The organism is Streptomyces sp. NBC_00285 (genome assembly GCF_036174265.1).
Taxonomy (GTDB): Bacteria; Actinomycetota; Actinomycetes; order Streptomycetales; family Streptomycetaceae; genus Streptomyces.
This window is the reverse complement of record NZ_CP108055.1, coordinates 3,820,518-3,878,188: the sequence shown is the minus strand read 5'-3', so window position 1 is coordinate 3,878,188 and position 57,671 is coordinate 3,820,518. Positions and strand designations below refer to the sequence as shown.

49 protein-coding genes (2 of these 49 cut by a window edge) are annotated in these 57,671 nt (G+C 70.8%); 33 read left to right on the top strand and 16 right to left on the bottom strand.

Translation table 11 applies throughout. The features are described 5' to 3' along the window. A protein-coding gene (locus OHT57_RS17975; protein ID WP_328747440.1) for a nuclear transport factor 2 family protein crosses the window boundary here: on the top strand, positions 1-97 show its 3' end. 302 nt of this gene lie to the left of the window's left edge; only the last 97 of its 399 coding nucleotides appear in the window; its start codon lies off the left edge, out of view; its stop codon occupies positions 95-97. 530 nt (positions 98-627) lie between these two features. Here OHT57_RS17975 and rpsT read toward each other — a convergent pair. After that, the gene (gene rpsT / locus OHT57_RS17970) at positions 628-888 is read right to left on the bottom strand and encodes a 30S ribosomal protein S20 (protein WP_328747439.1); all 261 of its coding nucleotides are present in this window, start codon (positions 886-888) and stop codon (positions 628-630) included. 230 nt (positions 889-1,118) lie between these two features. On the opposite strand from rpsT, the gene lepA reads away from it, so the two are divergent. Together lepA and OHT57_RS17960 are read left to right on the top strand one after the other, a co-directional pair. Continuing rightward, positions 1,119-2,987 (top strand): translation elongation factor 4, encoded by a 1,869-nt coding sequence (gene lepA, locus OHT57_RS17965; protein ID WP_328747438.1) that lies wholly within the window; start codon positions 1,119-1,121, stop codon positions 2,985-2,987. Positions 2,988-3,409: 422 nt separating this feature from the next. Beyond that, a complete protein-coding gene (locus OHT57_RS17960; RefSeq protein WP_328747437.1) occupies positions 3,410-5,284 on the top strand; it encodes an AMP-dependent synthetase/ligase in 1,875 nt (624 codons plus the stop codon). Positions 5,285-5,358: 74 nt separating this feature from the next. Here OHT57_RS17960 and OHT57_RS17955 read toward each other — a convergent pair whose 3' ends face one another. After that, the gene (locus tag OHT57_RS17955; protein WP_328747436.1) at positions 5,359-5,904 is read right to left on the bottom strand and encodes a response regulator; all 546 of its coding nucleotides are present in this window, start codon (positions 5,902-5,904) and stop codon (positions 5,359-5,361) included. A 13-nt stretch (positions 5,905-5,917) separates the two neighbouring features. Continuing rightward, positions 5,918-10,048, bottom strand: coding sequence for a HAMP domain-containing protein (locus OHT57_RS17950; protein ID WP_328747435.1), 4,131 nt, complete (start codon positions 10,046-10,048; stop codon positions 5,918-5,920). A 102-nt stretch (positions 10,049-10,150) separates the two neighbouring features. On the opposite strand from OHT57_RS17950, the gene OHT57_RS17945 reads away from it, so the two are divergent. Both OHT57_RS17945 and hemW read left to right on the top strand, forming a co-directional pair. Next, the gene (locus tag OHT57_RS17945; protein ID WP_328747434.1) at positions 10,151-12,157 is read left to right on the top strand and encodes an ATP-binding SpoIIE family protein phosphatase; all 2,007 of its coding nucleotides are present in this window, start codon (positions 10,151-10,153) and stop codon (positions 12,155-12,157) included. Between the two features lie 30 nt (positions 12,158-12,187). Beyond that, on the top strand, positions 12,188-13,420 hold the full coding sequence (gene hemW, locus OHT57_RS17940; protein WP_328747433.1) for a radical SAM family heme chaperone HemW: 1,233 nt from the start codon (positions 12,188-12,190) through the stop codon (positions 13,418-13,420). A gap of 182 nt (positions 13,421-13,602) precedes the next feature. Here the strand turns inward: hemW and OHT57_RS17935 are convergent, their stop codons facing one another. Together OHT57_RS17935 and OHT57_RS17930 are read right to left on the bottom strand one after the other, a co-directional pair. Beyond that, complete coding sequence (locus OHT57_RS17935) at positions 13,603-14,409, bottom strand: DUF3097 domain-containing protein (protein ID WP_328747432.1); 807 nt, start codon at positions 14,407-14,409, stop codon at positions 13,603-13,605. A gap of 34 nt (positions 14,410-14,443) precedes the next feature. Next, positions 14,444-15,172 carry an MBL fold metallo-hydrolase gene (locus OHT57_RS17930; RefSeq protein WP_328747431.1) on the bottom strand — a complete coding sequence of 243 codons (729 nt, stop codon included), beginning with the start codon at positions 15,170-15,172 and terminating at the stop codon, positions 14,444-14,446. Positions 15,173-15,522: 350 nt separating this feature from the next. Here OHT57_RS17930 and hrcA point away from each other — a divergent pair, with 350 nt between their 5' ends. From hrcA to OHT57_RS17905, 5 genes are all read left to right on the top strand, one after another. Next, entirely contained in the window at positions 15,523-16,539 is a 1,017-nt protein-coding gene (hrcA, locus tag OHT57_RS17925) for a heat-inducible transcriptional repressor HrcA (RefSeq protein ID WP_328747430.1), read from the top strand. Next, positions 16,540-17,679 (top strand): molecular chaperone DnaJ, encoded by a 1,140-nt coding sequence (gene dnaJ / locus OHT57_RS17920; RefSeq protein WP_328747429.1) that lies wholly within the window; start codon positions 16,540-16,542, stop codon positions 17,677-17,679. A 188-nt stretch (positions 17,680-17,867) separates the two neighbouring features. After that, positions 17,868-18,944 (top strand): nitronate monooxygenase, encoded by a 1,077-nt coding sequence (locus OHT57_RS17915; RefSeq protein ID WP_328747428.1) that lies wholly within the window; start codon positions 17,868-17,870, stop codon positions 18,942-18,944. Continuing rightward, the gene (locus OHT57_RS17910; protein WP_328747427.1) at positions 18,941-19,702 is read left to right on the top strand and encodes a 16S rRNA (uracil(1498)-N(3))-methyltransferase; all 762 of its coding nucleotides are present in this window, start codon (positions 18,941-18,943) and stop codon (positions 19,700-19,702) included. Before OHT57_RS17915 ends, OHT57_RS17910 begins: the two co-directional genes overlap by 4 nt. Before the next feature lie 16 nt (positions 19,703-19,718). Next, on the top strand, positions 19,719-20,111 hold the full coding sequence (locus tag OHT57_RS17905; protein ID WP_328747426.1) for a VOC family protein: 393 nt from the start codon (positions 19,719-19,721) through the stop codon (positions 20,109-20,111). Here the strand turns inward: OHT57_RS17905 and OHT57_RS17900 are convergent. Then, on the bottom strand, positions 20,053-20,442 hold the full coding sequence (locus OHT57_RS17900; protein ID WP_328747425.1) for a hypothetical protein: 390 nt from the start codon (positions 20,440-20,442) through the stop codon (positions 20,053-20,055). The genes OHT57_RS17905 and OHT57_RS17900 overlap by 59 nt on opposite strands. Positions 20,443-20,523: 81 nt before the next feature. Here OHT57_RS17900 and OHT57_RS17895 point away from each other — a divergent pair, with 81 nt between their 5' ends. The 5 genes from OHT57_RS17895 to OHT57_RS17875 are packed head-to-tail and all read left to right on the top strand — an operon-like array spanning position 20,524 to position 26,626. Further along, on the top strand, positions 20,524-21,057 hold the full coding sequence (locus OHT57_RS17895; RefSeq protein WP_328747424.1) for a hypothetical protein: 534 nt from the start codon (positions 20,524-20,526) through the stop codon (positions 21,055-21,057). A 45-nt stretch (positions 21,058-21,102) separates the two neighbouring features. After that, positions 21,103-24,318 (top strand): S41 family peptidase, encoded by a 3,216-nt coding sequence (locus tag OHT57_RS17890; protein ID WP_328747423.1) that lies wholly within the window; start codon positions 21,103-21,105, stop codon positions 24,316-24,318. Between the two features lie 32 nt (positions 24,319-24,350). Beyond that, positions 24,351-24,704 carry an HIT domain-containing protein gene (locus OHT57_RS17885; RefSeq protein ID WP_328747422.1) on the top strand — a complete coding sequence of 118 codons (354 nt, stop codon included), beginning with the start codon at positions 24,351-24,353 and terminating at the stop codon, positions 24,702-24,704. Between the two features lie 6 nt (positions 24,705-24,710). Next, on the top strand, positions 24,711-25,616 hold the full coding sequence (locus OHT57_RS17880; RefSeq protein ID WP_328747420.1) for a ribonuclease Z: 906 nt from the start codon (positions 24,711-24,713) through the stop codon (positions 25,614-25,616). Between the two features lie 20 nt (positions 25,617-25,636). Further along, positions 25,637-26,626 carry an adenosine deaminase gene (locus OHT57_RS17875; protein WP_328747419.1) on the top strand — a complete coding sequence of 330 codons (990 nt, stop codon included), beginning with the start codon at positions 25,637-25,639 and terminating at the stop codon, positions 26,624-26,626. Between the two features lie 63 nt (positions 26,627-26,689). Here the strand turns inward: OHT57_RS17875 and OHT57_RS17870 are convergent, their stop codons facing one another. Both OHT57_RS17870 and OHT57_RS17865 read right to left on the bottom strand, forming a co-directional pair. Then, positions 26,690-27,877 carry an MFS transporter gene (locus OHT57_RS17870; protein WP_328747418.1) on the bottom strand — a complete coding sequence of 396 codons (1,188 nt, stop codon included), beginning with the start codon at positions 27,875-27,877 and terminating at the stop codon, positions 26,690-26,692. 189 nt (positions 27,878-28,066) lie between these two features. Further along, a complete protein-coding gene (locus OHT57_RS17865; RefSeq protein ID WP_328747417.1) occupies positions 28,067-28,870 on the bottom strand; it encodes an IclR family transcriptional regulator in 804 nt (267 codons plus the stop codon). 115 nt (positions 28,871-28,985) lie between these two features. On the opposite strand from OHT57_RS17865, the gene OHT57_RS17860 reads away from it, so the two are divergent. The 3 genes from OHT57_RS17860 to OHT57_RS17850 all read left to right on the top strand — a co-directional run bounded on the left by OHT57_RS17860 (position 28,986) and on the right by OHT57_RS17850 (position 32,478). Then, entirely contained in the window at positions 28,986-29,924 is a 939-nt protein-coding gene (locus tag OHT57_RS17860; RefSeq protein ID WP_328747416.1) for a 5-dehydro-4-deoxyglucarate dehydratase, read from the top strand. Then, positions 29,921-31,210: a glucarate dehydratase family protein gene (locus OHT57_RS17855; protein ID WP_328747415.1), complete on the top strand. Its 1,290-nt coding sequence runs from the start codon at positions 29,921-29,923 to the stop codon at positions 31,208-31,210. Before OHT57_RS17860 ends, OHT57_RS17855 begins: the two co-directional genes overlap by 4 nt. A gap of 107 nt (positions 31,211-31,317) precedes the next feature. Beyond that, positions 31,318-32,478 (top strand): carbohydrate kinase family protein, encoded by a 1,161-nt coding sequence (locus tag OHT57_RS17850; protein ID WP_328747414.1) that lies wholly within the window; start codon positions 31,318-31,320, stop codon positions 32,476-32,478. Between the two features lie 206 nt (positions 32,479-32,684). Here the strand turns inward: OHT57_RS17850 and OHT57_RS17845 are convergent, their stop codons facing one another. Continuing rightward, positions 32,685-33,401 (bottom strand): FAD binding domain-containing protein, encoded by a 717-nt coding sequence (locus tag OHT57_RS17845; protein WP_328747413.1) that lies wholly within the window; start codon positions 33,399-33,401, stop codon positions 32,685-32,687. A gap of 243 nt (positions 33,402-33,644) precedes the next feature. On the opposite strand from OHT57_RS17845, the gene OHT57_RS17840 reads away from it, so the two are divergent. Genes OHT57_RS17840 through OHT57_RS17825 form a run of 4 tightly spaced genes read left to right on the top strand, consistent with a single transcriptional unit; the run spans position 33,645 to position 37,945 of the window. Next, entirely contained in the window at positions 33,645-35,783 is a 2,139-nt protein-coding gene (locus OHT57_RS17840; RefSeq protein ID WP_328747412.1) for a PhoH family protein, read from the top strand. Positions 35,784-35,796: 13 nt separating this feature from the next. Beyond that, the gene (ybeY, locus tag OHT57_RS17835) at positions 35,797-36,294 is read left to right on the top strand and encodes an rRNA maturation RNase YbeY (protein ID WP_328747411.1); all 498 of its coding nucleotides are present in this window, start codon (positions 35,797-35,799) and stop codon (positions 36,292-36,294) included. Next, positions 36,291-37,589, top strand: coding sequence for a hemolysin family protein (locus OHT57_RS17830; protein WP_328747410.1), 1,299 nt, complete (start codon positions 36,291-36,293; stop codon positions 37,587-37,589). The genes ybeY and OHT57_RS17830 overlap by 4 nt, the downstream gene beginning before the upstream one ends. Next, positions 37,586-37,945: an MmcQ/YjbR family DNA-binding protein gene (locus OHT57_RS17825; RefSeq protein ID WP_328747409.1), complete on the top strand. Its 360-nt coding sequence runs from the start codon at positions 37,586-37,588 to the stop codon at positions 37,943-37,945. Before OHT57_RS17830 ends, OHT57_RS17825 begins: the two co-directional genes overlap by 4 nt. Here the strand turns inward: OHT57_RS17825 and OHT57_RS17820 are convergent. Continuing rightward, positions 37,907-39,346 (bottom strand): MFS transporter, encoded by a 1,440-nt coding sequence (locus tag OHT57_RS17820; RefSeq protein WP_328747408.1) that lies wholly within the window; start codon positions 39,344-39,346, stop codon positions 37,907-37,909. The two genes, OHT57_RS17825 and OHT57_RS17820, sit on opposite strands and share 39 nt — an antisense overlap. A gap of 160 nt (positions 39,347-39,506) precedes the next feature. Here OHT57_RS17820 and OHT57_RS17815 point away from each other — a divergent pair, with 160 nt between their 5' ends. The 5 genes from OHT57_RS17815 to OHT57_RS17795 all read left to right on the top strand — a co-directional run bounded on the left by OHT57_RS17815 (position 39,507) and on the right by OHT57_RS17795 (position 43,860). Continuing rightward, a complete protein-coding gene (locus tag OHT57_RS17815; protein ID WP_328753229.1) occupies positions 39,507-40,322 on the top strand; it encodes a helix-turn-helix transcriptional regulator in 816 nt (271 codons plus the stop codon). 28 nt (positions 40,323-40,350) lie between these two features. Further along, positions 40,351-40,704: a cytidine deaminase gene (locus tag OHT57_RS17810; RefSeq protein WP_328747407.1), complete on the top strand. Its 354-nt coding sequence runs from the start codon at positions 40,351-40,353 to the stop codon at positions 40,702-40,704. 204 nt (positions 40,705-40,908) lie between these two features. Continuing rightward, positions 40,909-41,382, top strand: coding sequence for a hypothetical protein (locus OHT57_RS17805; RefSeq protein WP_328747406.1), 474 nt, complete (start codon positions 40,909-40,911; stop codon positions 41,380-41,382). Positions 41,383-41,518: 136 nt separating this feature from the next. Then, complete coding sequence (locus tag OHT57_RS17800; protein WP_328747405.1) at positions 41,519-42,835, top strand: beta-xylosidase; 1,317 nt, start codon at positions 41,519-41,521, stop codon at positions 42,833-42,835. Positions 42,836-42,894: 59 nt separating this feature from the next. Next, positions 42,895-43,860: a WxL protein peptidoglycan domain-containing protein gene (locus OHT57_RS17795; RefSeq protein ID WP_328747404.1), complete on the top strand. Its 966-nt coding sequence runs from the start codon at positions 42,895-42,897 to the stop codon at positions 43,858-43,860. A 27-nt stretch (positions 43,861-43,887) separates the two neighbouring features. Here OHT57_RS17795 and OHT57_RS17790 read toward each other — a convergent pair whose 3' ends face one another. Both OHT57_RS17790 and OHT57_RS17785 read right to left on the bottom strand, forming a co-directional pair. After that, positions 43,888-44,226 carry a P-II family nitrogen regulator gene (locus tag OHT57_RS17790; RefSeq protein WP_328747403.1) on the bottom strand — a complete coding sequence of 113 codons (339 nt, stop codon included), beginning with the start codon at positions 44,224-44,226 and terminating at the stop codon, positions 43,888-43,890. Continuing rightward, positions 44,223-45,545, bottom strand: a complete 1,323-nt coding sequence (locus tag OHT57_RS17785) for an ammonium transporter (RefSeq protein ID WP_328747402.1) — start codon at positions 45,543-45,545, stop codon at positions 44,223-44,225. The genes OHT57_RS17790 and OHT57_RS17785 overlap by 4 nt, the downstream gene beginning before the upstream one ends. 165 nt (positions 45,546-45,710) lie before the next feature. On the opposite strand from OHT57_RS17785, the gene era reads away from it, so the two are divergent. Next, the gene (gene era, locus OHT57_RS17780; RefSeq protein ID WP_328747401.1) at positions 45,711-46,679 is read left to right on the top strand and encodes a GTPase Era; all 969 of its coding nucleotides are present in this window, start codon (positions 45,711-45,713) and stop codon (positions 46,677-46,679) included. Positions 46,680-46,802: 123 nt separating this feature from the next. Here the strand turns inward: era and OHT57_RS17775 are convergent, their stop codons facing one another. Genes OHT57_RS17775 through OHT57_RS17760 form a run of 4 tightly spaced genes read right to left on the bottom strand, consistent with a single transcriptional unit; the run spans position 46,803 to position 50,777 of the window. After that, complete coding sequence (locus OHT57_RS17775) at positions 46,803-48,041, bottom strand: MFS transporter (protein ID WP_328747400.1); 1,239 nt, start codon at positions 48,039-48,041, stop codon at positions 46,803-46,805. Next, complete coding sequence (locus OHT57_RS17770) at positions 48,038-49,372, bottom strand: GH1 family beta-glucosidase (protein WP_443053459.1); 1,335 nt, start codon at positions 49,370-49,372, stop codon at positions 48,038-48,040. The genes OHT57_RS17775 and OHT57_RS17770 overlap by 4 nt, the downstream gene beginning before the upstream one ends. A 46-nt stretch (positions 49,373-49,418) precedes the next feature. Further along, positions 49,419-49,685, bottom strand: a complete 267-nt coding sequence (locus OHT57_RS17765; RefSeq protein ID WP_328747398.1) for a protealysin inhibitor emfourin — start codon at positions 49,683-49,685, stop codon at positions 49,419-49,421. A gap of 21 nt (positions 49,686-49,706) precedes the next feature. After that, entirely contained in the window at positions 49,707-50,777 is a 1,071-nt protein-coding gene (locus tag OHT57_RS17760) for a M4 family metallopeptidase (RefSeq protein WP_328747397.1), read from the bottom strand. Positions 50,778-51,105: 328 nt separating this feature from the next. On the opposite strand from OHT57_RS17760, the gene leuA reads away from it, so the two are divergent. The 5 genes from leuA to OHT57_RS17735 all read left to right on the top strand — a co-directional run. Continuing rightward, positions 51,106-52,827: a 2-isopropylmalate synthase gene (leuA, locus tag OHT57_RS17755; RefSeq protein ID WP_328747396.1), complete on the top strand. Its 1,722-nt coding sequence runs from the start codon at positions 51,106-51,108 to the stop codon at positions 52,825-52,827. A 186-nt stretch (positions 52,828-53,013) separates the two neighbouring features. Beyond that, a complete protein-coding gene (locus OHT57_RS17750) occupies positions 53,014-53,709 on the top strand; it encodes a TerB family tellurite resistance protein (protein ID WP_328747395.1) in 696 nt (231 codons plus the stop codon). 139 nt (positions 53,710-53,848) lie between these two features. Continuing rightward, positions 53,849-55,933 (top strand): MMPL family transporter, encoded by a 2,085-nt coding sequence (locus tag OHT57_RS17745; RefSeq protein ID WP_328747394.1) that lies wholly within the window; start codon positions 53,849-53,851, stop codon positions 55,931-55,933. Positions 55,934-56,043: 110 nt separating this feature from the next. Beyond that, positions 56,044-57,222 (top strand): sensor histidine kinase, encoded by a 1,179-nt coding sequence (locus tag OHT57_RS17740; RefSeq protein WP_328753228.1) that lies wholly within the window; start codon positions 56,044-56,046, stop codon positions 57,220-57,222. Beyond that, positions 57,219-57,671 carry the 5' portion of a response regulator transcription factor gene (locus OHT57_RS17735; RefSeq protein ID WP_328747393.1) on the top strand. It continues 213 nt past the right edge of the window, so 453 of the gene's 666 nt are visible here — the first part of the coding sequence; its start codon is at positions 57,219-57,221; the stop codon falls past the right edge of the window. Before OHT57_RS17740 ends, OHT57_RS17735 begins: the two co-directional genes overlap by 4 nt.

Here is a 57,671-nt window from a genome sequence, read left to right as displayed (position 1 = left end):
CGGATGCATCGTCTTCCGGATCGTCGGGGACAAGGTCACCGATCTCGACGAGTGCGTCGAGGACATCGACAAGAGCAACGAGTTCTGGGCGGACTGACCGCCCGGACCGCCCGGACCGCCCGGACCGCCCGGACCGCCCGGACCGTCCGGACCGTCCGGACCGCCCCGACCGCTCAGATCGCCGGGACTGCTCGGGCCGCTCGGGCCGCCGGGGCTGTCCGGGGCTGCCGGGACCGCCCGGCAGCCCCAGGACCCCTCGGACTGCCGGGCCGCGGAGCCCAAGCCCCCAGAGCTCAAGCCCCCATAGCTCTCGGAGTCCCAAACCCCCAAACCCCCAAACCCCCAAACCCCCAAACCCCCGGAGCCCAAGCGCCCATGGCTCAATGAGCCCCCAGCCCCCACCCCCAGCCCCCACCCCCATGACGAAGGCCCCGCTCGCCCTGCCCTGGGGAAGGGCAATGCGTCGGGGCCTTCGGTCCAAGCTTTCGGAGTCACGCCCGCGTGGCGAACGCAGGCCGCGCGTGGCTCCTGGGTGCCGGTCGGGAGCGGATGAGAGAGGGCCCGCTCTGGTCCTTCCGGCGGTTCGGTCCCGTGAGACGGGACCGGTCAGATCAGAAGTGGTCGGCCTTAGAGGGACGAGACCTTCGAAGCAAGCGCCGACTTCTTGTTGGCGGCCTGGTTCTTGTGGATGACACCCTTGGAGACGGCCTTGTCGAGCGCACGCGCAGCAGCGCGGTTCAGCTCGGTGGCCTTCTCGGTGTCACCCGCGGCAGCGGCCTCACGAGCCTTGCGGACCGCGGTCTTCAGGGAGGACTTGACGGCCTTGTTGCGCAGCCGAGCCTTCTCGTTGGTCTTGATCCGCTTGATCTGGGACTTGATGTTCGCCACGAATGAGCCTCTACAGGTTCAGGCATGGGGCCGCAGGGGTCCCGTGCCGATGATTTCTACACGATGTGTCCCATGCTGAGAGGGCAGGAGACACAGCTACCCACACTATCAGCGGGTCCACGGCTGGCCCAAACCGGTCGCCGGTCCCCGCCCGTGGGACCATGGAGGCTACGTATCGATCCGACCCGAGACCGCAGACACTGCGGACGCCTCAAGAATCAGGACCCTGCGTGCCCGCGATCCCCAGCCACGTGCCCGAGCCGAGCCGTACCGACCCGGCTCAGATCCGCAACTTCTGCATCATCGCGCACATCGACCACGGCAAGTCCACGCTCGCCGACCGGATGCTCCAGCTGACCGGCGTGGTCGACCAGCGCCAGATGCGTGCTCAGTACCTCGACCGTATGGACATCGAGCGTGAGCGCGGAATCACGATCAAGTCGCAGGCGGTGCGTCTGCCGTGGGCCCCGACCCACGACAAGAGCAACACGCACATCCTCAACATGATCGACACCCCGGGGCACGTCGACTTCACCTACGAGGTCTCGCGGTCGCTCGCCGCCTGTGAGGGGACCGTCCTCCTCGTCGACGCCGCCCAGGGCATCGAGGCCCAGACCCTCGCCAACCTCTACCTGGCGATGGAGAACGACCTCAAGATCATCCCCGTACTGAACAAGATCGACCTGCCGGCCGCCCAGCCGGAGAAGTTCTCCGAGGAGCTCGCCAACCTCATCGGCTGCGACCCCGGGGACGTGCTCAAGGTCTCCGCCAAGACCGGTCTGGGCGTCGAGGCGCTGCTGGACCGGGTCGTCGCCGAGGTCCCCGCGCCGGTCGGCGTCCAGGACGCCCCCGCACGCGCCATGATCTTCGACTCGGTCTACGACTCCTACCGCGGTGTCGTGACGTATGTGCGTGTCATCGACGGTCAGCTCAACAAGCGTGAGCGGATCCGGATGATGTCCACCGGCGCGACCCACGAACTGCTGGAGATCGGCGTCTCCGCCCCCGAGATGACTGCGGCGGACGGCCTCGGCGTCGGCGAGGTCGGCTATCTGATCACCGGCGTGAAGGACGTTCGCCAGTCCAAGGTCGGTGACACCATCACCACCCTGCACAAGGGTGCGACCGAGGCGCTCGGCGGCTACAAGGACCCCAAGCCGATGGTGTTCTCGGGTCTGTATCCCCTGGACGGCTCGGACTACCCGGAGCTGCGTGACGCCCTCGACAAGCTCCAGCTCAACGACGCCGCGCTGGTCTACGAGCCGGAGACCTCCGCCGCCCTGGGCTTCGGCTTCCGGGTCGGCTTCCTCGGCCTGCTGCACCTCGACGTGATCCGTGAGCGGCTGGAGCGCGAGTTCGGACTCGACCTCATCGCCACCGCCCCCAACGTCGTCTACCGCGTCGTCATGGAGGACCGGAGCGAGTACACGGTCACCAACCCGAGCGAGTTCCCCGAGGGGAAGATCGACGAGGTGTACGAGCCCGTCGTACGCGCCACGATCCTCGCGCCGACCGAGTTCATCGGGTCGATCATGGAGCTGTGCCAGACCCGGCGCGGCACCCTGCTCGGCATGGACTACCTGTCCGAGGACCGGGTCGAGATCCGTTACACGCTCCCCCTCGCGGAGATCGTCTTCGACTTCTTCGACCAGCTGAAGTCCAAGACGCGCGGGTACGCCTCGCTCGATTACGAGCCCACCGGCGAGCAGGCCTCCAGCCTGGTCAAGGTCGACATCCTGCTGCACGGCGACAAGGTCGACGCCTTCTCGGCCGTCACGCACAAGGACGCGGCCTACGCCTACGGTGTGCGGCTTGTCGCCAAGCTGCGCGAGCTCATCCCGCGGCAGGCCTTCGAGGTGCCCATCCAGGCCGCCATCGGCTCCCGGGTGATCGCCCGCGAGACCATCCGCGCCATCCGCAAGGACGTCCTCGCCAAGTGCTACGGCGGTGACATCTCCCGTAAGCGGAAGCTGCTGGAGAAGCAGAAGGAAGGCAAGAAGCGCATGAAGATGGTGGGTTCCGTGGAGGTTCCGCAGGAGGCCTTCATCGCCGTGCTCTCCAGCGATGAAAACGCGGGGTCGGGCAAGGGCAAGAAGTAGCCGGTCGGCCCCCGTCGGCGACCTTGGGGGCCCGTCGCAGCAGGTGCGGCGGGCCCCTCAGCGTGTGAGTGGTCGCGCTCTGCAGGAATTGAACCCTCTCTCTGTCGAAGCAGCGGGATTCCTGACTCACGCTGCTCGGTCGCCCAGCGGGCGGTCGAGACCTACGCGATCGACATCAGCCGGGTTGGGACCAGCCCGGTTGACAGCAAGTGTCAAATAGCACGTGCTTGGTTCTCGCAACGCGCTGTACACAGCCTGGCGAGCTCACGGGTGAAGAATCCGGGGATTTGGAAGATCGCAGACCAGGACCCCTTACGTAGCAGCCGGTCGGCCTTTACTCTGATGCCTGCTCGATAGTTACTCGCGAGTTAAACAGCCGCAAACCTGAGCCGGCCGCACTGTCGCGAGCCCCGGAGGATGTCGTGAGCGACACACAGACACTGATCGAGAACCGTCCGCCGAGTGTGGCGAGCCTCTTCCTGGAGCGCGTTGCGGCCACACCGGACGCCGAGGCGTACCGGTACCCGGTGCCCGCGGCCGCCGGCCAGGGGCCGGACACCTGGAAGTCGCTCACCTGGGCGCAGGCCGCGGAGCGCGTGCACGCCATCGCGGCCGGACTGATCGAGCTGGGAGTGCAGCCGGAGCAGCGGGTGGCCCTCGCCGCGTCGACCCGGCTCGAGTGGATCCTCGTGGACCTCGGCATCATGTGCGCCGGCGCCGCCACGACCACGGTCTACCCGCAGACCAACGCCGACGAGTCGGCCTTCATCCTCTCCGACTCCGAGAGCCGGGTGCTGATCGCGGAGGACGCGGCGCAGCTCGCCAAGGCGGTCGAGAAGAAGGCCGAGCTGCCGCACCTCACGCACGTCGTCGTCATCGACCCGGCCGGCGTCGAGACCAGCGACTGGATCCTCACCCTCACCGAGCTGGAGGCCCGTGGCGCGGCCCGCCTGGAGAAGGACTCCGACCTGATCGAGGAGCGGGTCGGTGCCATCACCAAGGACCAGCTCGCCACCCTCATCTACACCTCGGGCACCACCGGCCGCCCCAAGGGTGTGCGCCTGCCGCACGACAACTGGGCGTACATGGCGAAGGCGATCGCCGCGACCGGGCTGGTCAGTGCCGAGGACGTGCAGTACCTGTGGCTGCCGCTCGCCCACGTCTTCGGCAAGGTCCTCACCTCCGGGCAGATCGAGGTCGGTCACGTCACCGCCGTCGACGGTCGTGTCGACAAGATCATCGAGAATCTGCCGGTCGTGCAGCCGACGTACATGGCGGCTGTCCCGCGCATCTTCGAGAAGGTCTACAACGGGGTCGCCGCGAAGGCCCGTGCCGCCGGCGGCGCCAAGTACAAGATCTTCCAGTGGGCCGCCGAGGTCGGCCGCGCCTACGCCAAGGAGAGCCAGGACAACTTCCGGCGCACCGGTACCGCGGGCGCGTCCTTCGGGCTGAGCGCCAAGCACAAGGTGGCCGACGCGCTGGTCTTCTCGAAGATCCGGGAGGCCTTCGGCGGGAACCTGCGGGCGTGTGTGTCCGGGTCCGCCGCCCTCGCGCCGGAGATCGGGTACTTCTTCGCCGGCGCCGGCATCCACATCCTCGAGGGATACGGCCTCACGGAGTCCTCCGCGGCCTCCTTCGTGAACCCCGGTGAGGCCTACCGCACCGGCACGGTCGGCAAGCCGCTGCCCGGCACGGAGGTCAGGATCGCCGACGACGGGGAGATCCTGCTGCGCGGGCCCGGCATCATGGAGGGCTACCACGGGCTGCCCGAGAAGACGGCCGAGGTGCTGGAGGCCGACGGGTGGTTCCACACCGGGGACATCGGTGAGCTGTCGCCCGACGGGTATCTGCGGATCACCGACCGCAAGAAGGACCTCATCAAGACGTCCGGCGGCAAGTACATCGCGCCCGCCGAGGTCGAGGGACAGTTCAAGGCGGTGTGCCCGTACGTGTCCAACATCCTGGTGCACGGGGCGGACCGGAACTTCTGCACGGCGCTCATCGCGCTGGACGAGGTGTCCGTCCTGGAGTGGGCCAAGGAGAACGGGCTCGAGGGCAAGCCGTACGCGGAGGTCGTCGCCGCGCCGGTGACCGTGGCCATGGTCGAGGGCTATGTGAAGGAGCTCAACGAGGGGCTGCAGCGCTGGCAGACCATCAAGAAGTTCCGGCTGCTGCCGAGGGACCTGGACATCGAGCACGGTGAGATCACGCCGAGCCTCAAGCTGAAGCGCCCTGTCGTGGAGCGGGAGTACAAGGGGCTCATCGACGAGATGTACGCGGGGTCGCGCGAGGCGTAGGGGGTGGCCGGGGAGCGTGCGCGGCTGCCGGTTCGCCGTGGCTGGTCGGGCACGCTCCCCGCGCCCCTGAAGGCCTACCTTCCTTTAAGAAGGTGCCGGAGTTCCGTCACCTGGGCGCGCTGGGGTTCCGTCAACTCGTCCTCCAGCGCGGTCAGACGCTTGCTCACCTCTTCGTAGTCGGCCCGTTGCCGTGTCAGCAGCCGTTCCAACTGCTGGTTCTTCCTGTGCAGTTCCAGGAAGACGCTCACCTTCGCGCGCAGCACCCACGGGTCGAACGGCTTGGTCACGTAGTCCGCCGCGCCGGTCGCGTAGCCGCGGAAGGCGTAGCCGGGTTCGTCCTCCGTGCCGGTGAGGAAGATGATCGGGACGTCCTTCGTCTGGTCCAGGCGTTTGATGTTCGCCGCCGTCTCGAAGCCGTCCATGCCCGGCATGCGGACATCCAGGAGGACCAGGGCGAACGGGCGGCGCAGCAGCGCCTTCATCGCCTCCTCGCCCGAACGGGCGCGGACCAGCGGTTCGTTGAGAGACCCCAGGACGGCCTCCAGCGCGAGCAGGTTGTCCTCCATGTCGTCGACCAGGAGGATGCCCGCACTGTCGTCGGTCGTTGCCTCAGCGCTCATAGGACTGCCTCATTCAGTCGTCCGCGGGCGGGACCACCGCTTCCTCGGCCTCGGCCGGTTCCTCCGCCTCCGGACCCTCGGGGTCCAGGAGCGCATAGACGACGGTCAGCAACTGGTCGACGTCCACGGGCTTGGGCACGTAGTCGTTGGCGCCGCGCGCGATCGACTTCTCACGGTCTCCGGGCATCGCCTTCGCGGTGAGCGCGACGATGGGCAGACCGGTCCAGCGCGGGGTGCGACGGATGGCGGCGATGGTCTCGTAGCCGTCCATCTCCGGCATCATGATGTCCATCAGGACGAGTTCGACGTCCGGGTTGCGCTCCAGGGTCTCGATGCCCTCGCGGCCGTTCTCCGCATACAGGACCGGCATGCCGACCCGGCCCAGTACATGGGTGAGGGCGAAGACGTTGCGGATGTCGTCGTCGACGATCAGCACGCGCCGCCCGGAGAGCACCTGTCCCGCCCGTCCCGCCTTCCACGCCTCCAGCCTGGTGGGCGCGGGCCACGAGTCCTCGGCGTCGTGGGCGGTCGGGTAGGACTCGGTGGACAGGTCCTCGGGGGTCGGCAGCAGGCGGTCCTCGGTGGCCGAGCCGGCCGCCGGGTGGCCGGGGCTGGCGACGGGGACGTAGAGCGTGAAGGTGGAGCCCTTGCCGGGCTCGCTCTCGGCGACGATGAGGCCGCCCAGCAGGCCCGCGATCTCCCGGCTGATGGACAGACCGAGCCCGGTGCCGCCGTACTTGCGGTTGGTCGTGCCGTCGGCCTGCTGGAACGCCTCGAAGATCACCGGGAGTTTCTCCCGCGCGATGCCGATGCCGGTGTCGCTGACGGCGAACGCGATGACCTCGTCGCTGTCGCGGACGAACCGGCGGTCGGGGTCGTGGAAGCGGTTGACGCGCAGCTCGACCCGGCCCGTGGCGGTGAACTTGATCGCGTTGGAGAGCAGGTTGCGCAGGATCTGCTGGAGACGCTGCTCGTCCGAGTACATCTCGCGCGGCACGTCCTCGCCGACCGCCACCTCGAAGGCGAGCCCACGGTCCAGGGTGAGCGGCCGGAAGGTGGCGTGGACGTAGTCGAGCAGCTTGATGAGCGGCAGCTTCTTGGGCCGTACGTCCATCCGGCCGGCCTCGATCTTCGACAGGTCCAGGATGTCGTTGATGAGTTGCAGGAGGTCGGAGCCCGACCGGTGGATCGTCGTCGCGAACTGGACCTCCTGGTCGGAGAGATGGCCGTCCTGGTTGTCGGAGAGCAGTCTGGCCAGGATCAGCAGGGAGTTCAGCGGGGTGCGCAGTTCGTGCGACATGTTCGCCAGGAACTCCGACTTGTACTGGGAGGACGTGGCCAGGAGGGCGGCCTTCTCCTCCAGTTCGGCGTTCGAGCGCTGCAACTCCGCCTGCTGCTCCTGGAGTTCGTCCGAGCGCTCCTGGAGCTGCCGGGCCAGGCGCTGGGACTCGCCGAGCAGGGACTCGGTGCGGGAGTTGGCGATGATGGTGTTGATGGCGACGCCGATGGTGTTCACGAACTGGTCGAAGAAGGCCAGGTGGACGTCGGAGAAGCGGGAGAAGGACGCCAGCTCGATCACGCCGAGGAGCTTGTCCTCGAAGAGGATCGGGATGATGACGACGCTGGCCGGGGCCGCCTCACCGAGCCCGCTGTTGATCTTGATGTAGTCCGGCGGGGCCTCCTCGACCAGGATCCGCTTCTTCTCGCGGGCCGCCTGACGCACCAGACCGTGCACCGGCATGCCGCCGGTGTCGACGGTCGCGCCCTGCGCCGAGCCGTAGCCCGCGATGAACGCGAGTCCCTTTGCCGGAACCGTGGTGCGCAGAGCGGCGCCGTCCTCGTCCGGGTCGGCCAGGAAGAAGGCCCCGTACTGGGCGTTCACCAGCGGGGTCAGCTCGCGCAGGATCAGGTCGGCGACCTCCATCAGGTCCCGGTGGCCCTGCATCAGGGCGGCCAGGCGAGCGAGGTTCGACTCCAGCCAGTCCTTGGCCCGGGTCGTCTCGCGGAGGTTGGCCACCATCAGGTTGATGTTGTCCTTGAGCTCGGTGACCTCGCCCTGGGTCTCCACGGTGATGGCGCGGGACATGTCCCCCTGGGCCACCGCGGAGGCGACCTCGGCGATCGCCCGGACCTGGGTGGTCAGGTTGGACGCCAGCTCGTTGACGTTCGTCGTCAGCCGTTTCCAGGTGCCGTACACGCCCTCGACCCGTGCCTGGCCGCCGAGTTGGCCTTCGGAGCCCACCTCGCGGGCCACCCGGGTGACCTCGGAGGAGAAGGAGGAGAGCGTGTCGACCATGGTGTTGATGGCGGTCTTCAGCTCCAGGATCTCGCCGCGCGCGTCCACGTCGATCTTCTTGGACAGGTCGCCGTTGGCCACCGCAGTCGTCACCTGGGCGATGTTGCGGACCTGCGAAGTCAGGTTGTCCGCCATGTAGTTGACGTTGTCCGTCAGATCCCGCCAGACCCCGGAGACGCCCAGCACCTGGGCCCGCCCGCCCAGTCGGCCGTCGGTGCCGACCTCGCGGGCCACGCGGGTCACCTCGTCGGCGAAGGCGCGCAGCTGCTCCACCATCGTGTTGACGGTGTCCTTCAGTTCGAGGATCTCGCCGCGCGCGTCGACCGTGATCTTCTTGGACAGGTCGCCGTTGGCGACGGCGGTGGTGACCTGGGCGATGTTGCGGACCTGCGAAGTCAGGTTCAGGGCCATGAAGTTGACGTTGTCCGTCAGGTCCTTCCAGACCCCGCTGACCCCGCGCACCTGCGCCTGACCGCCGAGGTTTCCCTCGGTGCCGACCTCGCGGGCCACGCGGGTGACCTCGTCGGCGAAGGCGGAGAGCTGGTCGACCATGGTGTTGATGGTCGACTTGAGCTCCAGGATCTCGCCCTTCGCCTCCACCGTGATCTTCTTGCCGAGGTCGCCCTGAGCGACGGCCGTCGACACCAGCGCGATGTTGCGGACCTGCGAAGTCAGGTTGTCCGCCATGAAGTTGACGTTGTCGGTGAGGTCCTTCCAGACGCCGGAGACGCCTCGCACCTGGGCCCGCCCGCCGAGGTTTCCCTCGGTGCCGACCTCGCGGGCGACCCTCGTCACCTCGTCGGCGAAGGCGGAGAGCTGGTCGACCATGGTGTTGATGGTGGACTTGAGCTCCAGGATCTCGCCCTGCGCGTCCACGGTGATCTTCTGACTCAGGTCGCCGTTGGCGACGGCGGTGGTGACCTGGGCGATGTTGCGGACCTGCGAGGTCAGGTTCGACGCCATGAAGTTGACGTTGTCGGTGAGGTCCTTCCAGACCCCCGACACACCCCGCACCTGGGCCCGCCCGCCCAACTGCCCCTCGGTGCCGACCTCGCGGGCGACGCGGGTGACCTCGTCGGCGAAGGCGGAGAGCTGGTCGACCATGGTGTTCACGGTGAGCTTCAGTTCGAGCAGTTCACCGGTCGCCTCGACCGTGACCGTGCGGGTGAGGTCGCCGCGGGCCACCGCCGTGGTCACCAGGGCGATGTCACGGACCTGCGCGGTCAGCCGGGACGCCATGGTGTTGACCGCCTCGGTCACATCCCGCCAACTCCCCGACAGGCCCGTCACCTTGGCCCGCCCGCCGAGCCGTCCCTCGGTGCCGACCTCGCGGGCCACCCGGGTCACCTCACCGGTGAACAGGGAGAGCTGGTCGACCATCTTGTTCACGGCCCGTCCCAGCCGCCGCAGATCACCGCGCAACTGTCGGCTGCCGTCGTGCAGATCGACCCGCTGGGTCAGATCGCCGCCGGCCACCGCGTCCAGGACCCGGGTCGCGTTGGCGGCCGGGGCCACCAGGGCGTCGAGCAGCTGGTTCACGTCGTTGACCCGGGAGGTCCACGAGCCCTGCCCGGGGCTGGGGGAGAGCCGCTCGTCGAGCCGGCCGTACCGCACCAGCTCCCGCTTGACCCGGCTGACCTCGCCGGTGAAGTGCAGGTTCCGGTCCACCAGCTGGTTGAAGACGGCCGTCAGTTCGGCCACGATCCCGTCGCCGGTCTCCGGCAGCTTCGCGAAGTCACCGTCCCGGGCCGCGGTCATGGCGGCGAGAAGAGGACGCAGGTCCGATGCACGAATCCGGTCACCCTTCTGACCGTCTTCGAGCACAGAGGTACCACTGTTCTCACTCATGGCGGCCCACTTCGGTAACTCGGCGCTTATGGGCGCGGCCAGTCTGTCACTCTGTCCGCATCGACTGAGGCGTATTCGTCCGAACTGCTCGGGGAGACGGCCATGGGGGCCATTCCGGTGCAACGGGAGTGGGTTGCCCGTGCGTCCGTCGCACCGGTAGTCGGTGACGGCGCTCTCCCGCACGCGGCGGCGTACGTCCAGGCCACTCTCCCCGGCGTGCCGTTCGCGCTGGCCTCGGCCAGGGCCCTGTTACGGGACACGATCGCCGAATGGACCGAACTCGGCCTGCCCGGCACGGAGTTCCTCACCGACCGGCAGGCCGACGACGGCGTGGCCGTCGTCAGTGAGCTCGTCACCAATGCCGTCGTGCACGCGGGTACCGAAGTCGAACTGCGCTGCCGTCTGGAGGCGCGCACCGGCGCCCTCGTCATCGAGGTCCTCGACCACCATCCCTCGCGTGCCGCGCACGACGGTGATCCCGAACTGTCCTACGGCATACCGGAGTACGGGCGCGGACTGCGCCTGGTCGCAGCCCTCGCCGAGTCCTGGGGCGTCACCTACCGCACCGGCGCCAAGACGGTGTGGGCGCAGCTGCCGGCCGGCGGCAAGGAGGCCGTCGACGGGATCCAGGCGTACGCCGGGGAGGCCGCGCGGGGACGGGAGCCGGAGGGCGCGCACGAACGGGGGCTGCGGATCGCAGGGAAACCCGCCCCGGAGCCGCCCCGGGCACCCGCCCCGCCCACCTCCCGCGGGGAGCAGGACCGGGACTGGCTCAACCGCGGCGCCCTGTCCTTCCTCGCCGAGGCCTCCGATCTGCTCGCCGGACAACTCGACGAGAACCTCGTCGCCGCCCTCGCCGGCCAGCTGATCGTGCCGCGGCTGGCCGACTGGTGTGCGGTGTGGCTGGAGGACGAGGTCGCCGGACGCTGGGGATCCCCGAGCCCCGGCGGGGCCGAGAACGCGCCTGGCCGAGGCGAGGGCGCCGCGCCCGGACCCCGGCTGGCCCGGGTGTGGCACGGCGCCGAGGCCCGGATCGACGAGCTGCGGCGCGCTCTGGAGAAGGAGCCGCCGAGCCCCTTCGCCATGGACCGGTCCGGGCCCGCGCCGTTTCCCTGGCCCGGCGAGGCGCTCGGCCCGCACGGCACCCACGGCTCCGCGCTCGCCTACCGCCTCACCGCCGGCGGCCGCCCGCTGGGCACCCTGGTCATCGGCCGGGCCGGGCTGCTCTCCTTCCCCGACGAGATCACCGGGCTCGTCGAGGACCTCAGCCGCCGGGTGGCGCTCGCCATCGGCGCGGCCCGCCAGTACGCCCGGCAAGCCACCATCAGTGCGGTGCTCCAGCGCGGTCTGCTGCCCGGCGCGGTCGCCGAGATCCCCGGGATGCGCAGCGCCCTGGTGTACGAGCCGTGCGACAAGGGCGGGCCCAGCGGCGACTTCTACGACCTCTTCCCGGCCGACGAAGGCCGCTGGTGCTTCGCCCTCGGCGACGTCCAGGGCAAGGGTCCCGAGGCCGCCGTGGTCGTCGGGCTGGCCCGGCCCTGGCTGCGGCTGCTGGCCCGCGAGGGCTATCGCGTCGCCGACGTACTGGACCGCCTCAACCAGCTGCTCCTCGACGACGCGACGGAGACCGCGGACGCGGCGGCGCGGGCCCTGGCCGCCGCGGGCGGACGCCCCGTGAACCCCGGCGACGGCCCGCAGACCCGCTTCCTGTCCCTCCTCTACGGCGAGCTCGTCCCCTTCGACGGCGGAGTGCGCTGCACTCTCGCCTCCGCCGGACACCCGCTGCCGCTGCTCCTCGGGGCGGACGGCACGGTCCGTACGGTCGCGCGGCCGCAGACCCTCATCGGGGTCGTCGAGGACGAGACGTACACCAGCGAGACCTTCGAGCTGCGCCCCGGCGACAGCCTGCTGTGCGTCACCGACGGGGTGACCGAGCGGCGCAGAGGCCCCCGGCAGTTCGACGACGAGGACGGGCTCGCCCAGGCGCTGGCGGGATGCGCGGGGCTGGACGCCGAGCTGATCGCGGAGCGGATCAGACGGCTGGTGCACGAGTTCGGTGCGCGGCCGCCGGAGGACGACCTGGCGCTGCTGGTGCTGCAGGCGGAGTAGCCCCCGGCCGGGTGCTGGACAATGGAGGGCATGCCTTCCGCACTCCCCGACGGCGAACCCGTTCCCGACGACGGCTCACTCCCCGCGTCCGCGCTCGCCGGATCCACCGACCGTCCCCTCGGCTTCTATCTGCACGTCCCGTACTGCGCGACCCGCTGCGGCTACTGCGACTTCAACACCTACACCGCGACCGAGCTGCGCGGCTCGGGCGGGGTGCTGGCCTCCCGCGACAACTACGCGGACACCCTGATCGACGAGATCCGGCTCGCCCGGAAGGTCCTCGGCGACGATCCGCGGCCGGTCCGCACGGTGTTCGTGGGCGGCGGCACGCCGACCCTGCTGGCCGCCGGGGACCTCGTACGGATGCTGGGGGCGATCCGCGACGAGTTCGGGCTCGCGGCGGACGCGGAGGTGACGACCGAGGCGAACCCGGAGTCGGTGGACCCGGCGTATCTGGCCGCTCTGCGGGAGGGCGGCTTCAACCGGGTGTCCTTCGGCATGCAGAGCGCGAAGCAGCACGTGCTGAAGGTCCTGGACCGCACGCACACGCCGGGGCGGCCCGAGGCCTGCGTGGCGGAGGCCCGAGCAGCGGGCTTCGACCACGTGAACCTGGACCTGATCTACGGCACCCCGGGGGAGTCCGACGACGACTGGCGGGCCTCCCTGGAGGCGGCGATCGGGGCCGGACCGGACCATGTGTCGGCGTACGCACTGATCGTCGAGGAGGGCACCCAGCTGGCTCGCCGTATCCGCCGGGGCGAGGTCCCGATGACCGACGACGACGTCCACGCGGACCGGTACCTGATCGCGGAGGACGTGCTGTCGGGCGCCGGGTTCGACTGGTACGAGGTGTCCAACTGGGCCACCTCGGACGCGGGCCGGTGTCTGCACAACGAGCTGTACTGGCGCGGGGCGGACTGGTGGGGCGCCGGGCCCGGGGCGCACTCGCACGTGGGCGGGGTGCGGTGGTGGAACGTGAAGCACCCCGGGGCGTACGCGGGTGCGCTGGCCGCGGGGCGGTCGCCGGGGGCGGGGCGGGAGCTGCTGTCCGAGGAGGACCGCAGGGTCGAGCGGATCCTGCTGGAGCTGCGGTTGCGGGAGGGCGTGCCGTTGTCGCTGCTGCGGGAGGCGGGGCTGGCGGCTTCCCGCAGGGCGCTGGGGGAGGGGCTGCTGGAGGCGGGGCCGTATGGGGAGGGGCAGGGTGTGCTGACGCTGCGGGGGCGGTTGCTGGCGGATGCGGTGGTTCGGGATCTGGTGGATTAGGGGCCTGGTGGGGGTGGCGCGTCGGGTTGTGCGGCGGCTACGGGTTCGTTGTGGCTGGTCGCGCAGTTCCTCGCGCCCCTGAGCAGGTTGCGGCTGCGGTCAGTCGCACGCAGACGCAGCTGCACCCACCCAAGGGGCGCGGCGGCTGCGCGACCCGCCCGCAGACTCGCCGCGCGTATTCGCTACGGCGCCGTGACGAAGTCGATCAGCTCCTCCACCCGCCCCAGCAGCTCCGGCTCCAGGTCCTTGTACGAGTTCACCCGCTTCAGGATCGCCTGCCACACCGCGCCCGTGTTCTCCGACGGCCAGCCCAGCGCCCGGCACACTCCCGTCTTCCAGTCCTGACCGCGGGGGACTTCGGGCCACGCCTCGATGCCCAGGGACGACGGCTTCACCGCCGCCCAGATGTCGATGTACGGGTGGCCGACGACCAGCGCGTGTTCGCTGGTCACCGACGCGGCGATCCGGGACTCCTTGCTGCCCGGCACCAGGTGGTCCACCAGCACACCCAGCCGGGCGTCCGGCCCCGGCGCGAATTCGGCCACGATCGACGGGAGGTCGTCCACGCCCTCCAGGTACTCCACGACCACGCCCTCGATGCGCAGGTCGTCGCCCCAGACCCGCTCCACCAGTTCCGCGTCGTGGCGGCCCTCGACGTAGATCCGGCCGGCGCGGGCCACGCGCGCGCGTGCGCCGGGCACGGCGACCGAACCGGAGGCGGTCCGTGAGGGTCGTACGGGAGCCGCGGCCGCGGGCCGGACCAGGGTCACCACCCGGCCCTCCAGCAGGAAACCGCGGGGCTCCAGCGGGAACACCCGGTGCTTGCCGAAACGGTCCTCCAGGGTCACCGTGCCCGCCTCGCAGCGGATCACCGCGCCGCAGAAGCCGGTGCCCGGCTCCTCGACCACCAGACCGGGATCGGCGGGCACCTCCGGCACCGGCTTGGGCTTCTTCCACGGAGGGGTCAGGTCGGCGGAGTACTGGCGCATTCGGATGACGATAGGAGAAGCGGCCCGGGAGTCCTCACGACACGCCGAAGCGCGCCGCCAGCGCGTCCCGCTGGGCCCGTACGAACGCCGCGTCCACCACCGCTCCGTGACCGGGCACGTACAGCGCGTCCTCGCCGCCCAGCGCCAGCAGCCGGTCCAGCGCGTCGGGCCAGCGCGTCGGTACGGCGTCCGGCCCCGCCTGCGGTTCGCCCGACTCCTCGACCAGGTCGCCGCAGAACACCACCTCCGGTGAACCGGGGACGAGGACCGCGAGGTCGTGGGCCGTGTGGCCGGGTCCGACGTTCGCCAGCAGGACCTGCCGGCCGCCGCCCATGTCGAGCGTCCACTCACCACTGACGTGATGCCCCGGGGAGACGAGCGCGTCCACCGCCTCGTCCGCCGACGAGGCATCCAGGCCGTTGCGTACCGCGTCCGCCCGCAGTTCCGCGCGGCCGAGGCGCCCCGCCAGCACCGTCTCCACACCCACCGCGCCGAACACCTCCGCCCCCGCGAACGCCGCCGCGCCGAAGACATGGTCGAAGTGGGGGTGGGTGAGCGCGAGATGGGTCACACGGTGACCGGCGAGTTCCTCGGCCTGTGCGCGCAGGCGGACGCCCTCCGCGAGACCGGAGCCGGAATCGATCAACAGGGCCGTGCCCTCGCCGATCACCAGGCCCGCCGTGCAGTCCCAGCCGGGCAGCCGGCACCGCCCCACCCCGGCCGCGACCCGCTCCCACCCGAGCTCTTCCCAAGTCACCGTCATACCGCGACGCTAGGCCCTGTCCGGCGGTTCGTGCAGGCGGCCGCGTTGTCGGCACTCGCCGGAGCTCCGCGTCGACTCCCTCCTCCGGCGTGCAGCGGCACGCCCCCGCGCTCGAATCGACCTTGCGCGGGAGGCACCCCCATCGCCCCCGCCCACCTGCACGTATGGGGCGTCGCCCCTGAAAGTCGGCCTGATCCGCCGGACGGGCCCTGCCGGTCCAAGCGGTCCTGCCGGGACCAGCCTTGCCCTGGGAGTACCCCACCGCCGTACACTGGCCCGGGAGCGCTGGCACTCGGACGGACAGAGTGCCAGGCGAGGCGACGAGGGATCGACTTCTGGAGGTGTGCGCGATGCTGAGTGAACGCAGGCTCCAGGTGCTGCGCGCCATCGTCCAGGATTATGTCGGCACCGAGGAGCCGGTCGGGTCGAAGGCCCTGACCGAGCGGCACAACCTCGGAGTGTCCCCGGCGACCGTCCGTAACGACATGGCGGCCCTGGAGGACGAGGGGTTCATCGCCCAGCCGCACACCAGTGCCGGGCGGATCCCCACGGACAAGGGGTACCGCCTCTTCGTCGACAAGCTGGCCGGCGTCAAGCCGATGACCGCGCCCGAGCGGCGCGCCATCCAGAACTTCCTCGACGGCGCCGTCGACCTCGACGACGTGGTGGCGCGGACCGTGCGGCTGCTCGCGCAGCTCACGCGGCAGGTCGCCGTCGTGCAGTACCCCTCACTGACCCGCTCGACCGTGCGGCACGTGGAACTGCTGTCACTCGCCCCCGCGCGCGTGATGCTCGTGCTGATCACGGACACCGGCCGGGTCGAGCAGCGCATGGTCGACTGCCCGGCGCCCTTCGGGGAGGCCTCGCTCGCCGATCTGCGGGCGCGGCTCAACAGCCGGGTCGCGGGGCGGCGGTTCGCCGATGTGCCCCGGCTGGTCGAGGACCTGCCGGAGGGGTTCGACGGCGAGGACCGGGGTACCGTCACCACGGTGCTCTCCACTCTTTTGGAGACGCTCGTCGAGGAGAACGAGGAGCGGCTGATGATCGGCGGCACCGCCAATCTCACCCGCTTCGGACATGACTTTCCCCTCACCATCCGGCCCGTCCTGGAGGCTCTGGAGGAGCAGGTCGTCCTCCTCAAACTCCTTGGTGAGGCCGGAGATTCGGGCATGACCGTACGCATCGGTCACGAGAACGCCTACGAGGGACTCAACTCCACTTCAGTGGTGTCGGTCGGCTACGGTTCGGGCAACGAGGCGGTCGCCAAGCTCGGCGTGGTCGGACCGACCCGCATGGATTACCCGGGAACGATGGGAGCGGTACGCGCAGTGGCACGGTACGTCGGACAGATCCTGGCGGAGTCGTAAGTGGCCACGGACTACTACGCCGTTCTCGGCGTGCGCCGCGACGCGTCGCAGGAAGAGATCAAGAAGGCGTTCCGTCGGCTCGCTCGCGAGCTGCACCCGGACGTCAACCCGGATCCGAAGACCCAGGAGCGGTTCAAGGAGATCAACGCCGCCTACGAGGTGCTGTCGGACCCGCAGAAGAAGCAGGTCTACGACCTCGGCGGCGACCCGCTCTCGCAGGCGGGCGGCGGCGGCGCGGGCGGCTTCGGAGCCGGCGGGTTCGGGAACTTCTCGGACATCATGGACGCGTTCTTCGGTACGGCGTCGCAGCGGGGTCCGCGCTCACGCACCCGGCGCGGCCAGGACGCCATGATCCGGCTGGAGATCGAGCTCGACGAGGCGGCCTTCGGCACGACGAAGGACATCCAGGTCGACACGGCGATCGTCTGCACCACCTGCAGCGGTGAGGGCGCGGCGCCGGGCACCTCCGCGCAGACGTGTGACATGTGCCGCGGCCGCGGTGAGGTGTCGCAGGTGACGCGGTCCTTCCTCGGCCAGGTCATGACCTCGCGGCCGTGCCCGCAGTGCCAGGGCTTCGGCACCGTCGTCCCGACCCCGTGCCCCGAGTGCGCCGGCGACGGCCGGGTCCGCTCGCGCCGGACGCTGACGGTCAAGATCCCGGCCGGTGTCGACAACGGCACCCGGATCCAGCTCGCCGGTGAGGGCGAGGTCGGCCCCGGCGGCGGTCCCGCCGGTGACCTGTACGTCGAGATCCACGAGCTGCCGCACTCGCAGTTCCAGCGGCGCGGCGACGACCTGCACTGCACGGTCACCCTCCCGATGACCGCGGCCTCCCTCGGCACCAAGGTCCCGCTGGAGACCCTCGACGGCATGGAGGAGGTCGACATCCGACCGGGCACCCAGTCCGGCCAGTCGATCCCCCTGCACAGCCGGGGCGTCACGCACCTGCGCGGCGGCGGCCGGGGCGACCTCATCGTGCACGTCGAGGTCCAGACGCCGAACAAGCTCGACCCCGAGCAGGAGCGGCTGCTGCGCGAGCTGGCCAAGCTGCGGGGCGAGGAGCGGCCCACCGGGCAGTTCCAGCCCGGACAGCAGGGCTTGTTCTCCCGGCTGAAGGACGCGTTCAACGGTCGCGCGTGAGCCATGAGCCGTGGGACGGCCGCCGGGGCCCCGGCGGCCGGCCTCCCTCGGCTTCTCTCGGCCCGAACGGCCTTGCCCCGGACGCCGGACGGGCCGGAATCCGCCGGTCGTCGACCGGCGCTCCGGTGGTCCTCGCCGGGTCGAAGGCCGGATTCGGACTTGTCCGGAGGACGTGACAACATGCCGTCATGTCCTCCGCACTGACCGATCTCTTCCCTCACCCGATCGTGCAGGCGCCCATGGCGGGCGGCGTCTCCGTGCCGCGGCTCGCCGCCGCCGTGTCCGACGCGGGCGGGCTCGGGTTCCTCGCCGCCGGACACAAGACGGCCGACGGGATGTACCAGGAGATCAAGCAGCTTCGGGGGCTCACCGGACGGCCCTTCGGCGTCAACCTCTTCATGCCGCAGCCGGAGTCCGCGGACCCGGCCGCCGTCGAGGTCTACGCCCACCAGCTGGCCGGCGAGGCCACCTGGTACGAGACCGAGCTCGGCGACCCCGACAGCGGACGTGACGACGGCTACGACGCCAAGTTCGCCGTCCTGCTCGACAACCCGGTCAAGGTGGCCTCCTTCCACTTCGGCATCCCGAGTGGTGAGGCCCTTCAGACGCTGCGCCGGGCCGGCACCTTCACCCTCGTCACCGCGACCACCCCCGAAGAGGCCCTCGCCGTGCAGTACGCGGGCGCCGACGCCGTGATCGCCCAGGGCGTGGAGGCCGGCGGTCACCAGGGCACCCACCGGGACATCCCCGAGCAGGACGACTCCGGCCTCGGCCTGCTGTCCCTCGTCGCCCAGATACGCGAGACGGTGACCCTTCCGATCGTCGCCGCCGGCGGCATCATGCGCGGCAGCCAGATCGCCGCCGTCCTCGCCGCCGGAGCCGACGCGGCCCAGCTCGGCACGGCGTTCCTCGCCACACACGAGTCCGGCGCCCACGACGTGCACAAGCAGGCGCTGACCAACCCCCTCTACGTGCGCACCGAGTTGACCCGCGCCTTCTCCGGCCGCCCCGCCCGCGGTCTGGTCAACCGCTTCATGCGCGAGCACGGCCCCTACGCCCCCGCCGCCTACCCCGAGATCCACCACCTCACCACGCCCCTGCGAAAGGCCGCCGCCAAGGCCAAGGACGCGCAGGGCATGTCGCTGTGGGCCGGACAGGGACACCGGATGGCACGCGAACTGCCGGCCGGACAGCTCGTGGAGCTCCTCGCGGCCGAACTCGCGGACGCCAGGACAGCGTTGTCGGCCAAGGGGGACCTGCGATGACCGCACCGGTGTTCGTCGTCGAGCGCTTCGTCGAGCAGACCGAGCCGGGCAGCGGCGGACGGTACGTCCTCGACGGCCCCGAAGGGCGCCACGCCGTTTCCGTGAAGCGGCTCCAGCCCGGCGAGGACGTCATTCTCACCGACGGCGCCGGGCGCTGGGCCGACTGCGTGGTGCTCGGAACCGAGGGCAAGGACCGGCTGATCGTCCAGCTGGACTCGGTGTCCGAACAACCCGCCGCACAGCCCCGTATCACCGTCGTCCAGGCACTCCCCAAGGGCGACCGCGGTGAGTTGGCCGTCGAGACCATGACCGAGGTCGGCGTCGACGCCGTCGTGCCCTGGCAGGCGGCCCGCTGCATCACCCAGTGGAAGGGCGAACGGGGACTGAAGTCGCTCGGCAAGTGGCGGGCCACCGCCCGTGAGGCCGGCAAGCAGTCCAGGCGGCTCCGCTTCCCCGAGATCGCGGACGCGGCGACCACGAAACAGGTTGCCGCACTTCTCGCCGAAGCCGACTTCGCCGCCGTGCTCCACTCCGACTTCGAGCGCGGCAGGTGGCCACTGGCCACCGCCGAACTCCCCGACGAGGGCGAGATCGTGCTGGTCGTCGGCCCCGAAGGCGGCGTCGCCAAGGACGAGTTGACGCTTTTCGAAGAGGCGGGTGCGCGGGCGTATGTCCTCGGACCTACCGTGTTGCGGACATCTACCGCCGGGACGGCGGCCGCGGCCCTGCTGCTGGGCCGTACCGGCCGCTGGTCCTGAGCCCGAGAGGAACACCGTGGAACTCGCCCAGGTACGCCTGCTCGTCAGCGACTTCGCCGCCTGCTACCACTTCTACGCCGACGTCCTCGGCCTCAAGCCCCAGTCGGGGGCGACGGGCGGACCGTACGAGAAGTTCAGCCCCGCCACCGGCTCGGCGGGCATCGCCCTGCAGGACCGGTCGATGATGGCGGAGGTCCTCGGCGAACTGGGTGACACGGCCACCGGCCACCGCTCCCTCGTGGTGCTGCGCGTGGACGAACTGGACGCCTACTGCGAGCAGATCACCGCCCGCGGCGCCACCCTGCTGCGCGGCCCGGTCCCCATGACGGAGCGGATGCGGGTCGCCCACCTCAAGGACCCGGAGGGGAACCTGGTGGAGCTTCAGGAGTGGCTGCTGCTGCGCGGCTGAGCACTGCGTCGAACAGGTCCCAGCCGTCCAACTCCCCGCCGTGCGGTAGGAGTCCGCGGGCCGTCGCCTCGTCGACCAGACGGCGTACGGTACCGGGCTCGTTCAGGTTGAGCGCCCTGCCGGGGCCGGTCGCCACAAAGCCGTCGAGCGCGTAGCAGCCGGAGATGCCCCGGCCCTCGCCCGTCCGGAAGACGATCCGGGTGCGGACCCCGTCGAGGATCAGCTGGAGCACGTCGCGGCAGACGTCGCCGTCCCGGTGCTTGTGCCGGAGGCTCCATATGTAGGTCCGGTCGTCCACGACGAGCCGTCTCGCCGCACGGTTTCCACGCATCCGCCCAACGTAGCCCGACCGGCGCGCGCGTGGCCGTATGCGCCCTACCCTCCGGGGCGGGACAGTGGCAGGCTGCCCTCCATGGTGGCGTTGAGACGGAACGGGCGTCGGCCGCGCGGGATGCGGGTGGCGGGCGTGGTCGGGGGTGCCGTACTGGCCGTGGGCGGGGTCGCCGCCTGTGACCCGGCCGGCGTGGTCAGCTCCGCGACCATCTCGTACACCACCGACCAGCTGGTCACCAAGGAGCTCAACCGGCAGAAGGCCGACGTGACATGGCTGACCTGCCGGGCCTCCTACGGCAACGGCGACCGGACCCCCAGCGCCAGTGTGAACCCCGTCGCCACCGTCGACTGCCAGGGAAAGACGAATGACGGCAAGGACATCACCGTCAAGGGCAAGGTGACCCGGGCCGTCAGCGGTGCGTGTGTGCGCGGCGACCTCACCGCCACGGTGGGCGGCAAGCAGTGGTTCCACGTGCAGGGCCTCGGCGACTGCACCGCCACGCCCACGCCGCCGGTCAACAACCCGGGACAGCCCGGCCCCACCGTCACCGTGACGGTCACGAAGACCATCTGGTGCCAGAAGGACCCGCAGTGCTGGCCCGACGGCAAGTGATCGAAAAAGCTGTGCACGGGGACCGCCCGTGCATAGGGTGACCGGGTGACACAGCCTGCGACGTCCGCATATCTCCGGTTTCCGCATCTGCAGGGCGAGTTGGTGGCCTTCACCGCCGAGGACGACGTGTGGCTCGCGCCGCTCGACGGCGGCCGCGCCTGGCGTGTCAGCGCGGACAACGTGCCCGTCACCCACCCCCGTATCTCACCCGACGGCACCACCGTCGCCTGGACCTCCCCCTACGGAGGCGCCCCCGAGGTGCACATCGCCCCGGTCGACGGCGGACCGGTCAGGAGGCTGACCCACTGGGGCAGTTCACGCACCCAGGTGCGCGGCTGGACCCCGGACGGGGACGTCCTCGCGATCACCACCCACGGCCGGGCGAGCCTGCGCCGCAGCTGGGCGCACGCCCTGCCGCTCGACGGCGGACCCGGCACCGTCCTGCCGTACGGCCCGGTCGGCCATGTCGCCTACGGCCCGGCGACCGTGGTGCTCTCCGCGCCCATGGGCCGGGAGGCCGCCTGGTGGAAGCGGTACCGGGGCGGCACGGCGGGCAAGCTGTGGATCGACCGCGAGGGCGACGGCGAGTTCGTCAGGCTGCACGAGGACCTGGACGGGAACCTCGAATACCCGGTGTGGGCGGGGGAGCGCATCGCGTTCCTCTCCGACCACGAGGGCACCGGCGCCCTCTACTCCTCCCTCGCCGACGGCTCCGACCTGCGACGGCACACGCCCCTCGACGGCTACTACGCCCGGCACGCCTCCGGCGACGGCACCCGCGTCGTCTACACCTCGGCCGGCGAGCTGTGGATCCTCGACGACCTCGACGGTGCCGAACCGCGCCGCCTGGACGTCCGGCTGGCCGGCCAGCGTGCCGACCGGCAGCCGTTCCCGGTGAACGCCGCCCACTGGTTCGGGTCCGCCGCACCCGACCACACCGCACGCGGCAGCGCGGTCGCCGTACGCGGAGCCGTCCACTGGGTCACCCACCGCTCGGGCCCGGCCCGCGCGCTCGCCGTCGAACCCGGCGTCCGGGCCCGGCTGCCGCGCACCTTCCGCACCGAGGGCGAGGAGTGGGCGGTGTGGGTGACGGACGCGGAGGGCGACGACGCCCTGGAGTTCGCGCCCGCCACCGGCCTCGCCCCGGGCGCCACCCCGCGCCGCCTCGCCGCCGGACAGCTCGGCCGCGTCCTGGGCCTCGCCATGGCCCCCGACGGCAGCCGGGCCGCGGTCGCCGCCCACGACGGCCGCGTCCTGCTCGTCGAGCGGGAGACCGGTGAGGTCCGCGAGGTCGACCGCAGCGAGGACGGCGATGTCCGGGGCCTGGCCTTCTCGCCCGACTCGGCCTGGCTCGCCTGGTCGCACCCCGGCCCCACCCCGCTCTGCCAGCTGCGCCTCGCCAACACCACCGACCTATCCGTCACCGAGGCCACCCCGCTGCGCTTCCAGGACTACGCCCCCGCTTTCACCCTCGACGGCAAACACCTGGCCTTCCTCTCCAACCGCTCCTTCGACCCGGTCTACGACGAGCACGTCTTCGACCTCGCCTTCGTCGTCGGCGACCGCCCGCACCTGATCACCCTGGCCGCGACCACCCCGTCCCCCTTCGGCCCGCAGCGGCACGGCCGACCCTTCGAGGCCCCCGACAAGGACGAGACCCCCGACAGCGAGGGCACCCCGGCCACCCGCATCGACCTCGAAGGCCTCGCCGACCGGATCGTGCCCTTCCCGGTCGAGGCCGGCCGCTACTCCAACCTGCGCGCGGCCAAGGACGGCGTCCTGTGGCTGCGCCACCCCGTCCAGGGCGTCCTCGGCTCCTCCCGGGCCACCCCGGACGACCCCGACCCCAAGACCGACCTGCAGCGCTACGACCTCGCCCAGCAGCGCCTCGAACACCTCGCCGTCGACGCCGACCACTTCGCCGTCAGCGGCGACGGCAAGCGCGTCCTGCTGTGGACCGACGGCCGGCTGAAGGTCGTACCGAGCGACCGCCGCGCCGCCTCCGACGACGACAGCGACACGAACATCACCGTCGACCTCGGACGGATCCGGCAGACCTGCGACCCGTCGGCCGAGTGGCGGCAGATGTTCGAGGAGACCGGCCGCATCATGCGGGACCAGTTCTGGCGGCCCGACATGAGCGGCGTCGACTGGAACGGCGTCCTCGACCGCTACCGCCCGGTCCTGGACCGGCTGGCCACCCACGACGACCTGGTCGACCTCCTCTGGGAGGTGCACGGCGAACTCGGCACCTCGCACGCCTACGTCGCCCCTCGCGGCGGCCACAGCCACGGCCCCCACCAGGGGCTCCTCGGCGCCGACATCTCCCGCCACGAGGACGGCCCGCAGGGGTCGGCGCAGTGGCGCATCGACCGGATTCTGCCGACCGAGACCTCCGACCCGGACGCCCGCTCCCCGCTGGCCGCACCCGGCGCCGCGGTCCGGGCCGGGGACGCGATCGTCGCGGTCGGCGGCCACCCGGTCGACCCGGTCACCGGCCCCGGCCCCCTCCTGGTCGGCACGGCGGGCAAACCGGTCGAGCTCACCATCTCCCCGTCCGGCGGCGGCGATCCACGGCACGCCGTCGTCGTACCGATCTCCGACGAGGAGCCGCTGCGCTACCACGCGTGGGTCGCCGACCGGCGGGCCTACGTCCACGAGAAGTCCGGCGGCCGGTTGGGATATCTGCACGTCCCGGACATGCAGGCGCCGGGCTGGGCCCAGATCCACCGTGATCTGCGCGTCGAGGTGGCCCGCGAGGGCCTCGTGGTCGACGTCCGCGAGAACCGCGGCGGGCACACCTCCCAGCTGGTCGTCGAGAAGCTGGCCCGCAGGATCGTCGGCTGGGCGCTGCCGCGGGGGATGCGGCCGTACAGCTATCCGAGGGACGCGCCGCGCGGTCCGGTCGTGGCGGTGGCGAACGAGTTCTCGGGTTCCGACGGCGACATCGTCAACGCGGCGATCAAGGCACTGGGCATCGGCCCGGTGGTGGGCACGCGCACGTGGGGAGGTGTCATCGGCATCGACAGCCGCTACCGCCTGGTCGACGGCACGCTGATCACCCAGCCGAAGTACGCCTTCTGGCTGGAGGGTTACGAGTGGGGGGTCGAGAACCACGGCGTCGATCCCGACGTGGAGGTGGTGCAGCGGCCCCAGGACCACGCGGCGGGGAGGGACACGCAGCTCGACGAGGCGGTGCGGATCGCGTTGGAGGCGCTGGAGGCCAGTCCTGCGAAGATGCCACCGAGCCTGCCTCGTTAAGATGCCTCAGGACCTCGTACGGAAGGAACCACATGCCAGGGGAACCCCAGGACGACTGCCTGTTCTGCAAGATCGTCGCAGGCCAGATCCCGGCGACGATCATCCGTGAGACGGACACCACCGTCGCCTTCCGGGACATCAACCCCCAGGCACCCACCCACGTCCTCGTGATCCCCAAGGCCCACCACGAGAACGCCGCCGCCCTCGCCGCCGCCGCGCCCGAACTCGCCGCCGACGTCCTGCGCGAGACCGAGGCGGTCGCCCACGACGAGAAGCTGGACAGCTACCGCACCGTCTTCAACACGGGCAGCGGCGCCGGCCAGACCGTCTGGCACGCCCACGCCCATGTGATCGGCGGCCGTGGCCTCCAGTGGCCCCCCGGGTAACTCGTCGTGTCTGTACGTGAGTTGGTCGTCCTCGGCACAGCCAGCCAGGTCCCGACCAGGCACCGCAACCACAACGGCTACCTGCTGAGGTGGGACGGCGAGGGCATCCTCTTCGATCCCGGCGAGGGCACCCAGCGTCAGATGCTGCGCGCCGGTGTCGCCGCCCACGACCTCAACCGGATCTGTGTCACCCACTTCCACGGCGACCACTCCCTGGGCCTGGCGGGCGTGATCCAGCGCATCAACCTCGACCGGGTCCCGCACGAGGTCACCGCCCACTACCCGAAGTCGGGGCAGCGCTTCTTCGACCGGCTCCGGTACGCGACGGCGTACCGGGAGACGGTCCGGCTCACCGAGGCGCCGGTCGCCGAGGACGGGGTGCTCGCACAGGCCGGCGGCTACACCCTGGACGCCCGCAAGCTGTCCCACCCCGTCGAGTCCTACGGCTACCGCCTCACCGAACCCGACGGCCGGCGCATGATCCCCGGCCGTCTCGCCGCGCACGGCGTCAAGGGGCCCGACGTCGGACGGATCCAGCGGGAAGGCTCCCTGAACGGTGTCTCCCTCGACGACGTCAGCGAGGTCCGCCCGGGCCAGCGGTTCGCGTTCGTCATGGACACCCGCCTCTGTGACGGCGTGCACGCCCTCGCGGACGGCGTCGACATGCTCGTCATCGAGTCGACCTTCCTGGACGAGGACGAGCAACTGGCTCTCGACCACGGTCATCTGACGGCAGGTCAGGCAGCGTGCGTGGCCCGTGACGCCGGTGTACGGCACCTCGTGCTCACCCACTTCAGCCAGCGCTACCCGCAGCCGGAGGAGTTCGAGCGGCAGGCTCGGGCGGCCGGATACGAGGGCGAGCTGACCGTGGCCCATGATCTCCTGAGGGTGCCGGTTCCGAAACGGCTGTAAAGCCGCCGTACGATGCCCTGATGTCCATCCCCAAAGCTGAACTGCACCTGCACATCGAAGGCACCCTGGAGCCGGAGCTCGCATTCGAGCTGGCCGAGCGCAACGGCGTCGACCTGCCCTACGTCGACGCGGACGCGCTGAGCAAGGCCTACCGGTTCGAGGACCTCCAGTCCTTTCTGAACCTGTACTACGAGCTCATGGCCGTCCTGCGCACCGAGCGGGACTTCGAGGACCTTGCCAACGCGTATCTCGCCCGGGCCGCCGCGCAGGGGGTGCGGCACGCGGAGATCTTCTTCGACCCGCAGGCACACATCGCGCGGGGCGTGGACATGGGGACGGTCGTCGAGGGGCTGTGGCGGGCGCTGGGCAGCAGCGCGGAGAACCACGGCGTCACCACACAGTTGATCATGTGCTTCCTGCGGGACGAGTCCGCCGAGTCGGCCCTCGCGACGCTGGAGGCCGCGAAGCCCCACCTCGACCGGATCGTCGGCGTCGGACTCGACTCCGCCGAGGTGGGACACCCGCCGGTGAAGTTCCGCGAGGTGTACGAGGCCGCCGCCGCGCTGGGCCTGCGGCGGGTCGCGCACGCGGGCGAGGAGGGGCCGCCGGAGTACGTCGTCGAGGCGCTGGACGTGCTCGGCGTGGAGCGGATCGACCACGGGCTGCGGTGCATGGAGTCACCGGAACTGGTCGCGCGGCTGGTGCGGGACCGAGTGCCGCTGACCCTGTGTCCCTTGTCCAACGTGCGGCTTCGGACGGTGGATGTGCTCGCCGATCATCCGTTGCCGGCGATGCTGGACGCCGGGTTGATGTGCACGGTGAACTCCGACGACCCCGCGTACTTCGGCGGGTACGCGGGGGACAACTTCGACGCGGTGCGCTCGGCGCTGGGGCTGGGCGAGGAGCGGTTGCGGGAGCTTGCCCGCAACTCCTTCCTCGCGTCCTTCCTGGAGCACGACGAGGAGCTGCGGGCTCGGTATCTGGCGGAAGTCGACGCGTACGAGTTCTGAGGTGCGTTCTCGTCCGCGGGTGCGTCGTGGCCGGTCGCGCAGTTCCCCGCGCCCCTAAAAGCCTTACGCCGCCGTTGCTTTGTCGTACACCTGGGTTTCCACCTGGATTTCCACCACCGGCAAGGTCCGGCGCCCGGCACCCGTCGCCACCGCCGTCATCGGTACGGCGATCACCAGTAGGCCCGCCGCCAGGACCGTGCCCATCGCCGGGAAGCCGGCCTGGGCCGCGAGCAGGCTGCCGGTCAGCGGGCCCGCCGCCGTGCCCAGCGACGACGCCGAGCCGACCAGGACCGCCCAACGGCCGCGGGGGTCGAGGGAGGCGGCGAGGCCGATGAGGTACGACAGGACGATCGGGTAGAGCGTGTTCCAGGCGATCTCGCCTGCCGCGAAGGACGTCAGGTCGTTCGCGGAGGCGCTGAGGGTGATGCAGACGGCGATCAGGACCGTTCCGCCGCCGATGGGCAGGGCGCGGCCGAGCCGTGGGCCGAGCGCGCCCGCTCCGACGACGCCCAGCAGTCCCGTGCCGAGCGCGATCGCGAAGACCGCGCCGACCGTGGTCTCGGAGAGGTGGGCCTGGGTGAGGCCGATGCGGCCGCTGACGCCCCAGAGGGCGTTCTGGGCGAGGGACCAGCACAGGAGCGCGACGGCGAGGAGGAGACCGGCGCGGAGATGGGGGAGCGGGGTGCCGGTGTCCCGGCTGCGGACGGGGGCCGTGCGCAGGGGGAGACGGCCCGTCAGCGGCCACACGGCGAGCGCGGTGAGGGCGATCGCGGCGAGGGGCTGGCCGTGGCCGGGGCCCAGGTGGGGCACGGTGAGGTAGACGGCGCCCGCGAGCGCGGAGACGCAGAGGAGGCCGACGGTGGTCGTACGGTGCGGGTCCGGCTGGGCGGCGATGCCGGTGGCGGCCACCGCCGTCGACGTACCGGATCCGAAACCGCCGATCAGGGCGCCCGCGACGACGGCCGGGACGGCGTGGGCGAGGGCGGCGCCGCCGTAGCCGAGGACGGCGAGGGTGAGGCCGACGCGGGCCAGTGTGCGGGGTCCGATGCGGTCGACTCGGGAGGCGAGCAGGAAGCCGGCGGCCGCCGAACTCAGCAGCAGCGCGCTGCCGACGGCGCCCGCCTCGGTGGCGGTCAGCGAAAGCCCCGAGTCGAGTCTTCCGACGGTGGTGGGCAGGAGGTAGGGGGCGAGGTACCCGGCCGTGAAGAGGGCGACGAGGGGCCAGGGCAGGGTGGTGCGAGGGGCGAACACGGGCGTTCCCAGGGCATGCGAAAAGAAGCGGCTCAAGAAGGGGGTGGGGCGCAGGCCGTCGACGGACAGGAACGCGCGAAGAATTTGTATCAAGCACACGGTTGCGGAAGAAGCCCGGGTGGCGTGATCTGTCTCACGTCCCGTTTGGGGCGGGTGATACCGGGCAGACGAGCGCCTTTTCCGGTGCGGCTAACGCCAGTTCGGCGCGCCCCCCGCGCCCCGTGCCGTCGCCTCGATCTTGCTCCTGATCTCCCGCATCACCGTGATGATCTGCCGTTCGTGTTCCGGCGTGAGGCGGGCGACCGGGACCGAGCAGCTGACGGCGTCCTGGGCGGGGGAGTCGTAGCGCAGGGCGAAGCCGAAGCCGACGATCCCGAGGACGCCCTCCTCGCGGTCGACCGCGTAGCCCCGTGCGCGCACCTCGGCGAGGTCGGCCAGCAGGGAGTCGCGGGTGGTGTGGGAGTTCGGAGTGAGTGCCTCGTACGGCCCCTCGGGCAGCCTTTCGTCGGGCCGCTCGGCCAGCAGCGCCTTGCCCAGCGCACCCACGTGCGCGGGCAGCCTGCGGCCCACCCTGCTGATGGTCCGCAGGTACTCGTGCGACTCGCGGGTCGCCAGATACGCCACGTCCCGGCCGTCGAGCCGCCCCAGGTGGACCGTCTCGCCCAGCGCCTGGGACGCCTCGTCGAGATAGGGCCGTACGGCCCGGACCTGCGGGTCGGAGTCCAGGTAGCTGGTGCCGGTGAGCAGGGCGTGGATGCCGATGCCGTAGAGCGAGCCGGTGCTGTCGGTGCGGACCCAGCCGCGCGAGATCAGGGTCTGGAGCAGCGCGTACATCGAACTGCGTGGCACTTCCAGCGCGGCGGCGAGTTCCTGCAGCCGGGCCGGCCGGTCGCCGCGCGCCGCCAGCAGTTCGAGGAGCTCGACCGTGCGGGCCGCCGACTTCACCTCGCGGACGCCAGCGCTCTCCGGGCGTTCGCCCCCTGTCTCCGACATGCGCCGATCGTAATCGGCCCGCCAAACCTCGCGCCGAACCATTGACGAGAACGGTTCGCGTACCTAATCTCCATCTTCATACGTGGATGCCATCTACATAGGGAGATGAGTGAGGGTGGCCCTCGATCCGGACACGGCCCGACGACTGCGAGACGGCATGACACACGGCGTGCTGTCGTTCCCGCTCACGAGCTTCCACGACGACGGCACCCTCGACCCGGACGGCTTCCGCACGCACGTCGCCGCCCAGATCGCCACCGGCCCCGGAGCCGTCTTCCCGGCCTGCGGCACCGGCGAGTTCTTCTCACTCGACGAGGACGAGTACCGGCAGGTTGTCACCATCACCGTCGAGGAGGCCGACGGCCGGCTGCCCGTCGTCGCCGGGACCGGCTACGGCTGGGCCCAGGCCGTTCGCTTCGCCCGGATCGCCGAGGAAGCGGGCGCGGACGCCCTGCTCGTCCTCCCGCACTACCTCGTCGCCGCCCCGCAGGACGGGCTGGTCGCCCAGCTGGAGCAGATCGCGCACCGGACACGGCTGCCGCTCATCGCCTACCAGCGAGGCCAGGTCGCCTTCGGCGCGGACGCCTTCAGGCGCGTCGCCGCCATCCCCGGCGTCATCGGCCTCAAGGACGGCCACAGCGACCTCGACCGGCTCCAGCGCCTCACCCTCGCCGCCCCCGACGGCTTCCTCTTCTTCAACGGCGCCTCCACCGCCGAGATCCAGGCCCGCGCCTACGCCACCGTCGGCGTCCCCGCCTACTCCTCGGCCGTCCACGCCTTCGCCCCCGAGATCGCGAACGCCTTCTTCACCGCCCTGCGCGACGGCGACGACGGCACGGTCGAGAAACTGCTGCGCGACTTCTACGTCCCGCTCGTCGAACTCCGCGACCGGGTGCCCGGCTACGCCGTGTCCCTGGTGAAGGCGGCCGCACGGCTGCGAGGACGCCCGGTGGGGCCCGTGCGCGCACCTCTCACCGACCCGTCCCCCGCCGACCTGGCGGACCTCAGGTCGCTGCTCACCACCGGACTCGACCTCGTAGGAGCCCAGCTGTGAACCTCACGATCGCCGACGTCCGCCTGACCCCGATCCTGGTCGCCGACCCGCCGCTGCTGAACACACAGGGCGTGCACCAGCCGTACACGCCCCGGCTGATCGTCGAGGTCGAGACCGCCGACGGGGTCACGGGGGTCGGGGAGACGTACGGCGACACCAAGTACCTGGAACTGGCACGGCCGTTCGCGGAGAAGCTGATCGGCCGTCAGGTCAGCGACCTGAACGGGCTGTTCACGGTCGCCGACCAGGTGGCCGTCGATTCCTCCCGGGTCTCCGGTCAGGTCGACGTCGGCGGGCTACGGGGCGTCCAGACCGCCGACAAGCTCCGGTTGTCCGTCGTCTCCGGATTCGAGGTCGCCTGCCTCGACGCCCTCGGCAAGGCACTCGGCCTGCCCGTGCACGCACTGCTCGGCGGCAAGGTGCGAGGCGCCGTCGAGTACAGCGCCTACCTGTTCTACAAGTGGGCCGACCATCCTGAGGGCGTGGCCTGTGAGAAGGACGACTGGGGGGCGGCCCTCGATCCGGCCGGAGTGGTGGAGCAGGCCCGGCTGTTCACCCAGCGGTACGGGTTCACCTCCTTCAAGCTCAAGGGCGGGGTCTTCCCGCCGGACGAGGAGATCGCGGCCGTACGGGCACTGGCCGAGGCGTTTCCCGGACACCCGCTGCGGCTCGACCCCAACGGGGCCTGGAGCGTGGAGACTTCCCTGAAGGTGGCCCAGGAACTCGGGGACCTCCTGGAGTACCTGGAGGATCCCGCGCTCGGAACCGCGGCCATGGCTCAGGTGTCCGCCGGGACCGACGTGCCGCTGGCCACCAACATGTGCGTGACGACCTTCGCCGAGATCAAGGAGGCGTTCGCCCGGGACGCGGTCCAGGTGGTGCTCTCCGACCACCACTACTGGGGCGGCCTGCGGAACACCCAGCAACTCGCCGCGATCTGCCGGACGTTCGGGGTCGGAGTGTCCATGCACTCCAACACACACCTCGGGATCTCGCTGGCCGCCATGACCCACGTCGCGTCCACCGTGCCCGATCTCCACCACGCCTGCGACTCGCACTATCCGTGGCAGTCGGAGGACGTGCTCACCGAACGGCTGACCTTCGAGGGCGGGGCCCTCACGGTCTCCGACGCGCCGGGCCTCGGTGTCGAGCTCGACCACGACAAGGTGCGGTTCCTGCACCAGCGGTGGCTCGACGACGACGGTTCGCTGCGGGAACGGGACGACGCGGCGGCGATGCGGGTCGCCGAGCGGGACTGGGTCACACCGAGCGTGCCGCGCTGGTAATGGGGCCGGCGGGCGGTGGTCCCGGCGTGGCACGGACGTGACCGCCGACACGTTGTCGGTGCTGTGGTGCAAACTGGCCTGATCGGCAACATGTCAGGGAGCGCACCGTGATCGCGTCCAACGCGTCCACCGGAAAGGGACCGTCGCACTTCGGAGAGACCGGGCCGTGCCAGGCCCGGGTCGATCCCCTGGCAGCCGTGCGCGTACCCGGCGATCCGCCCTGCGACGTCTATCTCACCGGCACCGTCTTCCTCGACATCGTCTTCACCGGGCTCGGCTCGGCCCCCGTGCGCGGCACCGAGTCCTGGGCCCGCGGGATGGGCTCCAGCCCCGGCGGTGTGGCGAACATGGCGACCGCCCTGGCACGCCTCGGGCTGCGCACCTCGCTGGCCGCGGCCTTCGGCGACGACCACTACGGCGAGTACTGCTGGGACGCGCTGGAACAGGGAGAAGGCATCGACCTCTCCCCGTCCCGCAGCGTCCCCGGCTGGCACTCCCCGGTCACCGTCTCCATGGCCTACGAGGGCGAGCGCACGATGGTCTCCCACGGCCACGAACCGCCCCCGGAAGCCGCGCTCCTCCAGGAGAGCGCCCCCGACGACCACCCGCCCCGCGCGCGTGCGGCGGTGGCGTCGCTGGAGCCGGGCAGACGCGCACCCTGGATCGCCCGGGCCGCGAGCCACGGCACCCGGATCTTCGCCGACGTCGGCTGGGACGAGACCGGGGCGTGGGACCTGGCGGGCCTGGCCGACCTCGAACACTGCGAGGCCTTCCTGCCGAACGCCGAGGAGGCCATGCGGTACACCGGCGCCACCTGCCCACGGGAAGCCGCGCACGCACTCACCGACCACGTGCCGCTCGCCGTGGTCACCCTCGGCTCGGACGGCGCGTACGCCGTGGACCGGCGGACCGGCGAGACGGCCGAGGTCCCGGCGATCGAGGTCGAGGCGCTCGACCCGACCGGTGCCGGGGACGTCTTCGTGGCCGGCTTCGTCACCGGCACCCTGGCGGGCTGGCCGCTCGCGGACCGGCTGGCCTTCGCCGGCCTGACCGCCGCGCTCTCCGTCCAGGAGTTCGGCGGCTCCCTGTCCGCCCCGGGCTGGTCCGAGATCGGCGCCTGGTGGCGCAAGGTCCAGTCCGTCGACTCCCAGGACCCGGCGGCCCTGCGACGGTACGCGTTCCTCGCGGCCCTGATCCCGGAGGAGGAGTCCCCGGGCTGGCCACTGCGGCGGGCAGTGCCGACGATCGGGTTCGGCAGATCGGCCTGAGGGCCCGGGGCCGCAGCGCATCGCCGCCGACCGGCCTTTCTCCACGGCACATCGGGGTGGCGGCCCCGAGGACACCGACGCCTGAGTCCGGACCACATCAGCGCTCCGCCGAGCGGGTCGGTCGCTGTGAGGGCTTGCCGGACCGCTTCGGGCGTCGGTGGCGACGGGCTCGCGGATCCGGTGCGCCGCGTGTGGGCGGGTCGGCGTCAGCGCTCGGCCGCGCGCTCCAGTACCGAGGTGACCTGTTCCCGGACCGCCTCGCGGGCCCCGGCGGGGAGCGCCCCGATCGCCGTTCCGCTCAACGCGTCGAGCACGCTCCGCGCGTCCGGCTCGCAGGGCACGCTCTCGTCCAGGAAGTCGTAGCCGTCGCGGACGGCGATGCGCAGCAGGGGACGGGCGCCCGCGTCCACCGCCGTGGCGACGACCAGCGGAGGCGGGCCGCCCGGGGCCTCGGCCCCCTTGTGGTAGCCGCTGACCAGCGGTTCGTCCCAGTGCAGGCTCAGCAACAGCGGCTTCTTGGCGAGCAGTTCGGCGAGGTCGGTCTCGAACGGCCCCTCCGCCGCCAGCACCCGCGCACGGGCGTCCAGGACGAGCGCCGCGGGCAGTAGACAGCGCAGGGTGCTGCCGACGATGTTCCCGCCCACCGTGGCGGTCCGCCGCACGGCCCCGGTGCCGATGCCGGACGCGGCCCGCCGCAGCACCTCCGGCACCCGCTCGTCGATCCGGTGCAGCAGGACCGCGGCCCCGACCGCCCCGGCGTCGAGGACGTTCGCCTCCGGTACCTCGCGCAGTGACACGGACTGTTCGGGGAAGCCGTCGCGTTGCCAGGCGGCCCACACGAGCGTGGCACCGCCGACGGGTATCGCTCCCTCGGCCAGGCACTCCTGTGCCTCGGGCAGGGACGTGGGCAGACGCAACAGCACGGTCTTCCTGCTTTCTCTGTACGGACCCCCGTGGCCGACGCCGCTTCGAACACACGTGGTAGTGAGCGCATTCTTCCCCGGGGTGTGGGGGAGCGTGCAGGGCTCATCGCCGCATTGAGGGCGCCCTCACCGTCGAAAAGCCCTACGGGGTTGTCAGTGCACCGACGTACTCTTGACACCGTGAGGCCGCCTCCAGTGGTGCGGCCGTGACGAGGAGGAACCGCAGGCCTTCAGCGCCGGCCCATGACTCAGACACCCACAGGTCACAGCCCCGCGCAGGGGCAGGCGAGAGCACAGTTCACGGTCCCCGCCCAGCACCCCATGGTCTCGATCCTGGGATCCGGCGACTCCCTTCTGCGCGTCATAGAGCAGGCTTTCCCGGCGGCCGACATCCATGTCCGGGGCAACGAGATCAGCGCTACAGGTGAGGCGGCGGACGTCGCCCTCGTCCAGCGTCTGTTCGACGAGATGATGCTGGTGCTCCGCACCGGACAGCCGATGACGGAGGACGCAGTGGAACGCTCGATCGCCATGCTGCGAGCGAGCGAGAACGGGACGAGTGACGGCCAGGAGACCCCGGCCGAAGTGCTCACGCAGAACATCCTGTCCTCGCGCGGTCGCACCATCCGCCCCAAGACCCTCAACCAGAAGCGGTACGTCGACGCGATCGACACGCACACGATCGTCTTCGGCATCGGCCCCGCCGGTACCGGCAAGACCTACCTCGCCATGGCCAAGGCGGTGCAGGCGCTGCAGACCAAGCAGGTCAGCCGCATCATCCTGACCCGTCCCGCGGTCGAGGCGGGCGAGCGGCTGGGCTTCCTGCCCGGCACGCTGTACGAGAAGATCGACCCCTACCTGCGCCCGCTGTACGACGCCCTGCACGACATGCTGGACCCGGACTCGATCCCGAAGCTGATGGCGGCGGGGACGATCGAGGTGGCCCCGCTGGCATACATGAGGGGCAGAAGCCAGCCTCTCTTCACCAACGTGCTGACGCCGGACGGGTGGCGTCCCATCGGTGACCTTCAGGTCGGTGACCTGGTCATCGGCTCGAACGGTGAGCCTACTCCGGTCCTTGGCGTGTACCCGCAGGGCGAGCGGGACATCTACCGTGTCACGGCGCAGGACGGCTCCTGGACACTGTGCTGCGGCGAGCACCTGTGGACTGTCCGCACAGCCTCGGACAAGCGCCGCAACAAGCCGTGGCGGGTCCTGGAGACCCAGGACATGATCGGCAACCTGCGGGCGGCGCACGCTCGCCGGTACGAACTGCCGATGCTGACGGCGCCTGTCTGTTTCCCGGAGCGTGAGGTCCCCATGGATCCGTACGCGCTGGGACTGCTGTTGGGCGACGGATGCCTCACGGGTTCCACCACTCCCTCCTTCGCGACTGAGGATCCTGAGCTGGCCAAGGCTTTGGAAGCCGCTCTCCCCGGTGTCGCGGTGAGGCACAAGAGCGGGCCCGACCACATCCTCAACCGGATCAAGTCTCCCGGCGACGTGGTCACCCTGGAGAACCCGGTCACCCGGGTTCTGCGCGAGTTGGACCTGCTGCGCACACGCTCGCACTCGAAGTTCGTCCCGGACGACTACCTGTACAACTCCGAAGAGGTTCGGCTGGCCGTCCTCCAGGGTCTGCTGGACTCCGACGGTGGTCCCGTCACGCAGAAGGACCGCACCTGCCGGATCCAGTACTCGACGACATCGATCATGCTGCGGGATGACGTGATCTCGCTCGTGCAGTCGTTGGGCGGTGTCGCGTACGCCCGTCGCAGGGCTGCCGAGGGCCGTAACTCGGGTCTCGCGAAGGGCCGTGAGATCGGGTATCGGCATGACGCCCACATCGTCGACATCCGTCTCCCGGAGGGCATCGAACCCTTCCGCCTCGCCCGCAAGCGCGACACGTACCACGCGGCCGGAGGCGGCGGACGCCCGATGCGGTTCATCGACAGCATCGAGCCCGCGGGCCGGGAGGAGACCGTCTGCATCCAGGTGGCGGCCGAGGACTCGCTGTACGTCACGCAGGACTACCTGCTGACGCACAACACCCTCAATGACGCCTTCATCATCCTGGACGAGGCCCAGAACACGAGCCCCGAGCAGATGAAGATGTTCCTCACCCGGCTCGGCTTCGAGTCGAAGATCGTGATCACGGGTGACGTGACGCAGGTCGACCTGCCCAACGGCACCAAGTCGGGTCTGCGTCAGGTGCAGGACATCCTGGAGGGACTGGACGACGTCCACTTCTCCCGGCTGTCGTCCCAGGATGTCGTCCGGCACAAGCTGGTCGGCCGTATCGTCGACGCGTACGAGAAGTACGACAGCGAGAACGGTACGGAGAACGGCACCCACAAGGGCGGCCGGAACGAGCGGAAGTAGACAAGCCAGCACCATGTCGATCGACGTCAACAACGAGTCCGGAACCGAGGTCGACGAGCAGGCGATCCTCGACATCGCCCGCTACGCGCTCGCGCGGATGCGCATCCATCCGCTCTCCGAGCTCTCGGTGATCGTCGTCGACGACGACGCCATGGAGCAGCTGCACATCCAGTGGATGGACCTGCCGGGGCCCACCGACGTCATGTCCTTCCCGATGGACGAGCTTCGGCCGCCCAGCAAGGACGACGACGAGCCCCCGCAGGGCCTCCTCGGCGACATCGTGCTCTGTCCCGAGGTCGCCAAGCGGCAGGGCGAGGAGGCCGAGACGCAGCACTCCATGGACGAGGAGCTCCAACTGCTCACCGTCCACGGGGTGTTGCACCTTCTCGGTTACGACCACGAGGAGCCGGACGAGAAGGCCGAGATGTTCGGCCTCCAGGCGGCCATCGTGGACGGGTGGCGGCAGGAGAAGGGCTTCACCGGCCCGTCCCCGGCGCCGACCGTCTCATGAGTCTGTCGCTCGTCTCGGGCGCGATCGCCCTGGTCGTCGTCGCGTGGCTCGCCGCCTGCGCGGAGGCGGGCCTCGCGCGCGTCTCCAGCTTCCGTGCCGAGGAGGCCGTACGCAACGGCCGTCGGGGCAGTGCGAAGCTCGCGCAGGTCGCCGCCGATCCGACCCGCTATCTCAACCTGGCGCTGCTGCTGCGCGTCGCCTGCGAGATGGCCGCGGCGGCGCTGGTCACCTACGCCTGCCTCCAGGAGTTCCCGGGCACGACCCGCGCCCTGCTGGTCGCGATCGGCGTCATGGTCCTGGTGTCGTACGTCGCCGTCGGCGTCTCCCCGCGCACCATCGGCCGCCAGCATCCCCTCAACACGGCGACCGCGGCGGCGTACATCCTCGTCCCGCTGGCCCGGGTCATGGGCCCCGTCCCGTCGTTGCTGATTCTCATCGGCAACGCGTTGACGCCCGGCAAGGGCTTCCGCCGGGGGCCCTTCGCCTCCGAGGCGGAGCTGCGCGCGCTGGTCGACCTCGCCGAGAAGGAGTCCCTGATCGAGGACGACGAGCGCCGGATGGTGCACTCGGTCTTCGAGCTGGGGGACACGCTGGTGCGGGAGGTCATGGTCCCGCGGACCGATCTCGTCGTCATCGAGCGGTACAAGACGATCCGTCAGGCGCTGACCCTGGCGCTCAGGTCGGGTTTCTCGCGTATCCCGGTGAGCGGCGAGAGCGAGGACGACATCGTGGGGATCGTCTATCTGAAGGACCTGGTCCGCAAGACGCACATCAGCCGGGACGCCGAGTCCGAGCTGGTCTCCACGACCATGCGTCCGGCCGCCTTCGTGCCCGACACCAAGAACGCCGGTGACCTGCTGCGCGAGATGCAGCAGGACCGCAACCACGTCGCCGTCGTCATCGACGAGTACGGCGGCACGGCCGGCATCGTCACCATCGAGGACATCCTGGAGGAGATCGTCGGCGAGATCACCGACGAGTACGACCGCGAGCTGCCTCCTGTGGAGGAGCTCGGTGACGACCGGCACCGGGTCACCGCCCGCCTCGACATCACCGACCTGGGCGAGTTGTACGGGCTCGACGAGTACGACGACGAGGACGTGGAGACCGTCGGTGGGCTGCTGGCGAAGGCACTGGGCCGGGTCCCGATCGCCGGGGCGTCGAGTGTGGTCGAGCTTCCCGACGGGCGCCGGCTGCGGCTGACCGCGGAGGCCGCGGCGGGCCGCCGGAACAAGATCGTGACGGTGCTGGTGGAGCCGGTGGGCCCCCAGGAGAAGGAGACGGAGCAGCTGTGAGGCCGAAGGAGCTGCGCGCTCTGTGCCTGTCGTTCAACGCGGCGGTGGAGGACTTCCCGTTCAGCCCGGAGATCTCGGTCTTCAAGGTGCTGGGCAAGATGTTCGCCCTGAGCTGGATCGACGCACAGCCCCTGAAGGTCAACCTCAAGTGCGATCCGGAGGACGCGATCCGGCTGCGCGGGGAGCACCCTGGCCTGGTCATTCCCGGCTATCACATGAACAAGCGCCACTGGAACACCGTCACGGTCGACGGAGAGCTCCCGGACCGTCTGGTCCGGGAGCTCGTCGAGGATTCGTACGACCTGGTGGTGGCGGGTCTACCGCGCGCCGAGCGGCTTCGCCTCGACCGCTCCTGAGCGCACCCGCAGCCCCACCGCGACCAGTGCCGCCGCCGCGAGCACGATCACCGCGTCCAGGGCGAGGACGGTGTGGACGCCGGACATCAGGTCGTGCGTGGTGGTGGCGAGGACGCCGAGCAGGGGGATGCCGATCGTGAGGCCGACCTGCTGGGTCGAGGTCACAAGACCGGTGGCCAGACCCTGCTCCTCGTCCGGTACGCCGGAGGTGACCGTGACGCCGTACGAGATGATCGCGCCCAGGTGGCACATGCTGGCCAGGGACACGGCGGCGGTGGCGAGCCAGACGGACCAGCTCTGGGTGTTCAGGCCCAGCAGGGCGGCGATCAGGACGCCCTGGCCGAAGAGCGAACCGGCCAGTGTGCGGTGGGCGCCGAAGCGGCCGATGACCCTGGAGGCGTAGCTGCCCGCGACCGCCGACAGCACGCCCTGGACACCGAAGACCAGGCCGGTCTCGAACGCGGAGAGGCGCAGCACCTCCTGGAGGTAGAGGGTCAGCGCGAAGACGACCGTCGACATCATCGAGAAGGTGACCAGACCGCCGATGTTGCCCCACGCCACCGTGCGGCGGCGCAGCATGGGCAGGGAGACCAGCGGAGTCGCGGTCCGGGACTCGATCGTGACGAACGCGGCGAGGAGCAGCAGGCCGGCGATCAGGGTCGTGATCACGTCGGCGCGGGCGAAGCCGTGGTCGGCGGCCGTGGACAGGGCGTAGATCAGGGAGAGCAGACCGCCGGTGACCGTGATCGCGCCGGGGATGTCGAGCCGGGGGCGGTCCGGGGTGCGGGATTCGGGCAGCAGCGTGGGGGCCAGCGGCAGCACGATCAGGGCGAACAGGGCGAGCAGGCCCATCGTGGAGCGCCAGCCGAAGGTGTCGGTGAGGGTGCCGCCGGCCACCATGCCGACGGTGAAGCCGAGCGAGAGCAGGGTGCCGGAGATGCCCAGAGCGCGGTGGCGGGCGGGGCCCTCGGGGAAGGTCGTGGTCAGCAGGGCCATGCCGGTCGGTACGATCGCCGCCGCGCCGAGGCCCTGCAGGGCACGTCCGGCGAGGAACGACGCCGGGTTCCACGCGAAGGTCGCGAGCAGGGAGGCCGCGCCGAACAGGGCGAGCCCGGTGAGGAACAGCTTCCGACGGCCGTACAGGTCTCCCACGCGGCCGAACAGGAGCAGGAAACCGCCGGACGGCAGTGCGAACGCCGTGACCGCCCACTGCAGGCCGGACCGGCTCATGCCGAGGTCGGCGCCGAGGACGGGCAGGGCGACGTTCAGGACGGAGAAGTCCAGCGCGACCATGAACTGGGCGGCGCACAGGACGAAGAGGACGAGTTTGTCGCGCGTCGACAGCCGGGGGGTGTCGAGTGCTGGGTCGGGGATTACCGTAGGAGTGGTGTCGATCGCCATGAGTGAGAGCCTGCGGCCGTCGGAATGACCGTGGGGAGCGGGAAGTTGTCCTGGTGGTGGCACCACCAGTCGGGCGTGAGCGCAGGGGGAGTACGTGGCGGACGTGATCGAGACGGGTGCGGGCAAGACGCATCGGCTCCGTGAACTGCGAGAGTTCCTGATGAGCCGGCGGGCCCGGGTCTCGCCCACCGAGGCCGGGCTGCCGGACGGCGGTGCGCGGCGGCGGACGCCCGGGCTGCGGCGCGAGGAGGTCGCCGTGCTCGCCGGGGTGGGTGCCTCCTGGTACCAGTGGCTGGAGCAGGGGCGGGACATCTCCGTCTCCCCGCAGGTTCTCGACTCCGTCGGGCGGGTGCTGCGGCTCAGCAACGCCGAGCGGCGGCACCTGTACGTCCTGGCCGGGTTGAACCCGCCGGCGCCCGAGCCGGCCGCCGACCACGGCTGTGAGGGGCTGCGGCGGCTGATCGACGCGTGGCTGCCGTATCCGGCGCACATCATGGACCCGTACTACAACTGTGTGATGTACAACGAGGCCGCGGGCTGGGTGCTCGGCATGCGGCCGGAGAACACGCAGAACTGCATCATCGACTTCTTCACGGATCCGCTGTACCGATCGCGTTCGCACAGCTGGGAACAGAACGCGCGCACCGTCGTCGCGCAGTTCCGGGCCGCCTCCTCCGCGCGTCCGCACGACGAGGGTTTCCAGGAGGTGCTGGCCCGGCTGCAGGAGACCGGTACCGAGTTCACGGAGCTGTGGGAGCGGCGGGACATCGAGGACGCCGGGTCGATCCGCAAGGAGCTCGACCATCCGCTGGTCGGGCTGCTGTGCGTGGAGTCCACGGCGATGCGGGTGCCGGCGAGGCCCGATCTGACGGTGGTCCTGCACACCCCGCTGGACGAGGCGAACACCGCGGCCAAGCTGGAGTGGCTGGCCTCGCCGGAGGGGCGGCGCGGGGCGATGTACCCCGTGGCGGGGTGATCGTGGCGGTGCTTCGTATGCTCCTGTCATGACCGACAACAGCTCGCTCGACCCCGAGGACCGCAAGATCGTCACCCTGGCCCGTTCGGCGCGGGCCCGCAATGCCGTGCCCGAGGGGGCGGCCGTGCGGGACGAGACCGGCCGGACGTATGTGGCGGGGACCGTCGCGCTGGCCTCTTTGCGGTTGAGCGCACTGCAAACCGCGGTGGCCATGGCGGTGGCGTCCGGGGCGAAGTCGCTGGAGGCGGCCGCGGTCGTCACGGAGGCGGACACGGCTGCCGAGGCCGATCTGGCCGCCGTGCGGGATCTGGGCGGGCCGGACACCCCGGTACTGGTCGCGGGGGTCGACGGCACCGTGCGGAGCACCGTCACCGCTGGCTGATACCCCGGGTAACACTTGGCCGGAAATCCCGCTTGCCGTTCGTCGCCCCAGGCGCATCAATGGAACCGGAGATTCCGACGGACCGTCAGATTCCCGCTCCCGTGGCGTCCCGCACCACGCCCGTGAGCGCCGGCCGTCCGTCGGAGCGCACCCCCCGTCCATCCCCACATGGCAGTCCCCACCACGGGAAGGGAACCGGATTCCATGAGAGGCACACGTACAGCAACCGGTGCGGCACTGGCGGTCGGCGCACTCGCGGCCGCCGGACTCGCGTTCGCGCCCGCCGCCCTGGCAGTCACCCCGGACACGGCGACCATCACCGCGGACTGTGGCGTCTTCGGCAGCGGTGAGGCGACCCTCACCGCCACCCAGGACGGCACCGCCGCCACCGTCACCGTCACCTCGGCGATCAACGCGCCGCTCGCGCTCTCCGAGGACTCGATCGCCTCGACCCTCACCTTCGTGAACGCGAACGGCACCACCACCACGTTCTCCGGCACGGAGAACCCCGCCATCGCGACCGGTGACCCCGTCGTCGTCGGCCCCCTCAACGGCACCGTGGCGACCGGTGACAGCCTGGAGTCGTACGGCGGTTCGCTGCAGATCGTCGTCTTCGGGATCACCGTCACCTGCACGGCGACCGGACCGCAGGCGCCGGGACCGTTCGTGTTCGACTGAGCAACCGTTCACGCTGCCGCAAGAAACTGATGGTCCATCAGTTTCTTGCGGCAGCTCCATTGACTTCTCGCGCAATCCACACATCAATGCCCCCTGTCGGCACAGGACTTCAGGAGCTTCCGGAGGGGGCACATCCATGGGTTCGACGACCCGAAGACGCCGTTGGGCGTCATTGCTCGGGGCGACCGCACTTGCGGTCACCGCGGGCGGCGCACTGGCCTGTCCGGCCGGTGCCGCCACGAACGTGGACTTCGCCACGCACTGCATCCCGCCCGCGGTGGCGGGCATCCCGCCGATCGACGGCACCACCACGGCCAACATCTCGGTGGACAACACCAGCCCCAAGGTCGGCGACACCGTCACCGTGACCTACAAGGTGGTCAAGCCCGCCGCGAGCAACCCGACCGCCATCAGCCTGCCGGCCGACATCATGACGCCGACCGGCAAGGTCACCCTGGGCGGGGCCCAGACCGGGACCGTCACCGTGGCGGGCCCGAAGAAGAACGACCCGGTGGCCGGCAATGCGGCGTTCCCCGGGTTCGACATGACCGGCACCTTCAAGGTCACCTCACCCGGCGCGATCACGCTGTCGCCCGGCGACTACAACATCCACACCAGCTACATCCTGGAGCTGGACACTCCCTGCACGGTGACGAACCCGCCTGCCCCGGTGTCCGAGACGGCCACCGCGACGGACGCGAACCCCGTCAACCAGCGGGACATATCGCTGGGTTCGGCATCCGGCAAACCCGGTGACAGCGTCACTGTCACCGGCAGCAAGTTCACCCCGGGGGCGACGGTCACCCTGGCCGGACGGTCCGGCGCCGCCCAGACAGCGGACACCGCCACCGCCACCGCCGACTCCTCGGGCGCCTTCAGCGGGTCGCTCGTCGTCAACGACAAGACGACGACCGGCGTCGTGGCGTTCGAGGGCAGCGCGTACAGCGACGCCAAGGGGGCAGGCCCCAAGGCATACGTCGTCATCGACAACACGCCCATTCCGGCAGGCAGTCAGAAGCTCACCACCAAGGTGAACGCGGGCAGCCTGTCCATGTCCCAGGCCGGGGACTCCGTCGCTCTCTCGGCGGTGGACTACGGCACGGGCGGTGCCTCGACGGGCGACCTGAACGCGGTCACCGTCAAGGACTTCCGCGGCGGCCCCGCCGGCTGGTCCCTGACCGGCAAGGTCACCGACTTCACCGGACCCGGCGCCAAGATCGACGCCGGGGCACTGAGCTGGACACCCGCCTGCGCCACCAAGGCGGGCAGCCCGAGCACCTGCCAGGCCGGTTCGTCCGGCACGGTCGGTTCCTCGGGAGCCACCCTCGCGTCCACCCCCAACGGCACACTCACCGGCGGTGAGTTCACCGCGAACGCGAAACTCTCCCTGAACGTACCGGCGTTCACGCCTCCGGGCTCGTACTCCGGCGTTCTCACCCTCACGCTCAGCTGACCGTACGGGCGCCCGCACCCGCCCGTCCCGTCCTTCTCACCTCGTGGGGGTCCGCACCCATGCGCAAGCTGTACGTCCTCCTCCTGAGCCTGTTCCTGGTCACGGCCGCCGCGCCCGCGCACGCCGCCGACAACGGCAGCTGGTCCGTGTACCCCGCCGCGTCCCAGATCGCGGCGCGGCCCTACTTCTATCTCTCCGCCGACCCCGGGCAGAGCATCGACGACAAGGTGGTCGTCGCCAACAAGACGGCTGAGCCGCAGACCTTCCGGCTCTACGGCGCCGACGCCTACAACACCGCCCGCGACGGCGGTTTCGCCGTGCGTACGGTCGCTGAGAAGCAGCGCGGCGTGGGGGCCTGGGCGAAGCCCGCGAAGTCCCGGGTCACCGTTCCCGCGCACGGCAAGGTCACCGTGCCCTTCACCCTGACGGTGCCCGAGGGCGCCGAACCGGGCGACCACCCCGGCGCGTTGGTGGCGCTGGACGAGCGGGTCGACAAGGGCGACGGCGCCGTGGCGCTCGGTGTGCAGCGGGCCGTCGCCGCCCGGATCTACCTGCGCGTCGGAGGGCCCACCGTCCCCGCGATCAGCGTCGAGAACGTCCATGTCAGCCATCACCAGCCGCTGGTACCGGGGTTGGGGGACAGCGGCGCGACGGTCTCGTACACCCTCCACAACACCGGCAACGTCACGCTCAGCCCGAAGGTGGAGCTACGGGCGACGGGGCTGTTCGGACGTACGCTGCTCGCCCGTGAACTGGCCAGGATTCCAGGGGAGTTGCTGCCCGGCCAGCAGGTACGACTGACCGAGCCGTGGCAGGGAGCGCCTCAACTCGACTGGGGCGACGTGACGTTGACGGCCAGCGCGAAGGACACGCACGAGTCGGCGAGTGCGGCGTTCTTCGCCCTGCCGTGGCTGGTCGCCGTCGTGCTGTTCGGGGCGGCGGTGGTCGGGGTGGTGCTGTGGGTGCGGCTGCGTTCGTCGCGCAGGCGCGGCTGGGCACGGCTGCGCGGCGCACCCGCGCACTGATCCGGGCCCGGCCGCCCCGAGGCCGCTTCAGAGCGCGTCCGGGCCCCGTTCACCCGTCCGCACCCGTACGACCGTCTCGACCGGCAGCGCCCAGACCTTGCCGTCGCCGATCTTGCCCGTCCGGGCCGCCTTGACGACGGCGTCGATGACCGCGTCCGAGTCGGCGTCGTCGACGACGACCTCGATGCGGACCTTGGGCACCAGGTCGACCTGGTACTCGGCGCCGCGGTACACCTCGGTGTGGCCGCGCTGCCGGCCGTAGCCGCTGGCCTCGGTCACGGTCAGACCGTGGACTCCGATCTCCTGGAGCGCGGTCTTGACCTCGTCGAGGCGGTACGGCTTGACGATCGCGGTGATGAGCTTCATGCCTGGGTCTTGGCCTTCTGATCGGAGGGGGCGAAGGAGATCGCGGAGGACGCGCCGACCGGGGCACCGTGGCCCAGGACGCCGTGATCGTATGCGGTCTCGGCATGCACCGTAAGGTCCAGGCCGGTGTGCTCGTGCTCCTCGTCGGCCCGGAAGCCCATCGCCCTGTCGATCAGCTTCCCGATGCCGTACGTCATGACGAAGGCGTACGTCCCCACGGCGACCACGCCCACCAGCTGCTTGCCGAGCTGGGCGAGCCCGCCGCCGTAGAGGAGGCCCTCGGCGCCGCCGGTCATCGCCTTCTGGGCGAACACGCCGATCAGAAGGGTGCCGATGACTCCGCCGACCAGGTGGACGCCGACGACGTCGAGCGAGTCGTCGTAGTTCAGCCGGAACTTCCAGCCCACGGCGTACGAGCAGACGACACCGGCGGCGAGGCCGACGACGAGCGCGCCGAGGAGCGAGACCGAACCGCAGGACGGAGTGATCGCGACCAGGCCCGCGACCGCGCCGGACGCGGCGCCCAGGGTGGTCGGGTGGCCGTCGCGCCGCTGCTCGACGAAGAGCCAGCCGAGCAGACCGGTGCAGCCGGCGGCGAGAGTGTTGAGGAAGGCCGCGGCCGCCAGCCCGTTGGCACCGAGGGCCGAGCCGGCGTTGAAGCCGAACCAGCCGAACCAGAGGAGACCGGCACCCAGCATGACCATGGGCAGGTTGTGCGGGCGCATCGCGTCCTTCTTGAAGCCCAGACGCGGGCCGAGGACGAGCGCGAGCGCCAGACCGGAGGCGCCGGAGGTGATCTCCACCGGCATACCGCCCGCGAAGTCGAGGGCGCCGAGCCGGTCCAGGATCCAGCCGCCGGGACCCCACACCCAGTGGGCGACGGGAACGTATACGAGCAGGGCCCACACCGGCACGAACACCAGCCACGCCCCGAACTTCGCGCGGTCCGCGACCGCGCCGCTGATCAGGGCCGCCGTGATGATCGCGAAGGTGAGCTGGAAGGTGGCGAACAGGAGGGTCGGGACGGCGCCGTGGACACTGTCCGGGCCGAGGCCGCTCATCCCGGCGTGCTTCAGACCGCCGAGGAGTCCTCCGCCGATGTCGTCCCCGAAGGCCAGCGAGTACCCGGCCGCCAGCCAGACCACCGTGACGAGGGCGATCGACACGAAGCTCATCATCAGCATGTTGAGGACGCTCTTCGTGCGGACCATGCCGCCGTAGAACAGGGCGAGGCCCGGGGTCATCAGCAGGACGAGGGCGGTGGCGGCGAGCAGCCAGGCGGTGTCGCCGGTGTCGATGCCTTGCGCGGCGAGGGGCATGGAGGTCTCCAACGAGGTGGGGGCTCGTCAGAGGGTCACCGGCCCGCATTTCCGGTTGTGCACAGCGGTGTTTCCGATGTGTTTCATTGCGGTCGGGTTTCCGGAAGCTCACCGTCGGGACGGTGTTCGGGCGCTTGTGCGGCGGGGCTCTGTGGATCAGGGAGAATGGGGCTCATGAGCGTTCGCAGTCAGTCATCCGAGTCGTCGGCGTCGTCGGCGGCACCCCACCGCGCCGGCTTCGCCTGCTTCGTGGGCCGCCCCAACGCGGGCAAGTCCACCCTTACGAACGCTCTGGTCGGCCAGAAGGTGGCGATCACCGCGAACCAGCCGCAGACGACGCGGCACACGGTACGCGGGATCGTGCACCGGCCCGAGGCCCAGCTGATCCTGGTCGACACCCCGGGCCTCCACAAGCCGCGCACGCTGCTCGGCCAGCGGCTGAACGACGTCGTCCGCACCACCTGGGCCGAGGTCGACGTGATCGGCTTCTGCCTGCCGGCGAACGAGAAGCTCGGCCCGGGTGACCGCTTCATCGCGAAGGAACTGGCGGGGATCAAGAAGTCCCCGAAGGTCGCGATCATCACGAAGACGGACCTCGTCGACTCCAAGACCCTCGCCGAGCAGCTGATCGCCGTCGACCAGCTCGGCAAGGAGCTGGGCATCGAGTGGGCGGAGATCGTCCCGGTGTCGGCGACCGCGAACACGCAGGTCGACCTGCTGGCGGACCTGCTGATCCCGATGCTTCCCGAGGGCCCGGCGCTCTATCCCGAGGGCGACCTCACGGACGAGCCCGAGCAGGTCATGATCGCCGAGCTCATCCGGGAGGCGGCCCTTGAGGGCGTCCGCGACGAGCTTCCGCACTCCATCGCGGTGGTCGTCGAGGAAATGCTCCCCCGTGAGGACCGCCCCGCCGACAAGCCTCTCCTCGACATCCACGCCTTCGTCTACATCGAGCGACCCAGCCAGAAGGGCATCATCATCGGGCCCAAGGGCAAGCGGTTGAAGGAAGTCGGCATCAAGTCGCGCAAGCAGATCGAGGCGCTGCTCGGGACGCCGGTGTTCCTGGACCTGCATGTGAAGGTGGCGAAGGACTGGCAGCGGGATCCCCGGCAGCTGCGGAAGCTGGGCTTCTAGGGTTCCGGGGCTGCGGGGGCTGCCGGGGGTTTCGCCCCCGCCGCCCCTACCCGTCCCGTCCTTCGGGGGCTCCGCCCCCGGGCCCCCGCTCCTCAAGCGCCGGAGGGGCTGAATTCGCCCGGCTCACTCCACTCCCCGGATCCGCCCGACCAGCACCGCCCCCGCCAGCCCCAGTACCGCCGCCACCGCGAACAGCATCCGGTAGCCGCCCAGGTGGGTGACGATCGGGGCGGCCAGGGCGGGGGCGGCCACCTGGGGCAGGGCGTTCGCCACGTTGATGATGCCGAGGTCCTTGCCCCGGTCGAGGGCGGTCGGCAGGACGTCGGTCATCAGCGCGAAGTCGACCGACATGAACACCCCGAGGCCCACGCCCAGCAGCGCCGCCACGACGATCGCGCCCGGCCAGGTCTGCCATACGGCGAGCAGTCCCGTGGCGAGGGCCATCAGCACCCCGGACCAGCGCACGAAGGGCTTGCGCCGCCCCACCCGGTCCGACCAGACGCCGCCCACGATCACCGTCGCCAGCAGCGCCACGCTGTCCACCGCGGTCAGGATCAGGACGCCCTGCTCGGGATCGGCGTAGTGGAGGCCGTCCCGCAGGTAGTAGAGGAGGTAGAGGAGGACCAGGGCGTTGCTGAGGTTGATCAGGAAGCGGGTCAGCCAGGCCCAGGCGAAGTCCGGGTGGCGGCGCGGGCTCAGCCGGAAGCCGCGCGCGAACGACCGCCACGACCAGGCGGGCCGCTCCGAGGCCGCCAGCCGCAGATCACGGTGCCCGAGCACGTACGGCAGCACCCCCGCCAGTGTGAACACCGCGCAGGCCGCGTAGCCCGCCGCGATCCCGCCCGCCGCCGTCGCCAGGCCCGTTCCGACGACCGCGCCGAGGATCTGAGCCGCGCCGATCCAGCCGCCCACCGCGCCCCGCTGGAACCGTGGCACCCGGTCCGGTACGGCCGCCGTGACCGCCGCGAAGGACGCGTTCAGGGTGAGCTGGACCAGACACCAGCCGAGCGTCATGACCCACAGCCCGCCCGCACCGGCGAGCACCAGCAGCGACAGCGCGCCGCCCGCCGCACCGGCCACGATCCAGGGGCTGCGGCGGCCCCAGCGGGCCGTGGTGCGGTCCGACAGGGCGCCGAAGAACGGGTTCGCCGCCAGCGACACCACCGCGCCCACCGCCGTCACCCAGGCCAGCAGCGTCTCCTTCGACATGCCGGTGCCGGGCGCGAAGTCCTCGGCCTGCCGGGCCAGCAGGATCTGCAACGGCCCGTACCAGCCCACCCAGATCGCCACGTTGGCCAGCGACAGGGACGCGGTCCAGCCCTTGCCTACGCGGTCGACGGGCTCCGACAGAGCCGTGCTCACCCCTGTGCCCGGAGCAGCTCCCGGTACCACGCGTACGACGCCTTCGGGGTCCTGGCCAGCGTCTCGAAGTCCACGTGCACCAGACCGAACCGCCGCGCGTATCCCTCCGCCCACTCGAAGTTGTCCAGCAGCGACCACACGAAGTACCCGCGCACGTCCACGCCCGCCTCGACCGCCGTGTGCAGGGCGCGGATGTGGCCGTCGAGGTAGGCGATCCGCTCCTGGTCGTCGACGCCCTCGTAGGAGCAGCCGTTCTCGGTGATGACGACGGGCGGGAGCCGGTCGCCGTAGCGCTCGCGCATGCCGGTGAGGAGCTCGGTGAGCCCCTGAGGGACCACCGGCCAGCCGAAGTCGGTCACCGGGACGCCCTCGATCTCCTGGACGGAGAAGGGGAGTTCGGCGGGGATCGTCAGGCCGCCGAACTCGATGTCCTCGCCCTGCGGGGCGCCCACGCGGGTCGGGGCGTAGTAGTTGACGCCGTAGAAGTCCAGCGGCTCACTGATGATCTTGAGGTCGGCGGCGACGTCGCCCGGCATCAAGTCGCCCAGTCCGGACGGGTATTCGCCCAGCAGGACCGGGTCGGCGAACAGCCGGTTCAGCAGCAGGTCGTAGAAGTCGGCCGCCTCCAGGTCGGGTTGGTCCTGGGAGGCCGGCCAGGTCGGGCCGTGCGAGTTGGCGATCCCGATGTCCGTGGCGCCGGACGCGCGCAGTGCCTGGACGGCCAGACCGTGGGCCAGGAGCTGGTGGTGGGCGGCGGGCAGCGCGTCGAACATCAGCTGCTTGCCGGGGGCGTGGGCACCGAGCGCGTGGCCGAACAGGGTGTGTTCGGCGGGCTCGTTGAGGGTGATCCACTTCTTGACGCGGTCGCCGAGACGGTCGGCCACGAGGGACACGTACTCGGCGAACCGGGAAGCGGTGTCCCGCTCCAGCCAGCCGCCCTCCTCCTGCAGGGTCACCGGCAGGTCCCAGTGGAAGAGGGTCGGGACGGGACGCACGCCGGCCGCGACCAGTTCGTCCACGAGACGGTCGTAGAAGTCGAGACCCTTCTCGGTCCGGACGCGCGGCCAGGAGATCGAGAAGCGGTACGCGTCCACGCCGAGGCCCGCCAGGAGGGACACGTCCTCGCGGTAGCGGTGGTAGTGGTCGCAGGCCACCGCCGCCGTCGAACCGTCCTTCACCCGTCCCGGCTCGGCCGTGAAGTCGTCCCACACGGACCGCTCACGCTCGTCCGCCGCTCCCTCGATCTGATGGGCCGAGGTCGAGACACCCCACAGGAAGCCGTCGGGGAACCGGGGGATCGCATGCTCTTCAGTCGCCATGCGCCGGATCATGGGTACTGGCGGGTAGGGAAGTCAACGGGCGGACGTGAAGAACCAGTTACGCACCCTCTTTGAGGACCTTCGAGATCAGTCTCCGCTGCTCTTCCGTCAGCCGGGGATCGGCCGCGTACACGGTCTTGCCGTCCACGGTGATCTCGTAACTGAAGCCGTCCGGAACCCCGACGGGCCGGGTGTCGCGGCCGGCGGCGAACGCCTTCTCGGCCAGGGCGTGCCATTCGCGGGCATCGGGCAGCCCGGTGGTGTCGACCACCTTGTGCCGCTCGATGCCCGCGAACCCGCCCGTGCGCCTCACCTGAATACGCATGGGTCCCTGTCTAGTACGGACTCAGAGGATCCGCACCCCGACCTGCTCCCAGGCTTTCGACACGGCCTGGAGTTCGTCGCTGCCGTCGCCGTAGAGCCTGCGCGCGGCCTTGGCCGTGAGCCCCGCGAAGTCGGTGAACAGCGCCTTGGTGGGGAGCTCGCCGCCGGTGAGGACGTCGTACCAGATCTGTCCTGCACGCTCCCAGGCGTGGCCGCCGAGGGCGGTCGCGACCAGGAAGAACGCGTGGTTGGGGATGCCGGAGTTGATGTGGACGCCGCCGTTGTCGCGGCTGGTGCGGACGAAGTCGTCCATGGTCGCGGGCTGCGGGTCCTTGCCGAGGACGTCGTCGTCGTACGCGCTGCCCGGCTCCTTCATCGAACGCAGGGCCTTGCCGGAGACGCTCGGTGCGAGCAGGCCCGCGCCGATCAGCCAGTCGGCCTCGGCGGCGGTCTGGCCGAGCGTGTACTGCTTGATGAGCGAGCCGAAGACGTCGGACATCGACTCGTTGAGGGCGCCCGGCTGGCCGTAGTAGGTGAGGTTCGCCGTGTACTGCGTGACGCCGTGGGTGAGTTCGTGGCCGATGACGTCGATCGGGATGGTGAAGTCGAGGAAGATCTCGCCGTCGCCGTCGCCGAACACCATCTGCTCGCCGTTCCAGAAGGCGTTGTTGTAGTCCTCGTCGAAGTGGACGGTGGCGTCGAGCGGGAGGCCGTCGCCGTCGATGGAGTGGCGCGCGTAGGCCTTCATGTACAGCTCGAAGGTGGCGCCGAGGCCGGCGTAGGCGCGGTTCACGGTGGCGTCCTGGCCGGGGTCGGAGCCCTCGGCGCGCACTTCGGTGCCGGGGAGGTCGGTCTTGTGCCCGGCGTCGTAGAGGGTGCGCAGCGGTCGGTCCGACGGAGCCTTCGCCTGTGGCACCGCGGCGAGGGAGTACTCGGTGGTGACCCTGCGCCTGCCGCGCATTTCGCTGTCGCGCATCAGGGTGCGCTGGGCGGGACCGGAGAGTGCGGGGTCGTCGTTCCGGGCCAGCCTGTCAAGGACATGCGGCGGAACGACGGTGCAGAAGACGGGCTCGAAGCCCCCGTTTGTCGTCATGCCGGGCACCCTTGCACTGGGTCATGTGCGTGTCACTAGTCGCAACCATGATTGGTGAAATATACGGACAGGAATGCGCACTCTCCGTGACGAAGTGGTATGGCGCACTTTTCGCCCGTTTTCTCCCTCTGGCTTCTCCGGTCCCGCATACTGATACGGCGCCCCGCGTCCGAAGAGGCTCGGCTAGCATGCTTCGCATCATGTGTTTCGGGCTGCTTCTTCTTAGCTGCCGCGGCGAGGGCCTGTAGTCCAGGTCGACTCCCTCCCCGCGGAGCTTCGTGTTGCGTGTCGGCCGTCCTTTCCGGACATCCTGAGGAGCCCCGCAATCATGGCGAACCGCCAGCAGCCCAGTTCCATGCCGATCCACAAGTACGGCCGGTACGACCAGGTCGACATCCCCGACCGCACCTGGCCGGACCAGCGGATCACCGTCGCTCCCCGCTGGCTCTCCACCGACCTGCGTGACGGCAACCAGTCCCTGATCGACCCGATGTCACCCGAGCGCAAACGCCGGATGTTCGACCAGCTGGTCAAGATGGGCTACAAGGAGATCGAGGTCGGCTTCCCGGCCTCGGGCCAGACGGACTTCGACTTCGTACGCTCGATCATCGAGGAGCCCGGGGTCATCCCGGACGACGTCACGATCTCCGTACTGACCCAGGCCCGCGAGGACCTGATCGAGCGGACCGTGGAGTCCCTGAAGGGCGCCAAGCGGGCCACAGTCCACCTGTACAACGCCACCGCGCCCGTCTTCCGCCGCGTGGTCTTCCGCGGCTCCAAGGATGACATCAAGCAGATCGCCGTCGACGGCACACGCCTGGTGATGGAGTACGCCGAGAAACTGCTGGGCCCCGAGACCGAGTTCGGCTACCAGTACAGCCCGGAGATCTTCACCGACACCGAGCTGGACTTCGCGCTGGAGGTCTGCGAGGCGGTGATGGACGTCTACCAGCCGGGTCCGGGCCGCGAGATCATCCTCAACCTGCCCGCCACGGTGGAGCGTTCGACCCCCTCCACCCACGCGGACCGCTTCGAGTGGATGAGCCGCAACATCTCCCGCCGCGAGCACGTCGTCATCTCCGTCCACCCGCACAACGACCGCGGTACGGCGGTCGCTGCCGCCGAGCTGGCCCTGATGGCCGGCGCCGACCGCGTCGAGGGCTGTCTGTTCGGCCAGGGCGAGCGCACCGGCAACGTCGACCTGGTCACCCTGGGCATGAACCTGTTCTCACAGGGCGTCGACCCGCAGATCGACTTCTCCGACATCGACGAGATCCGTCGTACGTGGGAGTACTGCAACCAGATGGAGGTCCACCCGCGCCACCCGTACGTGGGCGACCTGGTCTACACGTCCTTCTCCGGCTCCCACCAGGACGCCATCAAGAAGGGCTTCGACGCCATGGAGGCCGACGCCGAGGCCAAGGGCGTCACCGTGGACGACCTCGAATGGGCCGTGCCGTACCTGCCCATCGACCCGAAGGACGTCGGCCGCTCCTACGAGGCCGTCATCCGGGTCAACTCGCAGTCCGGCAAGGGCGGTATCGCATACGTCCTGAAGAACGACCACAAGCTGGACCTGCCCCGCCGGATGCAGATCGAGTTCTCGAAGCTCATCCAGGCCAAGACGGACGCCGAGGGCGGCGAGGTCACCGGCTCGGACATCTGGGCCACCTTCCGGGACGAGTACCTGCCCAACCCCCAGAACCCGTGGGGCCGTATCCAGGTCAGGAACGGCCAGTCGACCACCGACACCGACGGGGTGGACACCCTGAAGGTGGAGGCCACGGTCGACGGCGCCGACACCGTCCTGACCGGCTCGGGCAACGGCCCGATCTCGGCCTTCTTCGACGCCCTGGCCGAGGTCGGCATCGACGCCCGGCTGCTGGACTACCAGGAGCACACGATGAGCGAGGGCGCCTCCGCACAGGCCGCCTCCTACATCGAGTGCGCGATCGACGGCAAGGTTCTGTGGGGAATCGGCATCGACGCGAACACGACGCGTGCGTCGCTGAAGGCGGTCGTCTCGGCCGTCAACCGGGCAGCTCGATAGTCACTCTGACCGGCGGTTTCGGGGCCTTGATCGCTGTATACGGCGATCAAGGCCCCGTCGTTTATCGGCCATCGGCGCGTGGAGGTCACGAGCAGGTCTCGTCAGAGGTGCTGACTCCGCCTCACTGATGTGGCTAACATCACGCAAGCGCGGCGATGTTGCCGCGGGGTTACGCGGAGGTGTGACGTGCTGCCAGGACGGGGACAAAACGGCCGTGCCACCAGGCCTGCGCGCCTCCTGGGCACCCGTACCGCGTGGACCACCATCGGCGACGGTGAGTTCTTCTGCCCCGGATGCGGGGGCGACCGCAACTACCGGCGCCTGACGGGCCGCCGCCGCTTCACACTCCTCGGCGTTCCGGTCCTGCCACGCGGCGACACCGGGCCGGTCACGGAATGCGCCGCCTGCGGGCGACACTTCGGCACGGACGTCCTCGACCACCCGACCACGACCCGCTTCTCGGCGATGCTCCGCGACGCCGTCCACACGGTCGCCCTGGCGGTCCTGACGGCGGGCGGCACCTGCTCCCGCACTTCCCTGGAGGTCGCGGCCGCCACGGTCCGCGCGGCGGGCTTCGACGACTGCACGGAGGACCAGCTGGAGGCGCTGGTCGAGGCCCTCGCCGAGGACACCGGCCGGGTCCACGACCGCCCCTGCGCCGCCGGCCTGGCCATAGAGCTCCACGAGGCCCTCGACCCGCTCGCCCCCCACCTCGCCCCCGGGGGCCGCGAATCGATCCTCCTGCAGGCGGCCCGCATCGCCCTCGCGGACGGCCCGTACACCCCATCGGAACGGGACGCCCTCACCACGATCGGCACCGCCCTGACGATCTGCGCGGACGACGTGACCAGGCTGCTGGCGGCGGCCCGGACACCGTCCTGATAGTCCCGGGGGAGTAAACCCCGGCCGCGGGTCACCCCCGGCAGTAACCCCCAACTCGCCCTCCCGCCCGACGAATCGACCCCTCCCCGCCGGAAGTCTGGAAGCGACATAAGACATCCGACCGGAGGGAGGCCCGTCGATGAGGGCCGCAAAGATGAGCGCACGGCGGCGTCGAGCCGTGCCCTGGCTGGTACTGGGGCTGTGGATCGTCCTGCTGGCGGCCGTGTCGCCGTTCGCGTCGAAGCTCGCGGACGTGCAGCACGACCGGGCCGTGGACTATCTGCCGGCGAGCGCCGACTCGACGCAGGTCGCCAAGATCCAGGACCGGCTGCCCGGGGGCGAGGCCACGCAGATGGTCGTCGTCTATCACCGGGACGGCGGGCTGACCGCGGCGGACCGGGCCACCGCCGCCGCGCAGATCGCGCGGATCGCGGACGGGCACACCCTCACCGCCGAGCCGCGGGGCATCCCGTCCTCGGACGGGACCACCGTGATGTACCCCGTCGCCAGCACCGAGCCGGGCACGGACGAGAAGGCCCGCGACCGGCTCGTCAACGACGTGCGGGACATCGCCCACGGCGGTGACGGGCTCGGCGTCGACGTCGGCGGGGAGGGAGCCCTCGCCACCGACGCCGGTGAGGTCTACGACTCGCTCGGCGGACCGCTGCTCTACACCACCGCCGCGGTCGTCGCCCTGCTGCTGATCGTCATCTACCGCAGTCCCGTGCTGTGGCTGGTGCCGCTCGGCGTCGCGGGCATGTCGGAGTTCCTGGGCAGGGCCGTCGCCTACGGGCTCAACCAGGGGTTCGGGACCTCCGTGACCGGTCAGAGCGCCGGCATCATGACGATCCTCGTGTTCGGCGCGGGCACCGACTACGCCCTGCTCCTCGTCTCCCGCTACCGCGAGGAGCTACGGCGCACCGAGCGGCCGTACGACGCCATGGCGGCCGCGCTGAAGGGCTGCGGGCCCGCCGTGCTCGCCTCCTCCGGGACCGTCGCCGCCGGGCTGCTGTGCCTGCTCGCCGCCGACCTCAACAGCAGCCGCGGGATGGGGCCGCTCGGGACGGTCGGGGTGCTGTGCGCGCTCGCCGCGATGATGACGCTGCTGCCCGCGGTCCTCGTGCTGCTCGGCCGCCGGGTCTTCTGGCCGCTCGTCCCGCGCTACGGCAGCACACCCAAGGTCCGCCGGTCACTGTTCTCCGCGATGGGCAGCTCGGCCGGGCGGCGGCCGCTCACCGTGCTGGCCGCCGGGGCCGTGCTGCTCGGGGCGCTCGCGCTCGGCACCCTCAATCTGCCCGGCGCCATCAAGCAACAGGACTCCTTCACCAGCACCCCCGACGCCGTCGCCGCCATGGAGACGCTCGCGAAGGCCTATCCGGAGCGGGGGACCCAGCCCATCAGCGTCATGACCCCGGCCGGCCGCGCCGACGCCACCCTGAACGCGATCCGTGGCACCGACGGCGTCGACAGCGCGCGCAAGGGCCGTACCGGAGACGGCTGGACCGAGATCTCCGTCACGGCGAGGAGCGCCCCCCAGTCCGCCGGGGAGACCGCCACCATCAAGGCACTGCGCGCCGGACTCGACGGCTCCTACGTCGGCGGCCCGAGCGCCCAGCAGCTCGACCTGGAGGACACCAACAGCCGGGACCGGATGATCGTCGTGCCGATCGTCCTCGTCTCCGTGCTGCTGATCCTGATCGCCCTGCTCAGGTCACTGGTCGCGCCGCTGATCCTGGTGGCCGCCGTGATCGCCGTGTGGGCCGCGGCCCTCGGCATCGGCGGACTGGTCTTCGGGCCGGTGTTCGGCTTCGAGGGCACCGACCCCGGACTCGGGCTGCTGTCCTTCGTCTTCCTGGTCGCCCTCGGCGTCGACTACGGCATCTTCCTGATGCACCGGATGCGTGAGGAGTCCCTGGCCGGAGCCGACCCCGTCACCGCCGCCCTCACCGCGCTGCGGACCACGGGCGGGGTCATCGCCTCCGCCGGACTCGTCCTCGCCGCCACCTTCGCGGTGCTCACCAACATGCCGCTGGTCCAACTCGTCGAGCTGGGCTTCGTGATCGCGGCCGGGGTGCTCCTCGACACCTTCCTCGTGCGGACCTACCTCGTCACCAGCGCCGCCGTCGCCCTGGGGCGCACGGTGTGGTGGCCGGGTCCGCTGTCCCGGGCGCCCGAACCGCCCGAACCGCCCGTACGGGCCGAGCGCGAGCCGGAACGCGTGTGACCACGCTCCCGACCGGCGCCCCTCCCTCCCGGAGGGGCGCCCTTGGCCCGGAAGTCCCGGAAGATGAGCCCGTGCAGGAGACCTCGGGACCCCGGCTCGGCGAACGGATCATGGCGGCGGTCAACCGTGACCCGCGAACCGCCCCGCACGGCGCCCGCAACGACGCGCTGCTCGCCGTCGCCCTGGCGGTTCTCGCCGTGTGCGTCGGCCTGTTCACCGACGAGGCCCGCCGCCCGGACGCCGTCGGCTGGACGCTGCTGCTCGCCGCCCACGTGCCCATCGTGTGGCGGCGACGCCGTCCGCTGCTCATGCTGGCCGCGGTGGTGGCGCTGATCGTGCCGTACCACGCATGGGAGTACAACCACCTCGCGCCCACCCCGGCCGCCTACGTCGCCCTCTACACGGTCGCCGTCACCGGCCGCCCGCTGCGGACGATCCTGACGGGCGCCACCGTCCTCGTCGTCTCCACGAGCGTCATGCTCACCGTCAGCGCCCACCAGGCCGTCGAACTCCTGCGGACTTCCGGCTGGATCATCGCCGTCCTCTTCTGCGGCATCGACGTCCGCTACTACCGCCAGTACGTCGCCGCCATCGTCGAGCGGGCCGTCCGCGCCGAACGCACCCGCGAGGAGGAGGCCCGCCGCCGGGTCGCCGAGGAACGCCTGCGCATCGCCCGCGACCTGCACGACCTGCTCGCCCACACCATCACCCTGATCGGCGTCCAGACCTCCGTCGCCGCGCACGTCCTGGCCGCCGACCCCGAGCGCCTCGACCGGCAGGCGGTCGCCGCGTCCCTCGACGACATCGCCGAGACCTGCCGGACCGCGCGAGGCGAACTCCGTACGACCCTGGAGGTGCTGCGCGAACACGGCTCCCCGGACGCGCGCGGCCCACTGCCCGGCCTCGACGGACTGCCCGACCTCGTCGCGGCGGCACGGCTCGCGGGCGCCCGCGTCGAACAGGACCTGCGGATCCGCACCGAGCCACCGCCCGCCGTCGGTGCCGCCGCCTACCGGATCGTCCAGGAGGCGCTCACCAACGCCGTCCGGCACGCGGGACCCGAACCCGCCGTACGGCTGAGGCTGTACGACGAACCGGGCGCCCTGCGCCTCGCCGTGAGCGACGACGGCACCGGGCCCACCCCCGGCGGCACCCCCGGTTTCGGGCTGGTCGGCATGCGCGAGCGGGCCCGCAGCGTGGGTGGCACACTCGACGCCGGGCCACGCCCTGACGGCGGCTTCGAGGTGACGGCGGCGCTGCCGCTCACCATGGGGGAGGGAACCGTATGACCATCCGCGTACTGCTCGCCGACGACCAGACGCTGGTGCGGGCCGCGTTCGCCATGCTCGTCGAGTCGGCGCGGGACATGCAGGTCGTCGGCGAGGCGGGCAGCGGGCGGGAGGCCGTGGGAGCGGCCCGCGAAGTGCGGCCCGACCTGGTGGTGATGGACATCCGCATGCCCGACCTGGACGGCATCGAGGCGACCCGGCTCATCGCGGCCGACGAGGAGCTCGCCGGGGTGCGGGTGTTGGTCCTCACCACGTACGACACCGACGAGAACATCGTCGAGGCGCTGCGCGCGGGGGCCTCCGGTTTCCTGGTCAAGGACACCCGGCCGGCCGAACTCCTCGACGCCATCCGCACGGTGGCGGCCGGTGAGGCGCTGCTGTCCCCGGGGCCGACGGCACGGCTGATCGAACGGTTCCTGCGCAGCCCGTCGGTGCCGGTGCCGGGCGGT

Excerpts from the sequence above, each read along its gene's own strand:
- OHT57_RS17955 (WP_328747436.1), bottom strand. The coding sequence starts at position 5,904 with ATGAGCGCTGAGGCAACGACCGACGACAGTGCGGGCATCCTCCTGGTC.
- OHT57_RS17950 (WP_328747435.1), bottom strand. The coding sequence starts at position 10,048 with ATGAGTGAGAACAGTGGTACCTCTGTGCTCGAAGACGGTCAGAAGGGT.
- OHT57_RS17945 (WP_328747434.1), top strand. The coding sequence starts at position 10,151 with ATGGGGGCCATTCCGGTGCAACGGGAGTGGGTTGCCCGTGCGTCCGTC.
- hemW (WP_328747433.1), top strand. The coding sequence starts at position 12,188 with ATGCCTTCCGCACTCCCCGACGGCGAACCCGTTCCCGACGACGGCTCA.
- OHT57_RS17935 (WP_328747432.1), bottom strand. The coding sequence starts at position 14,409 with ATGCGCCAGTACTCCGCCGACCTGACCCCTCCGTGGAAGAAGCCCAAG.
- OHT57_RS17930 (WP_328747431.1), bottom strand. The coding sequence starts at position 15,172 with ATGACGGTGACTTGGGAAGAGCTCGGGTGGGAGCGGGTCGCGGCCGGG.
- hrcA (WP_328747430.1), top strand. The coding sequence starts at position 15,523 with ATGCTGAGTGAACGCAGGCTCCAGGTGCTGCGCGCCATCGTCCAGGAT.
- OHT57_RS17915 (WP_328747428.1), top strand. The coding sequence starts at position 17,868 with ATGTCCTCCGCACTGACCGATCTCTTCCCTCACCCGATCGTGCAGGCG.
- OHT57_RS17910 (WP_328747427.1), top strand. The coding sequence starts at position 18,941 with ATGACCGCACCGGTGTTCGTCGTCGAGCGCTTCGTCGAGCAGACCGAG.
- OHT57_RS17900 (WP_328747425.1), bottom strand. The coding sequence starts at position 20,442 with ATGCGTGGAAACCGTGCGGCGAGACGGCTCGTCGTGGACGACCGGACC.
- OHT57_RS17895 (WP_328747424.1), top strand. The coding sequence starts at position 20,524 with ATGGTGGCGTTGAGACGGAACGGGCGTCGGCCGCGCGGGATGCGGGTG.
- OHT57_RS17885 (WP_328747422.1), top strand. The coding sequence starts at position 24,351 with ATGCCAGGGGAACCCCAGGACGACTGCCTGTTCTGCAAGATCGTCGCA.
- OHT57_RS17875 (WP_328747419.1), top strand. The coding sequence starts at position 25,637 with ATGTCCATCCCCAAAGCTGAACTGCACCTGCACATCGAAGGCACCCTG.
- OHT57_RS17865 (WP_328747417.1), bottom strand. The coding sequence starts at position 28,870 with ATGTCGGAGACAGGGGGCGAACGCCCGGAGAGCGCTGGCGTCCGCGAG.
- OHT57_RS17840 (WP_328747412.1), top strand. The coding sequence starts at position 33,645 with ATGACTCAGACACCCACAGGTCACAGCCCCGCGCAGGGGCAGGCGAGA.
- ybeY (WP_328747411.1), top strand. The coding sequence starts at position 35,797 with ATGTCGATCGACGTCAACAACGAGTCCGGAACCGAGGTCGACGAGCAG.
- OHT57_RS17830 (WP_328747410.1), top strand. The coding sequence starts at position 36,291 with ATGAGTCTGTCGCTCGTCTCGGGCGCGATCGCCCTGGTCGTCGTCGCG.
- OHT57_RS17820 (WP_328747408.1), bottom strand. The coding sequence starts at position 39,346 with ATGGCGATCGACACCACTCCTACGGTAATCCCCGACCCAGCACTCGAC.
- OHT57_RS17815 (WP_328753229.1), top strand. The coding sequence starts at position 39,507 with ATGAGCCGGCGGGCCCGGGTCTCGCCCACCGAGGCCGGGCTGCCGGAC.
- OHT57_RS17810 (WP_328747407.1), top strand. The coding sequence starts at position 40,351 with ATGACCGACAACAGCTCGCTCGACCCCGAGGACCGCAAGATCGTCACC.
- OHT57_RS17805 (WP_328747406.1), top strand. The coding sequence starts at position 40,909 with ATGAGAGGCACACGTACAGCAACCGGTGCGGCACTGGCGGTCGGCGCA.
- OHT57_RS17800 (WP_328747405.1), top strand. The coding sequence starts at position 41,519 with ATGGGTTCGACGACCCGAAGACGCCGTTGGGCGTCATTGCTCGGGGCG.
- OHT57_RS17795 (WP_328747404.1), top strand. The coding sequence starts at position 42,895 with ATGCGCAAGCTGTACGTCCTCCTCCTGAGCCTGTTCCTGGTCACGGCC.
- OHT57_RS17790 (WP_328747403.1), bottom strand. The coding sequence starts at position 44,226 with ATGAAGCTCATCACCGCGATCGTCAAGCCGTACCGCCTCGACGAGGTC.
- OHT57_RS17785 (WP_328747402.1), bottom strand. The coding sequence starts at position 45,545 with ATGCCCCTCGCCGCGCAAGGCATCGACACCGGCGACACCGCCTGGCTG.
- era (WP_328747401.1), top strand. The coding sequence starts at position 45,711 with ATGGGGCTCATGAGCGTTCGCAGTCAGTCATCCGAGTCGTCGGCGTCG.
- OHT57_RS17770 (WP_443053459.1), bottom strand. The coding sequence starts at position 49,372 with ATGATCCGGCGCATGGCGACTGAAGAGCATGCGATCCCCCGGTTCCCC.
- OHT57_RS17765 (WP_328747398.1), bottom strand. The coding sequence starts at position 49,685 with ATGCGTATTCAGGTGAGGCGCACGGGCGGGTTCGCGGGCATCGAGCGG.
- OHT57_RS17760 (WP_328747397.1), bottom strand. The coding sequence starts at position 50,777 with ATGACGACAAACGGGGGCTTCGAGCCCGTCTTCTGCACCGTCGTTCCG.
- leuA (WP_328747396.1), top strand. The coding sequence starts at position 51,106 with ATGGCGAACCGCCAGCAGCCCAGTTCCATGCCGATCCACAAGTACGGC.
- OHT57_RS17745 (WP_328747394.1), top strand. The coding sequence starts at position 53,849 with ATGAGGGCCGCAAAGATGAGCGCACGGCGGCGTCGAGCCGTGCCCTGG.
- OHT57_RS17740 (WP_328753228.1), top strand. The coding sequence starts at position 56,044 with ATGGCGGCGGTCAACCGTGACCCGCGAACCGCCCCGCACGGCGCCCGC.